General features: G+C 39.7%; 53 protein-coding genes, 1 tRNA gene and 2 pseudogenes (1 of these 56 cut by a window edge). 30 read left to right on the plus strand and 26 right to left on the minus strand.

Features of this window, described 5'->3' with window-relative positions; all coding sequences use genetic code 11:
- Positions 1-215: 215 nt before the first annotated feature.
- Positions 216-536, minus strand: a pseudogene (locus FTT92_RS03830) (pyrimidine/purine nucleoside phosphorylase).
- Between the two features lie 656 nt (positions 537-1,192).
- Here FTT92_RS03830 and FTT92_RS03835 point away from each other — a divergent pair.
- From FTT92_RS03835 to FTT92_RS03895, 13 genes are all read left to right on the plus strand, one after another.
- The gene (locus FTT92_RS03835; protein WP_180171489.1) at positions 1,193-2,065 is read left to right on the plus strand and encodes a MetQ/NlpA family ABC transporter substrate-binding protein; all 873 of its coding nucleotides are present in this window, start codon (positions 1,193-1,195) and stop codon (positions 2,063-2,065) included.
- Between the two features lie 75 nt (positions 2,066-2,140).
- Positions 2,141-3,166 (plus strand): methionine ABC transporter ATP-binding protein, encoded by a 1,026-nt coding sequence (locus tag FTT92_RS03840; protein ID WP_180084292.1) that lies wholly within the window; start codon positions 2,141-2,143, stop codon positions 3,164-3,166.
- Complete coding sequence (locus FTT92_RS03845; protein ID WP_078188742.1) at positions 3,163-3,858, plus strand: methionine ABC transporter permease; 696 nt, start codon at positions 3,163-3,165, stop codon at positions 3,856-3,858. Before FTT92_RS03840 ends, FTT92_RS03845 begins: the two co-directional genes overlap by 4 nt.
- A gap of 172 nt (positions 3,859-4,030) precedes the next feature.
- Entirely contained in the window at positions 4,031-4,726 is a 696-nt protein-coding gene (locus FTT92_RS03850) for a hypothetical protein (RefSeq protein ID WP_257231577.1), read from the plus strand.
- Positions 4,727-4,855: 129 nt separating this feature from the next.
- Entirely contained in the window at positions 4,856-8,428 is a 3,573-nt protein-coding gene (dnaE, locus tag FTT92_RS03855; protein WP_180171490.1) for a DNA polymerase III subunit alpha, read from the plus strand.
- Between the two features lie 51 nt (positions 8,429-8,479).
- Complete coding sequence (locus tag FTT92_RS03860; protein ID WP_180127926.1) at positions 8,480-9,322, plus strand: RNA methyltransferase; 843 nt, start codon at positions 8,480-8,482, stop codon at positions 9,320-9,322.
- Positions 9,315-10,124: a serine O-acetyltransferase gene (cysE, locus tag FTT92_RS03865; RefSeq protein ID WP_111883774.1), complete on the plus strand. Its 810-nt coding sequence runs from the start codon at positions 9,315-9,317 to the stop codon at positions 10,122-10,124. Before FTT92_RS03860 ends, cysE begins: the two co-directional genes overlap by 8 nt.
- A gap of 106 nt (positions 10,125-10,230) precedes the next feature.
- Positions 10,231-11,145, plus strand: a complete 915-nt coding sequence (locus tag FTT92_RS03870; RefSeq protein WP_078193555.1) for an ABUW_2363 family tetratricopeptide repeat lipoprotein — start codon at positions 10,231-10,233, stop codon at positions 11,143-11,145.
- A gap of 128 nt (positions 11,146-11,273) precedes the next feature.
- Positions 11,274-13,280, plus strand: coding sequence for a triacylglycerol lipase (locus FTT92_RS03875; protein ID WP_180094456.1), 2,007 nt, complete (start codon positions 11,274-11,276; stop codon positions 13,278-13,280).
- Between the two features lie 991 nt (positions 13,281-14,271).
- Positions 14,272-16,902, plus strand: a complete 2,631-nt coding sequence (gene mutS, locus FTT92_RS03880; RefSeq protein WP_180171491.1) for a DNA mismatch repair protein MutS — start codon at positions 14,272-14,274, stop codon at positions 16,900-16,902.
- A 386-nt stretch (positions 16,903-17,288) separates the two neighbouring features.
- Entirely contained in the window at positions 17,289-17,612 is a 324-nt protein-coding gene (fdxA, locus tag FTT92_RS03885; protein WP_004651686.1) for a ferredoxin FdxA, read from the plus strand.
- A gap of 138 nt (positions 17,613-17,750) precedes the next feature.
- A complete protein-coding gene (locus FTT92_RS03890) occupies positions 17,751-18,473 on the plus strand; it encodes a D-Ala-D-Ala carboxypeptidase family metallohydrolase (protein WP_078188751.1) in 723 nt (240 codons plus the stop codon).
- A 131-nt stretch (positions 18,474-18,604) separates the two neighbouring features.
- A complete protein-coding gene (locus FTT92_RS03895; RefSeq protein ID WP_078193558.1) occupies positions 18,605-19,270 on the plus strand; it encodes an O-methyltransferase in 666 nt (221 codons plus the stop codon).
- Between the two features lie 209 nt (positions 19,271-19,479).
- Here the strand turns inward: FTT92_RS03895 and FTT92_RS03900 are convergent, their stop codons facing one another.
- The 11 genes from FTT92_RS03900 to FTT92_RS03950 form a co-directional block, all read right to left on the minus strand.
- Entirely contained in the window at positions 19,480-20,322 is an 843-nt protein-coding gene (locus FTT92_RS03900; RefSeq protein ID WP_078193559.1) for a universal stress protein, read from the minus strand.
- A 130-nt stretch (positions 20,323-20,452) separates the two neighbouring features.
- Positions 20,453-21,070 (minus strand): DapH/DapD/GlmU-related protein, encoded by a 618-nt coding sequence (locus FTT92_RS03905; protein ID WP_180171492.1) that lies wholly within the window; start codon positions 21,068-21,070, stop codon positions 20,453-20,455.
- Complete coding sequence (locus FTT92_RS03910; RefSeq protein WP_180102637.1) at positions 21,063-21,662, minus strand: YigZ family protein; 600 nt, start codon at positions 21,660-21,662, stop codon at positions 21,063-21,065. Before FTT92_RS03910 ends, FTT92_RS03905 begins: the two co-directional genes overlap by 8 nt.
- 102 nt (positions 21,663-21,764) lie before the next feature.
- Entirely contained in the window at positions 21,765-22,955 is a 1,191-nt protein-coding gene (locus FTT92_RS03915; RefSeq protein WP_180171493.1) for an HlyD family type I secretion periplasmic adaptor subunit, read from the minus strand.
- 3 nt (positions 22,956-22,958) lie between these two features.
- Positions 22,959-25,085 (minus strand): type I secretion system permease/ATPase, encoded by a 2,127-nt coding sequence (locus FTT92_RS03920; RefSeq protein WP_180171494.1) that lies wholly within the window; start codon positions 25,083-25,085, stop codon positions 22,959-22,961.
- Complete coding sequence (locus FTT92_RS03925; RefSeq protein ID WP_180171607.1) at positions 25,082-26,605, minus strand: TolC family protein; 1,524 nt, start codon at positions 26,603-26,605, stop codon at positions 25,082-25,084. Before FTT92_RS03925 ends, FTT92_RS03920 begins: the two co-directional genes overlap by 4 nt.
- A gap of 166 nt (positions 26,606-26,771) precedes the next feature.
- A complete protein-coding gene (gene lptB, locus FTT92_RS03930) occupies positions 26,772-27,515 on the minus strand; it encodes an LPS export ABC transporter ATP-binding protein (RefSeq protein WP_078188759.1) in 744 nt (247 codons plus the stop codon).
- Positions 27,515-28,081: a lipopolysaccharide transport periplasmic protein LptA gene (gene lptA / locus FTT92_RS03935; RefSeq protein WP_180171495.1), complete on the minus strand. Its 567-nt coding sequence runs from the start codon at positions 28,079-28,081 to the stop codon at positions 27,515-27,517. The genes lptB and lptA overlap by 1 nt, the downstream gene beginning before the upstream one ends.
- Entirely contained in the window at positions 28,071-28,613 is a 543-nt protein-coding gene (gene lptC, locus FTT92_RS03940; RefSeq protein ID WP_180027055.1) for an LPS export ABC transporter periplasmic protein LptC, read from the minus strand. The genes lptA and lptC overlap by 11 nt, the downstream gene beginning before the upstream one ends.
- Before the next feature lie 35 nt (positions 28,614-28,648).
- Positions 28,649-29,188 carry an HAD family hydrolase gene (locus tag FTT92_RS03945; RefSeq protein ID WP_078188762.1) on the minus strand — a complete coding sequence of 180 codons (540 nt, stop codon included), beginning with the start codon at positions 29,186-29,188 and terminating at the stop codon, positions 28,649-28,651.
- 4 nt (positions 29,189-29,192) lie between these two features.
- The gene (locus FTT92_RS03950) at positions 29,193-30,170 is read right to left on the minus strand and encodes an SIS domain-containing protein (protein WP_078193567.1); all 978 of its coding nucleotides are present in this window, start codon (positions 30,168-30,170) and stop codon (positions 29,193-29,195) included.
- A gap of 355 nt (positions 30,171-30,525) precedes the next feature.
- On the opposite strand from FTT92_RS03950, the gene cysS reads away from it, so the two are divergent.
- The 3 genes from cysS to FTT92_RS03965 all read left to right on the plus strand — a co-directional run bounded on the left by cysS (position 30,526) and on the right by FTT92_RS03965 (position 34,819).
- Entirely contained in the window at positions 30,526-31,947 is a 1,422-nt protein-coding gene (gene cysS, locus FTT92_RS03955; protein ID WP_180115195.1) for a cysteine--tRNA ligase, read from the plus strand.
- 67 nt (positions 31,948-32,014) lie between these two features.
- A tRNA-Gly gene (locus tag FTT92_RS03960) sits at positions 32,015-32,090 on the plus strand.
- Positions 32,091-32,719: 629 nt separating this feature from the next.
- Positions 32,720-34,819: a TonB-dependent siderophore receptor gene (locus FTT92_RS03965; RefSeq protein ID WP_180171496.1), complete on the plus strand. Its 2,100-nt coding sequence runs from the start codon at positions 32,720-32,722 to the stop codon at positions 34,817-34,819.
- Between the two features lie 87 nt (positions 34,820-34,906).
- Here FTT92_RS03965 and FTT92_RS03970 read toward each other — a convergent pair whose 3' ends face one another.
- Positions 34,907-35,182, minus strand: coding sequence for a hypothetical protein (locus tag FTT92_RS03970; RefSeq protein WP_180171497.1), 276 nt, complete (start codon positions 35,180-35,182; stop codon positions 34,907-34,909).
- A gap of 418 nt (positions 35,183-35,600) precedes the next feature.
- On the opposite strand from FTT92_RS03970, the gene FTT92_RS03975 reads away from it, so the two are divergent.
- A complete protein-coding gene (locus FTT92_RS03975) occupies positions 35,601-36,308 on the plus strand; it encodes a glutamine amidotransferase (protein WP_180171498.1) in 708 nt (235 codons plus the stop codon).
- 66 nt (positions 36,309-36,374) lie between these two features.
- Positions 36,375-37,004 (plus strand): LysE family transporter, encoded by a 630-nt coding sequence (locus FTT92_RS03980; protein WP_180171499.1) that lies wholly within the window; start codon positions 36,375-36,377, stop codon positions 37,002-37,004.
- An 81-nt stretch (positions 37,005-37,085) separates the two neighbouring features.
- On the opposite strand, the gene FTT92_RS03985 is transcribed toward FTT92_RS03980, so the two are convergent.
- Positions 37,086-37,682, minus strand: a complete 597-nt coding sequence (locus FTT92_RS03985) for a YceI family protein (protein ID WP_078188771.1) — start codon at positions 37,680-37,682, stop codon at positions 37,086-37,088.
- A gap of 293 nt (positions 37,683-37,975) precedes the next feature.
- Between FTT92_RS03985 and FTT92_RS16675 the strand changes: the two genes are divergently transcribed.
- Positions 37,976-38,491, plus strand: a complete 516-nt coding sequence (locus FTT92_RS16675) for a nuclear transport factor 2 family protein (RefSeq protein WP_257231578.1) — start codon at positions 37,976-37,978, stop codon at positions 38,489-38,491.
- Positions 38,492-38,556: 65 nt separating this feature from the next.
- Here the strand turns inward: FTT92_RS16675 and FTT92_RS03995 are convergent, their stop codons facing one another.
- The 5 genes and pseudogenes from FTT92_RS03995 to FTT92_RS16825 all read right to left on the minus strand — a co-directional run.
- Positions 38,557-39,000: an N-acetyltransferase gene (locus FTT92_RS03995; protein WP_227591806.1), complete on the minus strand. Its 444-nt coding sequence runs from the start codon at positions 38,998-39,000 to the stop codon at positions 38,557-38,559.
- Between the two features lie 187 nt (positions 39,001-39,187).
- Positions 39,188-39,403: a hypothetical protein gene (locus FTT92_RS04000; RefSeq protein WP_078188774.1), complete on the minus strand. Its 216-nt coding sequence runs from the start codon at positions 39,401-39,403 to the stop codon at positions 39,188-39,190.
- Positions 39,404-39,585: 182 nt separating this feature from the next.
- Positions 39,586-41,574, minus strand: a complete 1,989-nt coding sequence (gene tkt / locus FTT92_RS04005) for a transketolase (RefSeq protein WP_180171500.1) — start codon at positions 41,572-41,574, stop codon at positions 39,586-39,588.
- Between the two features lie 463 nt (positions 41,575-42,037).
- Positions 42,038-42,394: a pilin gene (locus tag FTT92_RS04010; RefSeq protein ID WP_373684096.1), complete on the minus strand. Its 357-nt coding sequence runs from the start codon at positions 42,392-42,394 to the stop codon at positions 42,038-42,040.
- Positions 42,367-42,463 (minus strand): annotated as a pseudogene (locus tag FTT92_RS16825) (prepilin-type N-terminal cleavage/methylation domain-containing protein); the annotation flags it as partial. The pseudogene FTT92_RS16825 and the gene FTT92_RS04010, both read right to left, overlap by 28 nt.
- Before the next feature lie 444 nt (positions 42,464-42,907).
- Here FTT92_RS16825 and metK point away from each other — a divergent pair.
- From metK to FTT92_RS04035, 5 genes are all read left to right on the plus strand, one after another.
- Positions 42,908-44,074 (plus strand): methionine adenosyltransferase, encoded by a 1,167-nt coding sequence (gene metK, locus FTT92_RS04015; RefSeq protein WP_078188779.1) that lies wholly within the window; start codon positions 42,908-42,910, stop codon positions 44,072-44,074.
- A gap of 169 nt (positions 44,075-44,243) precedes the next feature.
- Positions 44,244-44,684, plus strand: coding sequence for an SMI1/KNR4 family protein (locus FTT92_RS04020; protein WP_180171501.1), 441 nt, complete (start codon positions 44,244-44,246; stop codon positions 44,682-44,684).
- A 151-nt stretch (positions 44,685-44,835) separates the two neighbouring features.
- Positions 44,836-45,180, plus strand: a complete 345-nt coding sequence (locus tag FTT92_RS04025; protein WP_078188782.1) for a hypothetical protein — start codon at positions 44,836-44,838, stop codon at positions 45,178-45,180.
- 147 nt (positions 45,181-45,327) lie between these two features.
- Positions 45,328-46,029 carry a VIT family protein gene (locus tag FTT92_RS04030; RefSeq protein WP_180034757.1) on the plus strand — a complete coding sequence of 234 codons (702 nt, stop codon included), beginning with the start codon at positions 45,328-45,330 and terminating at the stop codon, positions 46,027-46,029.
- A 135-nt stretch (positions 46,030-46,164) separates the two neighbouring features.
- Complete coding sequence (locus FTT92_RS04035) at positions 46,165-47,376, plus strand: YeeE/YedE family protein (RefSeq protein WP_180171502.1); 1,212 nt, start codon at positions 46,165-46,167, stop codon at positions 47,374-47,376.
- 39 nt (positions 47,377-47,415) lie between these two features.
- On the opposite strand, the gene FTT92_RS04040 is transcribed toward FTT92_RS04035, so the two are convergent.
- The 3 genes from FTT92_RS04040 to FTT92_RS04050 all read right to left on the minus strand — a co-directional run bounded on the left by FTT92_RS04040 (position 47,416) and on the right by FTT92_RS04050 (position 50,051).
- Complete coding sequence (locus tag FTT92_RS04040; protein ID WP_180171503.1) at positions 47,416-47,937, minus strand: hypothetical protein; 522 nt, start codon at positions 47,935-47,937, stop codon at positions 47,416-47,418.
- Positions 47,938-48,002: 65 nt separating this feature from the next.
- The gene (locus tag FTT92_RS04045; protein ID WP_180084275.1) at positions 48,003-48,782 is read right to left on the minus strand and encodes a TIGR03915 family putative DNA repair protein; all 780 of its coding nucleotides are present in this window, start codon (positions 48,780-48,782) and stop codon (positions 48,003-48,005) included.
- A 9-nt stretch (positions 48,783-48,791) separates the two neighbouring features.
- Positions 48,792-50,051, minus strand: coding sequence for a putative DNA modification/repair radical SAM protein (locus FTT92_RS04050; protein ID WP_180171504.1), 1,260 nt, complete (start codon positions 50,049-50,051; stop codon positions 48,792-48,794).
- A gap of 214 nt (positions 50,052-50,265) precedes the next feature.
- Between FTT92_RS04050 and FTT92_RS04055 the strand changes: the two genes are divergently transcribed.
- On the plus strand, positions 50,266-51,309 hold the full coding sequence (locus FTT92_RS04055) for a nitronate monooxygenase family protein (protein WP_180023841.1): 1,044 nt from the start codon (positions 50,266-50,268) through the stop codon (positions 51,307-51,309).
- Between the two features lie 220 nt (positions 51,310-51,529).
- On the opposite strand, the gene dusB is transcribed toward FTT92_RS04055, so the two are convergent.
- The gene (gene dusB / locus FTT92_RS04060; RefSeq protein ID WP_313042773.1) at positions 51,530-52,534 is read right to left on the minus strand and encodes a tRNA dihydrouridine synthase DusB; all 1,005 of its coding nucleotides are present in this window, start codon (positions 52,532-52,534) and stop codon (positions 51,530-51,532) included.
- 475 nt (positions 52,535-53,009) lie between these two features.
- Between dusB and FTT92_RS04065 the strand changes: the two genes are divergently transcribed.
- Both FTT92_RS04065 and FTT92_RS04070 read left to right on the plus strand, forming a co-directional pair.
- Positions 53,010-53,384: a hypothetical protein gene (locus FTT92_RS04065; RefSeq protein ID WP_180074098.1), complete on the plus strand. Its 375-nt coding sequence runs from the start codon at positions 53,010-53,012 to the stop codon at positions 53,382-53,384.
- Between the two features lie 318 nt (positions 53,385-53,702).
- Complete coding sequence (locus tag FTT92_RS04070) at positions 53,703-53,870, plus strand: hypothetical protein (RefSeq protein WP_171263782.1); 168 nt, start codon at positions 53,703-53,705, stop codon at positions 53,868-53,870.
- A gap of 91 nt (positions 53,871-53,961) precedes the next feature.
- On the opposite strand, the gene FTT92_RS04075 is transcribed toward FTT92_RS04070, so the two are convergent.
- Positions 53,962-54,177 carry an acyl-CoA thioesterase gene (locus tag FTT92_RS04075; protein WP_306670021.1) on the minus strand — a complete coding sequence of 72 codons (216 nt, stop codon included), beginning with the start codon at positions 54,175-54,177 and terminating at the stop codon, positions 53,962-53,964.
- Positions 54,178-54,292: 115 nt separating this feature from the next.
- Positions 54,293-54,475 carry a hypothetical protein gene (locus FTT92_RS04080; RefSeq protein ID WP_078193584.1) on the minus strand — a complete coding sequence of 61 codons (183 nt, stop codon included), beginning with the start codon at positions 54,473-54,475 and terminating at the stop codon, positions 54,293-54,295.
- 276 nt (positions 54,476-54,751) lie between these two features.
- On the opposite strand from FTT92_RS04080, the gene FTT92_RS04085 reads away from it, so the two are divergent.
- The 3 genes from FTT92_RS04085 to FTT92_RS04095 all read left to right on the plus strand — a co-directional run bounded on the left by FTT92_RS04085 (position 54,752) and on the right by FTT92_RS04095 (position 56,933).
- On the plus strand, positions 54,752-55,957 hold the full coding sequence (locus FTT92_RS04085; RefSeq protein ID WP_180003816.1) for a DUF1615 domain-containing protein: 1,206 nt from the start codon (positions 54,752-54,754) through the stop codon (positions 55,955-55,957).
- On the plus strand, positions 55,924-56,553 hold the full coding sequence (locus FTT92_RS04090) for an HAD-IB family hydrolase (RefSeq protein WP_180171505.1): 630 nt from the start codon (positions 55,924-55,926) through the stop codon (positions 56,551-56,553). Before FTT92_RS04085 ends, FTT92_RS04090 begins: the two co-directional genes overlap by 34 nt.
- Before the next feature lie 176 nt (positions 56,554-56,729).
- Positions 56,730-56,933: a hypothetical protein gene (locus FTT92_RS04095; RefSeq protein ID WP_180003812.1), complete on the plus strand. Its 204-nt coding sequence runs from the start codon at positions 56,730-56,732 to the stop codon at positions 56,931-56,933.
- An 82-nt stretch (positions 56,934-57,015) separates the two neighbouring features.
- Here FTT92_RS04095 and FTT92_RS04100 read toward each other — a convergent pair whose 3' ends face one another.
- Positions 57,016-57,671 carry the 3' portion of an acyl-CoA desaturase gene (locus FTT92_RS04100; protein WP_078193588.1) on the minus strand. 439 nt of this gene lie beyond the right edge of the window, so only the last 656 of its 1,095 coding nucleotides appear in the window; its start codon lies beyond the right edge, outside the window; the stop codon is at positions 57,016-57,018.

Here is a 57,671-nt window from a genome sequence, read left to right on the forward strand (position 1 = left end):
CATTAACTCTGCCAAACAGTGGTTATAGGTGATGTTAAATTCTTTAATTTTAGTAACTACAGGATTTCGTATAAGAAAGCTAATTCATTCATTAAATCATATAAAAAACCCCGCTAAATGCGGGGTTTAAACTCTAAACATATCAATTACTATGGCTTTGGAAGTAAAAATCATAAGTCACAATGCTAAAGCAACTCCAACCTGTTTAAGCATGCTTAATCAAAATGGCATACATAATCGACAACATCAGTACATTGCACTTTAAAAATAGAATCTTGTGGAACAATAAAGCTTTCGCCAAAAGTATATTGAAAAAACTCGCCCTGCTCCCCAATTTGCACAACACACTGCCCCGATGTGATTTCAACACGTTCTTTCACATGCACCTCAAACGTCATAGGTTGTTCTGATATCAAAAATACACCTATAGTTTTTTGGCTACCATCTTCCATTTTTTAAACATGGCTCACCGATCTACCACCATAATGAACCGTAGGCTTTTTTACAAATGAGACGAAATTAAACTGATTTAACATAGCGTGCCGCACATAGCAATTTATTATGATCAATTATTAAGCAGTTTATCTTAAACACTGTAGCGGATTCAATCTTCCTCAGATTTAGATCTAAGATTTTGAAAAACCATGAATCAGAGTTGAACTTCAAATATATCAATAAAGATTTCAATGCAGATTAGATTGAAGCTCTCCGTTATTTTCACATATGAATGTTACAAATTTTGTGTATGACAGGACTTATTTCATTTTTATCATTTTTTCAGCAATACATTTTAAAATTTGTTATATAGACCTAAACTTATATAAATGATGTACTTAAATAGTTTAATTATAAATAATATATTGTTTTTACTTATTAAATTATTTAATTAAACATATTCCATATACATTTTTGGTGCTAAGCATAACTTTTTAAATCACTATATTGAATAATAAAAAATTGATATGATGCCTAGCGAAATATAGAGATTTGCTTTATTAAATCTTTTGTTTACAGCAGCTTGCAATGGCTATCTTTTCCCATTTGGAAATAGACTCAGATCTAATTGTATAAGTCTGTGTAGCATTTTAAATTATTAAGCATCTATCAGCCTGTCTGATAAAAGACTTAAGTAAATCTCTCCATAATATGATTTGTGAATTTATTAATTTTATAAATTTACTCGGGTGAATATATGAAAAAGCTCCTAGGATTAGTTCTCGGTTTATCTGTGGGCCTTTCAGGCTGTGGTAAACAAGAAGCTCCTGCAACTGACGCCGCACAACAAAAAGACACTGCAGAAGTGCAAACTGTTACCATGGCTTCGACTGGTTCAGATGCTGATATTTGGCGCTATATTGCTACGCTTCCTGAAACCAAAGAAGCTGGCATTAAACTAGAAGTGAAAAACTTTACTGACTATGTGTCTATGAACACTGCTGTAGCGAACAAAGAAATTGATGTTAATGCATTCCAGTCATATGCCTATATGGTTGCGTTTAATGACAACAATAAAGATAAAATCGCACCGCTTTCGACTACTTATTTAGAGCCAATGGGTATCTATTCAAGCAAAGTCAACAAACTTGAAGAGTTCAAAACAGGTGCAACAATCGCGATTCCAAATGATGGCGCAAACGAATCACGTGCATTGTTACTACTTCAATCTGCTGGCTTAATCAAACTTAAAGCTGATTTTGACGATGTAAAAGGTACACCTGCTGACGTAACTGAAAATGCGAAGAAAATCGTAATCAAACCAATTCAAATGGCGACTGCGGTTCGTGTTAAAGACGAAGTTGATGCGATTGTTTTGGGTAATACCCTTGCGATGGAAGGTGGTTTAAACGTACTGAAAGATGCGGTTTACTATGAGCCAATCGACCAAAGTACAAAAATGAACGTGAACATTCTTGCTGTTGCTGCTGACCGTCAAAATGACCCAGTTCTACAAAAGGTAGGCGCGCTTTATCACACTCCAGCAGTTAAAGCTTACATCGATGAACATTTTGGTGGTACTAAAATTGATGTAAACAAACCAACTAGCTACCTCACTGAAGCAAAATAGTAATATAATTTCTTCAAATAAACAGGCAAAGTTTACTTTGCCTGTTTTTTCATTTTTGAACCCTTTTTTGACGCTATGATCCAATTTAAAAATATCTCCAAGCATTTTGAGCTAAAAGGCCAAACCGTTACAGCACTGGATCAGATTAATCTGGACATTCCAGATGGCTGTATTTTCGGTCTAATTGGCTACAGTGGTGCAGGCAAAAGTACCTTAATCCGTTTAATTAATTTGCTAGAACGTCCTAGTGAAGGGCAAATTATTATTCATGATAAAGACTTTACTGCTTTAAATTCGGCAGAGCTACGTCAAGAAAGAACCAATATTGGCATGATCTTCCAGCACTTCAATTTACTGCAAACCAAAACTGTTGCAGAAAATATTGAAATGCCGCTTAAACTTTTAGGTGTTTCTAAAGCTGAACGCCATAAACGTTTAGAAGAGTTGCTCGAATTTATTGACTTAAAACATAAGAAAAATGCCTATCCAGATGAGCTCTCTGGTGGTCAAAAACAACGTGTCGGGATTGCCCGTGCGCTTGCCAATCATCCTAAAATTTTACTGTGTGATGAAGCAACATCAGCTCTCGATCCGCAAACTACCAAATCGGTATTGGCGTTATTAAAGAAAATCAATCAAGAACAAGGCATTACTATTGTGATGGTCACCCATGAAATGGATGTGATTGAATCTGTTTGTGATTATGTTGCGGTGATGGAACAAGGGAAAATCATCGAACACGGCTCAACCTTAGAGATTTTTAGTCAGCCAAAACACAATACAACCAAAAACTTTATTCAAACTGTATTGCAGCAACAGCTTCCTGTTAATATTTTAAATAATCTAGAAAATCAAAACCATAACAGTATTTATTGTTTAAAATTTCTGGGCAGTTCGGCACAGGAAACCGTCATTCAAGCGGTAATTAAACAGTTTGATATTAGCCTGAATATTTTGTTTGCCAATATGACTGAAATTAATGGTGCGGTGATTGGACAAATGTTCGTTCAGCTATTAGGTGATGCAGCATTGATTCAACAAGCGGTGGCGTTCTTAGAACAACATGGCGTTGAAGTCACTCAAGCAGGAGTTCAGCAATGAGAGATTTAATTGTTCAATGGCTGACTCAAATTACAGCACCCTTTTGGAAAAGTTCTTTGTCTATGGATCAGTTCGTCACTGCCCTACAAGAAACTTTTCACATGGTGTTCTTTGCCATGCTCTTTGGCTGTATTTGGGGTTTTATCCAGGCCGTGATTTTATATGTCTCACGTCCACAAGGCATTTTGCCTAACCGTGTCATCTACCATGGTTTGAACCCGATTGTGAATGCGCTGCGTTCATTGCCATTTATTATCCTCCTGATTGCGGTCATCCCTTTGACCAAAGTCATTGTGGGTACTTCAATTGGTACTTGGGCTGCAATTGTTCCTCTCACAATCTATGTTGGTCCTTACATTGGTCGTTTGATTGAAACTTCGTTGCTTGAAGTGAATGACGGCATCATTGAGTCTGCTCAAGCGATGGGTGCATCTCCGCTGCAAATCATTACTAAATTTGTCCTACCAGAGTCTCGTAGCTCTTTAATTTTAAACTTAACGACTGCAACCATTAGCTTAATTGGTGCAACAGCCATGGCGGGTGCAGTAGGTGCAGGCGGTATCGGTGATCTTGCCATTTCTTATGGTTATCAACGTTTTGATAGTAGCGTGGTCATCATGACCGTCATTGTATTGTTGATTTTAGTACAAATTGTTCAAAGTCTGGGGGACTGGTTATCAAAACTGCGCTAAGCCTGCATAATTCATATATTTAAGCTCTCCTCGGAGGGCTTTTTAGTGTTTAAAATTTAGTTTTTAATGCAGAACTAAAACCAAGATTTCTTTGACCCTAAATTACTTTGACGGCAAATTAGCAACACCATAAAATTTAAAATATAACCTTCAATATTACGTTTCCAAAAACTTGAATTACGACAAAACATCAAAAGAACAGGATTTTATATTCCCCATGGAAACTACACTGCCAGCACAAATTTTCCGCTTAACTTTTTTCACAACTGAGATATTGATCACTTCAGCAGCATCTGCATCCATTGCTGATTATGACTATATCACTAGTATTAAGGTAAATGATGTTGACTTAGCCTTACCCTTGCCTGCATCAAAAGCAAATGCATTAATCAGCAAAAATCCAGTAAAGCTTAAATATGAATATTCAGAATGTACCGGCAATACTGAATTTCATGTCACATCAAAAGGTAAATTTCTAAAATTTGAAATTTATGCAGAGGACAATCCTCAAGTTAAGAATGATTCATTCTATAAAAATAAAAGCAGCTTCGCCCAACTTGGACAGACCAAAGGGGATGTTTGGATGGAATGGCATAAATCCACTCAAATACGCGATAAAATTCAAATTGGGTCAAAACATCTGACAAGCCAATATAACTATCAACAATTTGTAAAAGACTTTCCCAAAAGTGCAAAATTAGCCAATCCAAATGAAGTTGCATATGTGATTTTACTCTCACCGACTCATGCAAAATCCGTACTGAAAGAGCCGCATAACTATGATTTACCCTATATTGGCAATCTAGCCTTCAACTTTAAAAATGGCAAATTACCTGCCTTTTCAGTGAATCAAGGTATTGCTTGCTAAATCGTGATTGTCATACAGCGTTTATTGCTTAAACAGTGAATTTATAAATCTGCATAAAGCCATGCAATAAACGCAAGTTTGAACTCAGAGCATGCTAAAATCAGCAGCTGTTTTCGCAGGGACTCATCTATGCACTTTGTACATCTTGGTATTTTTACAGAATTTTCCATTACTGAATCTATTGTACGTATACCTGATCTTGTTAAAGCTGCAGCTGCAGATGAAATGCCCGCTCTGGCCATTACTGACCTTTCAAATCTACATGCTGCTGTAAAATTCTATAAAAAGTGCTTAGATAAAGGCATTAAACCCATATTTGGTTCAACCATTCGTTTGAATGATGCTGAACACAAAGCTACTCTTCTAGCGATGACCAATAAAGGTTGGCGCAGTCTAACAGAGTTGGTTTCTGAAGGTTATATTTCAGGTCAACAGCTTGATATTCCTTGCGTAAAAAAAGATTGGATTTTAAATCAACACCAAGACTTGATTGTTTTACTGGGTATGCAAAGTGATGTCGGCAAAATGCTTTGCTCTTCCAACCCGCAAAAAGCTGAACCACTGTTAGCTGAATGGGTCGAAAAATTTGGCAATCGTGTTTATCTAGCGATTACACGAACTGAGCGCTCGGGTGAAGAAGACTTTATTCACGAAGCAGTAAAACTTGCGAAGAAATTTAACATTGGTGTGGTTGCTCATAACGATGTGCATTTTATACGTAAAGAAGATTTCGAGGCACATGAAGCACGCGTTTGTATTGCCGATGGCTATGTCCTCGGTGACAATCGTCGCCCTAAAAATTACAGTCCTGAACAGTATTTTAAAACTGCCGAGGAAATGACGGAGCTGTTTGCAGACATTCCTACGGCTATAGAAAATACCTATCACATTGCGCGACGCTGTAATGTGTCATTACGTTTAGGCTTCCATGACCTTCCCGATTATCCAATTCCTGAAGGTCATACAATTGACACCTATTTTGAACATTTATCAAAAGAAGGTTTAGAAGAACGTTTAGCGCATTTATACCCTATCGAACAACGTGGTGACGACTGGCCAGAAATTCGTAAGCCTTATGATGAGCGTTTGGCTTATGAAGTCGGGATCATCCTGACCATGCAATTCCCAGGTTATTTCCTAATTGTCATGGACTTTATTCAATGGTCTAAAGGTAATGGCGTCCCTGTTGGTCCAGGCCGTGGTTCGGGTGCAGGTTCCTTGGTTGCCTATAGTTTAAAAATTACCGACCTAGACCCACTACGTTATGACCTACTGTTCGAACGTTTCTTAAACCCTGAACGTGTATCAATGCCCGACTTTGACGTCGATTTCTGTATTGCAGGTCGTGACCGTGTTATTGACTATGTTGCACGCACTTATGGTCGAGATGCGGTCTCTCAGATTGCAACTTTCGGTACCATGGCGGCAAAAGGTGCAATTCGTGACGTAGCCCGTGTCTTGGGTAAATCTTATGGTTTGGCTGACCGTATTTCTAAAATGATTCCGACCAAGCCTTTAGGTTTAAGTTTGGAAGAATCCATTGAGGCCGAACCACAGCTAAAAGATATTGTCACCAACCCATCAAATCCTGATAACGACGATGCAGCCGAAATTTGGGAAATGGCACTCAAACTTGAAGGCATTACCCGTAATACAGGTAAACATGCCGGTGGTGTGGTTATTGCACCAACCAAGTTAACCGACTATTCCGCTGTACTGTGTGATGCAGATGGAACTAACCGTGTAGCCCAATTCGATAAAGACGATGTGGAAGCTGCAGGTCTAGTTAAATTCGACTTCTTGGGCTTACGTAACTTAACGGTAATTGAAGATGCCATTAAGCACATTAATGCCCGTCCAGATATCACTACACCTGTCGACATTTCCTTAATTCCTTTGGATGACAAACCTGCCTATGCTGTGTTCGCAGATGCAAACACCACAGCAGTCTTCCAGTTTGAATCCGTAGGCATGAAAAAAATGCTGAAAGAGGCACGTCCAAGTAAGTTCGAAGAAATTATTGCTTTCGTGTCTTTATACCGTCCAGGCCCCATGGATCTGATTCCTGACTTTATTTACCGTATGCATGGTGGCGAGTTTGAATACTTACATCCATTACTAGAAAGTGTCCTTGAACCGACATACGGCATTATGGTGTATCAGGAACAGGTAATGCAGGCAGCGCAGTTCTGTGCTGGCTATAGCTTGGGTGGCGCGGATTTACTTCGTCGTGCCATGGGTAAAAAGAAAGTCGAAGAAATGATTAAGCACCGTCAGATCTTTACTGAAGGTGCTGCAACCAAAGGTATTGATGCAGATACGGCCAACCATATCTTCGATTATATGGAAAAATTCGCAGGCTATGGTTTTAACAAATCCCATGCCGCAGCCTACGCCCTTGTTGCATATCAAACCGCTTGGTTAAAAGCACATTTCCCTGCTGAATTTATGTCAGCAGTGATGACCTCGGAAATGCAGAACACGGACAACGTGGTGTTCTTAATCGATGACTGTCGTATTAATGGTCTTGAAGTCTTACCACCTTCGGTCAATATGTCTTTATATAATTTCCATGCCAGCGATCCAAAAACCATCGTCTATGGTTTAGGTGCGATCAAGGGTGTCGGTGAAGCTGCCATGCAGTCTGTGATTGACTCACGTATCCAAGATGGCCCATATAAAGATCTGTTTGACTTCTGTCATCGTATTGACCTAAAAAAAATCAATAAGCGCACGCTTGAAGCATTGATTCGTGGTGGTGCATTAGATTGTTTAGGATTAGAACGCGCTGACTTGATGGCGCAATTGCCAGAAGCTGTACAAGCGGCTGACCAAGCCCGTACAAACCGCGAAACAGGGATGATGGATTTATTTGGTGAAGTTGAAGAAGTTCAGCGTAAACCTTCTAAACCTGTTAAACCGTGGTCAGATGAAGTTCGTCTTAAAGGTGAAAAAGATACTCTTGGGCTTTATCTAACAGGTCATCCGATCGATGTGTATCGATCAGAGCTAAAAGCCTTTATTTCACAGCGCATTAATGAGCTTACGCCTACACGACGTGGTGTCACTACAGTATTTGCAGGCCTCGTCGTCGATATTGCCAACTTCCCGAACCGCATGATGGTGACGCTCGATGATGGTACTGCACGTATAGAAGTGTCTGCGAATCACGAACGTTTTAACCGCTTCAAAGATGTGATTCAAAACGAAAAAGTGGTGGTCATTGAAGGTGAAATTTACGAACGTGAAGGTTTTGATCGGCCAATGGGTCGCTTAACTAAAGCCTTCAGTTTGAATGAAATCCGTCAAAAACGTGCCAATGCCATTCAAATTAAATTAACACCTGAACATTTTAGTAAAACGCTATCACGCGACATCCAAAATATTTTACTGCCTTTCTGCAATGTCGATATGTGTACGCATATACCTGTGCAGTTATATATTGACTATCCATATGCGACGGCCGACATTCATTTGGGCTTAAACTGGAAAGTTGCCCCACTAGATGAATTACTGTCTAAGCTGCGTGACTACTTCGGCAAAGAATCTTTGCATGTCGAATATCATGTCAAATCCAAAGCTGCCAAAGCGGTAAGTTATGAACAAGCCTCTATTCCTGCGCAGGTTCCGCCACCGCCAGATGGGATGAGCATGGATGATGCCATGGATTTATATCAAGCAGAAGCCAATCAATTTTCTTAAAGTTTAAACGCTGTTTGAACTGCTTTTTTAAATAAACATATTGGAAATATCATGAATCAAACTGACAATGCTGCGGTTTCAGCACATCTCTCCCATGTGCGTATTGTCATGGTGAATACAACATTACCCGCAAATATTGGTAGTGCATTACGTGCCATGAAAACCATGGGACTTTCAAAGTTGGTCTTAGTTGCACCGAAGACTTACCCGCATCCGGACATTAATGCTTTGGCTGCCGGTGCTGTCGATTTAATTGATCAAATTGAAATCGTTGAATCATTAGAAGAAGCTATTAAAGATTGTCATATTGTCTTTGGTACTAGTGCGCGTAGTCGTACCATCCCATGGCCATTACTTGACGCTCGCCCTGCTGCCGAAATGTCTCTCAAAGCGGTCTGTGAACAACAGCAAGAAATTGCCGTGGTGTTTGGCCGTGAAGACCGTGGTTTGACCAATGAAGAATTGGCAATGGCCAATTATCACGTCACTATTCCAGTAAATACTGAATATGGCGTCTTAAACGTTGCCCAAGCGATTCAAGTCATTTGCTATGAAATGCGCATGGCCGCCCTTGCACATACTGAGTTAACTGCAAATCCTGATGCCAAGATGCATGTTACTGATGACATCGATATGGAATGGGATGAACCTTTGGTGACCCATGAAATGATGGAACAGTTCTACCCGCATATTGAAAAAATGCTGGCAGAGATTGAATTTATGGATCCAAAAAATCCAAGATTATTACCTTTACGCTTGCGTCGCCTATTTGGACGTATACAATTAGATCGTATGGAATACCACTTATTACGTGGCATCTTTAGCCGAGTACAGGCATTAAATAACGGAACATGGAAAAAATCTACAGACAATGAGGATCAATCTAATGCTTAAGCAGCTCAAAGAAGATATACAGGCTGTATTCGCGCGCGATCCTGCTGCACGAAATACGCTCGAAGTCTTAACGACTTATCCAGGAATTCATGCCTTAATCATGCATCGTATGGCACATGAACTTTGGAAAAAAGAGTGTAAAGGCTCAGCTCGTCTATTGTCTTCTTTTAGCCGCTTTGCCACAGGCATTGAGATTCATCCGGGTGCGAAAATCGGTCGTCGTTTCTTTATTGACCACGGTATGGGTGTGGTGATTGGTGAAACAGCTGAAATTGGTGATGATGTCACCCTCTACCATGGTGTGACCTTAGGTGGCACGACTTGGAACAAAGGCAAACGTCACCCAACTTTGGAAGATGGTGTAGTGGTTGGCGCTGGTGCAAAGATCTTAGGCCCATTTACGGTGGGTAAAAATGCCAAAGTCGGTTCAAATGCCGTCGTGACTAAAGAAGTTCCTGCAAATACTACTGCTGTGGGCAATCCAGCACGCTTTATCACCAAAGATAAACCAAAAGATGAAGCGGAAACACGTCGTCGCGACTATGCAGAAAGTATTGGTTTCCAGCCTTATGCTGCAACCCAAGACCAAACTGACCCGATGTTAGAAGGTATGCGTGTATTGTTAGATCGTATTCAGCACAATGAAAAACGTATGAATAATTTGTGTCAGCGTTTGTCTCTCCTTGACCCAACGTTCAAAAAGCAACAGCTTAATGAACAACCTTTTAGTCAGGAAGAACTTAAAATCATTGAAGATGTGCGCCGCGAATGCGAAGCGCAAAGTTCACAATCTAAAGCTTAACCAAAAGCAATCAGAATAAGTTGCCTTTAACTTGCATGTTGTTCAGAGTTTTTTTAGACTGACCAACATGCTTTTTTTTATAAAATAAATTTAATGGATGAATCATATGACGCTTAAGCCCTTGGCAGTTGCTTGTATTGCTTTAACCCTTGCCGCTTGTGGAAGCGCCCCAACTAAAAATAATGCTCCTAAAGATGCCATGATTTTTGTAGAGCCTGAACTGACTCCACCTTTCTACGCACTCAACCCATTTAACTACGATGCACCACCTCCTTTTGAATTAAATTTACAAAAAGCTGCAGCACAGCCTGTGACTAAGATGGTGGTAACTAGCCCAACCGACCCATCCAAGCAATTAACTCTTGAAGAAAACCGCCTGATTATCCCCACTGTTGACAGCAAAGAACGTTCGATGAAATTTGCTGCTTTAGCAGGTGACAATGAAATCGACATTACTGAAATTGATGATTTCTTACAGCTTGTTGAAGGTAAAGCACGTCACTATCCACCACGTTTTGTTCAACGCCAAGAACGCAAAGGGTTTGAGCTTAAACTCAAGGAAGTTACGCAAAAATTAGATACGCTTGCGTCTAAAGACAACGCTTCTTTTGATATTTTAGTTCGTGCATTTAAAGCCAGTGTGATGGCACGTAACCTTGATTTGGGTTCTGTGTACACAACTAAATCATTAACTTACGCACAACGTATTTTAAAAATCAACCAAGATGATGCAGAAGCAAACTTCTGGTTCGGTTTTGGTTTATCTGAAGGTGGTGGTCAACGTGAAGCGATTCCATACTTAGACAAAGCAATGAAAGCCGGTGTTCAAGAAGCGTATCTTTCTGCAGCAAATAACTATATTGCCATGGAACAAAAAAAGAACGCCATTCAGGTTTTAAAGAACTATAAAGTTAAATATCCACAAGAAGCAGAAGTTGCTGATCGTTTAATTCAAGAAATTGAAAAGCAAGGTCGCTGGAATGTTTGGCAAGTTTTAAATCCACCAAAAGCTGCGTCTTAAATCAGACGATTTAGAAAATTCTTTTGAAAAAAGACCGTTTTAACGGTCTTTTTTCATTTAAGGTGAATTGAAAATCCTGACAATTATCGTATGATTTGAAAATACTTAACCTTATGCGCGGCCTCTTTATGCAGCAAAATATTAAAAAAATACTGCTCCTTGGAATCATAAGTACAAGCGTACTGAGTGGATGTCAGGTCGTCAGTGTCAAAAATCAAAAACTCAATGTTTCGATTGCCAATGAACGTGAAAGTATTATTTCTCGAAATAAACTTAGCGAAGCCAGTTTAAATGTCTTGTCGATGACAGGTCGGGAAGCCAAAGCCTGCACAGAAGACCCGAAAGCCTGTGTTGATGAGTTACAACAAATTCCTCAGATTCAAGATGAACAATTACTTTCTACAGCAAGTGAATTATATTTAGCTAAAGCTATAGAATATGAATCTTCTTCAGCCTGCAAGTTAGGTGTGCTCAGTAGTCACAAATCTGAAGAAAAACAAAAAATTGAACAAGACACTTATAATAAGTGCTTAGATCAACAATTGATACTTCTCGATAAAAGTATTCGCTATAGCTATGCGTACATGTTTAAAACCAAACGTGCGCCTGCTGATCGTATTTTTGATAACCGTCAAGTTCAAATCCGTGATTTCTATAATCAAGGGATTGCCAAATTGGTTAGCAGTTATGCACTACGTTATAAACCGCAAGAAGTCACCCAACAGATTAAAGTTGGGCAAACCACCTATCACATAGACTTCAGCCACTACCCAGAACTCAAAAATCGTAAAATTGAACAATTGATGTCAACCTATAACCTTAACTTCTCAGGTTTACGTTCAATTACCCGCCGAGATGGTTTTGGCTCCGAATTTCTTGTAGTTTTACCCGAAGAACATACGATTGAAACAGGCAAAGCAAAATATATTATCAACCCGATTGATTTTAAATATCCGTCTGGTTCAAATCCTAATATCCATCAAGCGCGCTATTTAGCTGCAACCTTAACGGCTGAACCACTAAGCGCTACAACTACAGTTGATCAAATTTTGAATCAACATGAGTTTCAAATTAAAGCTTACGATCCGTATAAATATGAACAGGTCAATATTGCCAATAAAAACTATGCGCTTGCTGCCAATTTTTCTGCTCCATATGGTCTTTGGTTAGCACAAAATAACTTGGGTAAGGCAGCTTATTTATCACTGATTGACCGAGATGAAAAACTGACGATGCCGCATCTCTACATGCTTGAACCATATAATCCTGACAAGAAAGTTATCGTCTTGGTACATGGCCTTGCTAGCAGCCCTGAAGCATGGATTCGTCTGACTAACGATATTATGGGCGATTCAGTGCTACGTGAACATTATCAAGTGTGGCAAGTCTTCTATTCAACGAATATGCCGATTATTGAAAGCCGCTTCCAAATTTATTCCATTTTGACTCAGACCTTTAGCAAAGTAGACGCCAATGCCGCAGCTAAAAAAGATGCTGTTCTAGTCGGTCATAGTATGGGCGGCATTATTGCACGACTACTGGTCAGCCAAGCCGATACCACGCAAGCAGCTTTGAAAATGATGAATTCACGTCAATTAAATCAGTACCGAAATATTCCAGTCGTGAAGCAGCGTATGGTGATTGATGATATTCCAAATTTCAGCCGCGCAATTTTTTTAGCTGCACCTCATCGCGGTACAGAATATGCAGATCGCTGGTTTACCAAAGCCGCTCGAAAAATCATTAAACTCCCAGGAGCTTTTTTATCGGCCATGGGTGATGTGTTAACTCAAGAAGAAGACCTGAAAGATTTATTTCGTGAAATTGACCATGGCTTGATCCAAAATGGACCAAGTGACTTAAGTCATCAATCAAAATTTATCGCGCTCACTGAAGATATTCAGCCGCGTAAGGGTTTGAAGTTTCATTCAATTATGGGAAATAACACCAACAGTCAAGATAAAAATATTATGACGGATGATATTGTACCATACACTAGTGCTCATCTAGAGGGTGCTGTTTCAGAAAAAATCATTAAAGGGGGTCATTCGATTCAAGAAACCCCTGAAGCTGTACTCGAACTACGCCGTATATTACGTTTGCATTTGATTGAACTTGGCCTCTATAAACCATAAGGCAATACAGCATTTAAATCGATCTACATATTTTAAAACCGATCTCAGGATTGGTTTTTTTTATTTCTGCATTTACTTGAACATGCCATTATTCACGTAATTACTATATAAGCTTTTTTTTTAATCATTTTAAAACTCATAGGCACTCGTTAAACTTTATATAAACCTTATATTGGAGATAAATTATTGTAAAATAAAGACAAAATATTGTGCGCTTTTCCTAATTATTTTATGAGCATATCGAATTATGAAATTATAAGGCTTAAAGTCACTTCATCTGGATGAAATTGGGGGTTAAATCATAACTATATAAAATTAAGTATATTTTACGTCAAGTTTATAATCCATTTATCAACCGCTCTACCGTGAGGTTTTGTCTCAAATCACCAATCGAAATGGTGAGTTAGCTGCACACTATGGCAGCAAAGAGTTTTTACTACTCTTTAGGGTGTTAACTGAAGCTGAAAATTGAACCTTTGGCAGCCAATTTATTACGCAGAATTTAATCACTCGAACTTCCACATCCAGCCAGCCATATGTCTAAATTTGTGAAGATTAGCATCGGTACGGGAACGATCATTCCATCCAAATCTGATCAAATTCAGAAATTTATATAGGCTGCCGATCGTGCACTTTACCTTGCAAAAGGTAGCGGTCGCAACCAATATCGATTAGCTCAGGCTGAAGCGCAGCTTGATGTTTGAGTCAGTTAATCGCATTGTTAATTTATCCATTGTTGAATTTACACACAGACTTTTTTAGCGTTTATAAATAATATTTTGACTGCTTTTTTTACATGCAGACAAACCTTTTCTGGCATTTTCCTGTCACTTTTTTTGCTAGAATCAGCAACACGATTTGTTAACGTACACCTGTGGTTTTGAACGAAGAGACAATATAAATATAAGGACTTTTTCTAAATCCAATTTTCATCAAAACAGTGTTTTTCGTTTAGCAGCGCACAAATTTTTATTTTAAGGTATTTCGTTTCATGCAAGCTGATAATTCCAAAGTTGACCTTTCAACGCTGACCCCAATGATGCAACAGTACATGTCAGTCAAAATGCAAAATCCGCATTCACTGATGTTTTATCGGATGGGTGATTTTTATGAGCTCTTTTTTGAAGATGCGCATAAAGCAGCAAAACTTTTAGGAATTACACTAACACATCGTGGTAAAGCCAATGGTGAGCCTATTCCTATGGCGGGAGTCCCGTACCATGCAGCTGAAGGATACTTAGCCCGCCTTGTAAAAAAAGGTGAAACGGTGGTGATCTGCGAGCAAATTGGTGAGGTAACAGGTAAAGGTCCAGTTGAGCGCGGCATTGTTCGTATCATTACCCCGGGGACATTAACGGATGATGCACTAATTGCCTCTCATCAAAGTTCAAATTTAGTCGCGATCTGCTTACAACAAAATCAGATCGGGATTGCTTTACTAGACCTCAGTGCAGGTATTTTCAAAGTTCAGCAAATGGACTATCAGCTGGAACAATTAGCAATCGAACTTTCACGTTTAATGCCGAGCGAAATTTTGATTGATGAAGATCTCATTGACCCGAATATTGTCGAACAAATTAAACGTCAATTAGACTGCCCTGTCACTAAACGTCCAAACGTCGACTTCAATTTAAATAACGCACAAAAAACGCTGTGTGACCAATTTGCAGTTGCCACACTTTCAGGTTTTGGTATTGACCATTTACCTTTGGCGAAAGCTGCCGCAGCGGCTTTGATTCACTATGCAAAAGTGACTCAAAAAACTGCTTTACCACATATCCGCAGCATTCAACTCGAACAAAGTAGTGATTTTGTGGCGCTCGACCCCGTCACTCGTCGTAACTTAGAACTGATTGATCCCCTATTTGAACATGGTACTTCCCTGTTCCAACTAATCAATGATTGCCAAACTGCGATGGGTGGCCGTCTATTAAGTCGTACCTTAATGCAGCCTTTACGAGATACCGCTTTATTGGATGCACGTTTAGATGCATCACAAGCGATGCTGCAAGGCTATCATGAGTCTCCGATCCGCTTAGTTCTCAAAGAAATTGGTGATATTGAACGTGTGCTATCTCGTGTAGCTCTCGGCAGTGCTCGACCACGAGACCTAGTTCAGTTACGTCAAACTTGTGCACAAATTCCCTATCTTCGACATGCACTTGAACCGATCATTCAGTCACACCAATCTAAGCTGATCGCTCAGTTAAATGATGAAATGGGTGATTTTCACGGCTTACATGAGCGTCTCATGTCTGCCATCGTAGAAAACCCGCCAGTGCTTTTACGTGATGGTAATGTGATTGCCGAGGGTTTCGACACTGAACTCGATGAACTGCGTAAAATTCGTGACCATGCAGGACAATTCCTCATCGATCTTGAAATTAAAGAGCGTGAACAAACCGGAATTTCAACCTTAAAAATTGGTTATAACCGAGTTAGTGGTTACTATATTGAACTAACTCGCGCACAAGCTGAACAAGCACCTGATCATTATATTCGCCGCCAAACCCTTAAAAATGCTGAACGCTACATTACCCCTGAGCTTAAATCCTTTGAAGATAAGGTGCTTTCAAGTGAGTCACGTGCATTAGCGCGCGAAAAAATGCTTTTTGAACTATTACTCGATGAATTACGTGCAGATATTGGCAACTTACAAATGATGAGCGCCGCTATAGCGCAAATTGATTTACTGGCTAATTTTGCCCATCAAGCTCGATTACGCAATTGGTCACGTCCTGAATATAGCCCTGAAGTTGGGATCAAAATCAAAGCCGGACGTCACCCAGTTGTGGAATCTCTGAGCAAATCAGCATTTACTCCAAATGATACCAGTTTGGACTTTAATCACCGCATGGCGATTATCACAGGGCCAAATATGGGCGGTAAATCGACGTTTATGCGCCAAACTGCCTTAATCAGCTTATTGGCCTACTGTGGTAGCTTTGTCCCTGCCCAATCTGCCGTATTAGGGCCTATCGACCGGATATTTACCCGTATTGGATCTGCCGACGACTTGTCTACAGGCAAATCAACCTTCATGGTGGAAATGACTGAAACCTCTCAGATTCTTCATCATGCAACCAATCAATCACTGGTACTGATGGATGAAGTTGGGCGTGGTACGAGTACCTATGACGGCTTATCTTTGGCGTGGGCATGTGTACTCGATCTCACGCGTCGTATTAAATGTTTATGCCTATTTGCAACGCATTATTTTGAACTCACCGAGTTAGGCAAAGACGCTAATATCGATAACTATCATGTAACTGCTCGTGAGCTAAATGGCAACCTGATCTTACTGCATAAAGTCCAACAAGGCCCGGCGAGTCAAAGTCATGGTCTACAGGTGGCAAAGCTTGCGGGTATTCCCGCAGCAGTGATCAAAGAAGCGCAAAATCGACTTCGTATTTTAGAAACTCAGCAAAAACAGCAACTCAATACTGCTTTACAAACCGATCTATTCTCGGCACTCACAGAGCCCGAAGTAATTGAACGCGTGGTGGAAGTTGAAAAAACATCGCCCGTACTTGATGCCTTAGCAGATTTAGATGTAGATAACTTAAGTCCACGCGAAGCACTACAACAGCTTTACGCCTTAAAGGATTTACTTAAGATCTAAATTGAGCAGAAGCGATAGATGAGATATGCAAAGAACACCTATGAAGGTGTTCTTTGCATTGACTCCATTTAAATGTGTAAATTAGTAAATATTTGCTATCTACTACTGCGGCTATTCAGCAATAAATTGATAAAAAATTAATGTTGTTAAATGTTTCATGCTTAAAATACACATTAAAAATATTGTTCGATAAACAGATGTAATTTAATCAGTTTTTGAGTATGATTCTCATTCATTGTGAAATTTACATAAATTGTTCAGTTTTTAGTGATTTTAACAGCACTGCATATAATAATTATCAATAAAAGGAATTGTTAGTTACCCTATTTTTTGCCTAAAATACACCATTAGTTTATTAGAACCATATTTTTTAGGTAGCTGTCGCCATGACCTTTGTTGTCACTGAAAACTGTATTAAATGTAAATATCAAGACTGCGTAGAAGTTTGCCCTGTTGACTGTTTCTATGAAGGTCCAAACTTCCTTGTTATTAATCCAGATGAATGTATCGACTGTGCGCTATGTGAACCTGAGTGTCCAGCTAACGCGATTTTCTCTGAAGATGAGTTACCTGAAGGTCAAGAAGTATTTATCGAACTTAATACTGAACTTTCTCAAAAATGGCCGAACATCACTCAAATTGGTGATCAACCTGCCGACCGTGAAGAATGGAACGGTAAAGCTGATAAATTACAATATCTCGAAAAGTAATTTTACGCTTTCATGAAAAGATCAGCACATGCTGATCTTTTTTTATACTTAAAGCACACATTTCATTGCAAATTATTCAAATTTTATCAATCAAATTGGATTAAAATAGAACGAGTTTATAAATAATTGATTTCTATAATGAAGCATTTACTTAAGGGATTATTGTCCGTTGCAATATTCCCTCTTGTTTTCATTGGTTGTACAACTACACCACAAAAACAAGGTCACACTATTACAACTCCCGACGGTAAACGTATTTACATACCTCAAGAAAAAGTGACGACCATCAGACAAGCCCCGCCTAAAGTGGTGCCTTATGCGTACAACTCATGGGTAGCGTCTGTTGATAATTTACGTCGCGTTCGAGACTATGAAGTCTTTTTAGAGAAAAATGGTGTAGGCAATATCATCCCTTCATTTGAGCTGATGCGTACTGCACGTGATTGGCAAAAATGTGGTCGCTCAGAATATATGGTGCCTAACCGTGAATTATGGCAAAACCAAATTGCGACCTTACGTGTCTTTAAATATTTAGTAGCTGCAAATATCTTAACGGACTTTGAAGTGACTTCGGTTTATCGTGATTTGCCTTTGAACCAGTGTGCCGGTGGTGCAAGTTCATCTCGTCATTTATACAACTCGGCGATTGATTTCCGTATTGGACCTGCGTACCCGCAGCCCGAAGACTACAGTTATATTGAAAATACCAAGTTCCGTTTATGCCAATTTTGGTCACAACACGGGCAGAGTCTCAATATGGGATTAGGTTTATATGCCAGCGGACAAATTCATATTGATACTCAAGGCTACCGTACTTGGGGGCCTGATCACTCAAGTCGCTCATCAATGTGTAATTACTAAAACATTACATCGTCATATCAAGACCTCTTCGGAGGTCTTTTTTGTACATAAAATATTCAAATATAGAACAATAAATTGCGATGTTGGTGGAAAGGTTTAAAATGCTTGCATCAATCACGAGGTGCGACAACATGCAACAAATGTGGACAGACATTGATGCTTACATCGATTCACATTTAATTCCAGAAGATCCAATATTGACTCAAACACTTCAACATACGGATGAACGTGGCTTTCCTGATCATCTTGCTGTAGCGGCTAATCAAGGCATGCTGCTTCAAATGTTAATCCAAATGAACAAGTGTAAACGCGTTTTAGAACTTGGAACTTTTGCAGCCTATAGCACCATGTGGTTAGCACGTGCATTACCTGAAGATGGTTACATTCTGACCATTGAAGGTCGTGATACACATGCTGCCCTCGGTCAAGAAAATATTGATAATGCAAAGCTTGCACAAACGATAGAACTGAAATGTGGTCGTGCGGCAGATATTTTACGTGCCCTTCCTGAAGATACCGAACCTTTTGACTTTATTTTTGTCGATGCAGACAAACAGAGCTACCCTGAATATTTAGAATTAAGCTTAAATTTATCTCATTCAGGTACAGTGATTGTTTTAGACAATGTAATTCGTGCAGGTGAGATTCTAAATGCTGAAAACCACAAACCAAGCATTGAAGGTATCCGTGATATGTTCAAAGCCATGCAAAATCATCCAAAAATTTTATCCTGCACAGCACTTCAAACTGTTGGTTGCAAAGGTCATGATGGTTTTGCAATTGCAATCGTTAAATAATCTTAATCAAGATGTTTTTTAGACACCTCGAATAAAGGTACAAAAAACAATCAATATAATATTTTATTTTAAAAACAATTACTTACAAATACTACACACAGAGTTATCCACAATTTTTGAGGATAACTCTGATTATTTTTAAATCAACAACTTATTATTTATTTACTCGTAATTGTCCGTCTATTAAATCAACTGTTCGTTTGCTCAACTTATTTTACAACCAACAATGGAACACTCGAATTTCTGAAAATACTGGTTGTAATACTGCCCAAGAAGAACTGATGGATTTTACTGTGGCTAAAAGCGCCAAGTACGATTAACTGAATGCCATGCTCTTGTTGATAGTCCAGAATATTTTCCGAAACATCGCCATAACGGTATTCTGTCACCACATCGAGACCGGCATTGGTTAAATAATTTTTTGGATCATCCAAGATTTGTGGGTGATCTCCAACATAAACCAAATGACATTGTAAGAGTTTGAGTAGATCACTTTGTGCCACACGCTTCATTAACTCAACGCATTTAGGCGAATATTCATAGGCAAAAATAAAACGTGTCGGTGGTTTAAACGTTGGCCCTACGGTCATAACTGTACAACTTGCACCACGTATAAAGTTTTCAACATTACTACCAAGCGGCTTATTGCGCTCTGCTGAACGTTCACCTACCCGACCAATCAAAACAATGTCGTCATCTTGCAAAATATTAAAACTTTGCTCTAAGAAGTCACCCTTTTCCTGAATATGGGTGGTTTGAATCCCATGCTTATCTTGGATCATTTCAGAAATGTGTTTGAGCAAGTTATTACTATAATCTAACGCTAAATCACTTTGTTTTTGTTCTAACTCCGCGAGTTCTTTCAAGAGCATGGCATTACTTTCAAACCCAATCACGCCACTGATTTCACCTAAGTGATAACTTGCCGGATAGTAATCAAGTATTTGCAGTAAAACCAACTCGCGGTGAGTTTGTTTAGCAACCCAAGCAGCAGCATCAGCTAGTGCATTAATGCATGGAGAAGAGTCGATACAGGCGATAACTCGTTTCATGATTAGCCCTCGTTTTATTATTGCTTGGCTATAAAATGTTGTTTGTTATTTTTAACTTATCACAACTCTGTTTCACTGTGCATGCAATTGTGTAAGCATAAAAAATATTTATGACGTATTTGGCGATTATTTATTCACGATATCGAATGAATTTTGCAGGATTTCCAGCAATGATTGCACGCGCTTCGACATTTTTCGTCACCATACTGTTCATACCGACTACAGCCTGCTCAGCAATGTGAATGCCATCCTTGATTCCAACATGCGCACCTAACCAAACATCACGCTCTATCTTAATCCCTTGTGATCGTACAGCCTGCTGATAGATCGGTTGATTGACATCCATTCCATGATCGAAAGCGTATAAATGGCAATATGCCGCCATACGAACTTGATCATGAATTTTGATGCCCACTCGCCCACCATCTAAAATACAGTGATGATTGATCGCCACTTCATTGCCTATTTCTATTGGGCCATGCAAAGTGCAATCCGCCGCAATAAAGCTGTTATCTCCAATGACAATCTTACGTCCCGGTTCGGCAAAAATATGAGCCAATGGCGATATAAAACAGTTTTCACCAATTTCCACAGTTTCCATCGATTTGAGATAGTCTTGATATTCCTGTTGCCAAGCTTCGGCCCAACCACGATTTTTCGGTTTGAGTGACCAATACAACCAAGGCATATAATTTAGACGATGCTTATGTTGCTCTCGATATTTCAATAATGGATCTATTTCATTCATCTTCAGCAGCCTCTACGATATACAGTTGTTCACGTCCGCGAGTTACATCTTGAATCTTTAACTGTAGCGGTTGGATTTGATGAATTTGCAATGCTGCAAGTACATTTACGCCCTGCGCTGTATAGTCTTCCTGAAATTCAATTTGCTGCTGATTGAGCTCATATTGGAAAATTGCCCATTCATTAAACTGACAACTAAATTGCACTTTTTTCTTCTCAATAAGTTCAATTTTTTCAGCTTGTAAAAGGCATTGACCTGCACAGCCACCATAGGCACGTACCAATCCCCCTGTCCCGAGCTTAATTCCGCCATACCAACGATTAACCAAGACCAACACGTTGGTTAGGTCATTCCCTTCTATGGTTGCTAGAATGGGCCGACCTGCTGTGCCTGAAGGCTCACCATCATCATTAAAACGTACGGTATGTCCAATTTTCCATGCCCAACACTGATGTGTTGTTGAGATATCTTTATGGGCTTCGAGAAATTCTTTAACGGCTTGTTCATTTTCCACAGGAACTGCGATGGCTTGAAAACGACTTTTTTTAATGTCTTCTTCATATTCAAACTGTGCGGCGAGTGTAAATGGCATAACGTCTTTAGATCCTGTATCAAAGGATATTATAGCGTTTTTTGAAAGACTTACATCCACAAAAAAGCCCCCAATGCTGGAGGCTTGATTGGCACTGCGCTATTAACGTTCGCGAAGTGCTTCTTTTGCTTTATTGAATGGCTTGATTAAGTACTCAAGTACAGTTTTCGAGCCGGTACGGATATCAACTGTCGCCACCATTCCCGGAGTGATACTAAAACTTTTACCTTCTTTATTGCTTAATTTATCACTATCTGTACGGATATAAACACGATAATAGAACTGATCTTGTTTCACTTCATCACGTAAAGTATCTGGTGAAATGACGGTCACTTTACCTTTTAGACCACCATAGATCGAATAGTCATATGCCGTAATTTTCACTAAGGCTTCTTGACCCGGACGAATAAAAGCAATATCTCGCGGTGAAATACGTGCTTCTACCAAAAGCTGTTCATCCAAAGGTACAATGGTCATCAATTTACCATTTTGCGGAATCACACCGCCCAATGTCATCACATCAATTTCTTTGACCACACCACGTACTGGAGATTTAAACACGGTACGGCTCAGCGTATCCGATTTGCCTTTCACCACTTGTTGCTGCGATTCAATATCAGTATTGGCTTTCGACAATTCTTCCCGTGATTTCACCAAATATTGGTTACGGACATCATTTAACTGATTTTGTAAGTCATTCGCTGAACGCTTTAAACGAAGTACTTCAACTTCACTTGCTGCACCCTTAGCAACTAAAGGTTCAGTCATGGCCAATTCTTGTTGAACCAATACCAAAGCTTGTTTTAAGCCGGCAACAGATTCTTCCAAGTTTGCACGACGTGAATGATATAAAGCGGTTTCTTCCTTCACTAAAGCTGGAATCTTTTGAACATCTTCAGGAAAGGTTAATGGTGTACCATTCACTTCTGCACGTAAACGTGCTGCTGTCGCACGTGATGCCACAAGTAAAGACTCGGTTTCACCAACATTTGATGCGAAGCGTGTTGGATCGAGTTGCGCAAGAACTTGACCTTGTTCAACAATTTGACCTTCCTTCACATTCAACTTGGTTAAAATACCTCCCTCAAGCGACTGAACAATTTGTTCTTTCGAAGATGGAATCACTTTACCTGTCCCTGTAGAGACTTCTTCTAATTTAAACAACCAAGCCCAAACGAAAAGGATTGCCAGACCAATCGTAATAATCCAAATGATTAAACTCGATTTCGGTAATGGTGGCTCTTTAAAGCTGACTTTGGTCGAGCGTTGTATTTCTTGTTTATTTTCACTCATGATTTAAGCCCCAGCTACTTTTTTCTGAGCATTCTGATTCAGAATTTGATCACGAGGCCCATCCATGACAATTTTACCTTCATTCACCACAATAATGCGGTCAACCAACTCAAGTACCGCACGGCGATGTGTTGCTACCACCATAGTTCGGTTTTGTAAATAACCTTTTAAATGATCGATCAACTGCTTCTCAGATACGTCATCAATGGCTGCTGTAGGTTCATCAAGCAATAAAATATTGGGTTGACGAATCAATATGCGTGCAAGCAACAAAGCTTGGCGTTGACCGCCAGAGAAGCCGACACCACCTTCTAAAATGATATGGTCTAGCCCTTCTTTTTTCTCTTGAACAAAGTGAATTGCACCCGTAATTTTCAGTACTTCAATCAATTGTTCATCCGTAGCCAACGGAGCACCCAAGGTCAAGTTTTCACGAATCGTACCGTAGAATAACTGTGCATTTTGGTTCAATAGCCCCATATCACGACGCACATCTGCGGGGTCGATTAAAGACAGTTCAATCCCATCTAATTTAACTTTGCCTTGTACTGGCGTTTGCATACCCGATAACAATTGGAGTAGCGTCGACTTACCAGCACCGTTACGGCCCAAAATTGCGATCTTTTCTCCAGCCTTAATTTCCAGTTTTGGAATTAAAAGACTTGGACGTGGATCATCTTCACCATACTTAAATGACACACCATTGAGTTCATAATGACCATTAATTGATGGTCGATGAATAAGGTGAGAATAATCCGGTTGATCGACAGGTTTCTTCATGAGTTCATCAAGACCTGCTTTCGCCACTTTAGCCTGTTGTAAACGACCTAATACCCCAGCCAGTGCAGAAATTGGTGCCAACATTCGTGAGGACAAAATCGAACAAGCCACCAAAGCACCTGTGGTCATTTCACCTTTCATCACAGCAAAACAGCCGACGAGTACAACGATTGCAAATGTTAGACCCTGAATTTTTTGTGTCCATGCCGACATTAAGCCCACGATTTTACGTTGACGCATGCTGACATCAGCAGACACTTCATTCATGTGGTTCCATTGGTTTTGGAAGCGTGATTCAGCACGAAGTAATTTGATATCTTCCATGCCTTGCACAGATTCAACCAATAATGCATTACGAATCGAAGACTCGCGCATACCCATTTGTGCAAGTTTAGCCAATGGTTTTTGCGCCAAAATCCCTGGAATAATCATCAAAGGAACCACCAACAGCATGACCCAAAATAGATTGCCGCCAATTAACCAGAAGATGAACAAAAACAAGAAGAAAAACGGTAAATCGGCAATTGCGGTAACAGTCGTCGAAGTGACCATTTCGCGTACCCCTTCTAATTCACGAATTTGTGAAATAAAAGTACCTGTTGATTTTGAACGTTCGCTATTTTTAATCCTTAATGCATGACCAAATACACGATCGGAAATTTTCAAATCGGCACGTTTACCAATAATATCCGATAAATAAATTCGTGAAACACGTAGTGCAAACTCAAATATCGCTGCAATTAACACCCCACCGGCAAGTACCCATAAAGTCGGTACAGATTGAGATGGAATGACGCGGTCGTACACGTTCATTGAGAACAAAATAGTGGCTAGGGCCAAAATATTCGCCATTAATGAAGCAAACATAATGTCGATGTAGCGTTTCCAGTCTTTTAAAACAATCGACCAGAACCAATTTTTTTCAAACGGCTTGATGTATTCATCAACACGTGCATCGGGTACAGATGACTCTGGACGCAGAATATAAATATTGCGAACGCCATGGCTCAATCGTTCAATAGAGAAGACTTGAGATAGACCTTCATCTCCGCTCAATTGGACACTGGCATTACCGTCTACGTCGATGCGTTCTACCACACCCACTTCACCACTAATAAACTCAACCAATACCGGTAAGCGCCATGGATTGAGCAGATTTATGTCATATTTATTTTTTCGAACACTTAATCCAATTTGGCGTGCCATGACTGCAACCAGTTCATCGGCATTTTTGTGTTGATCCCAATCCAACTGCAACCGTATACGTTCTTCAGAGGGTTCAATTCGATAATGCTTTGCAATATTCAGAACCGCTTGTAGCCACGGTTGATAATTTATTGTATTACTCATGGCTGAACTTCAAACCCCTGAATAGATATATTATTAAGTTCATAGATATTTCGTGAACGCCCTGTCACTTGGATGTACTGTGCAAGTGCAGAGTAAATATCATATTGCGATGTCACAATTTCTTGTGCGGCACTATGTATGGCTTGCTCTGCATTCAGTAGATCGACAACCGTTCGAGTGCCTAATTTATATTGTTCTTGATACAGCTCTTTGGTTCTTACCGTTGTTTCACGACGCTGCACCAATATCGACATTTGACGCTTTTTATTTTCGATTTGTTCTCGAATCATTCGGACTTGATCAATCACATCCAAATACACTGTATTTACTTGTGCTTTTGCTGCTTCTTCTGCATAGCTTGCGGCACGTGTTTGCGCTGCAATTGCACCACCTTGGTAAAAATTACTGGTGGCTTCCAACATGATTGAATTATATAAACCATCATCTTCATCATTATTTGGATTACGGCCATTCACCGCCTGACTCAGACTGCCTTTGACATTGAGTGTTGGATAAGCACTTAATTTTGACTGTTGCTTTTGCAATTTGGCAATTTCAACCCCAGCCTGTGCTTTCATCATGCTCGGAATCATCTTGAAGTCCGGATCCTCATATAAAGCCGCTGCAGTTAAGATCCGATCGGGTATCACCCAATTGATCTGACTTACATCAAAACCTAACAAGGTACGAAGTCGCTGTTGGTACTGTCGAAGTTGAGTTTCTTGCACGATTAAATTTGATTCTGCAGCTTCTAAATTTGACTTGGCTTGAATAGGGTCTGCTTGACTACTGATCCCTGCGGTTGCACGGAGATTAGCAATCTCAGCAATCCGACTCACACCGGCAATTTGCTGCTGCGCAATTTTAGCCACTTCTTGATATCGTTTAATGTTGATAATTGCATTTGCAACATCAAAAGAAACTTCATCTAAATTTACAAGTACATTAGCCTGCTCTTGTAACATTTTTGCTTCTTCGATACCGACAGCACTTTTGGTTTTACCAAAGTCATATAACATCTGCGTCGCATTTAAAGAAACCAACTGACGTCCACGCTCGCCTTTGGTCAGATCTGCAGTGCTCAATCCCCCTGAAATTTGGGGATAATATGCAGCATTCGCAAGGTCAATATTGGCGTTTTGCGATGCGACTGTAGCAATACTTTGTGTGATTTCTGGACGTCTTTGGACGGCGATATGTATCGCATCAATAAAACTTAGATTCTTCGCTACTGTGTTTGGATTATAGCTGCCTTGTTGCGTTCGACCATAAGCAACGGCTGGCATTTCTTGGACACGTGAGGTATCTAAATTATATTTACTGAGTTCTGTGATGTTAATTTTTTCGGCAGAAGGTTTCGGCTTATTAGGTAAAAAAATCTTATCTAATGTCTTTTGAATGGTACTTTGTGCAGTGCCGGTATCTGCTGCATACACTGAACCAATGGAAAAGGGTAATAATAATATACAAAAGAAATTGCACTTATTTTTACGCGGACGCCCAACTTCTGGACCATTCATCTTTCGTAATCGCATGATTTTTGCAGGTCGTATTTTTAGTTTAAAGTATACTGAATTCTTGCTAATTTTTTAGATTAATCGCTCAGTTTTTGTCATTTCAGACAATAACATAAACCCGCTGAATGAAACTAGCACCATTCAACGGGAAATTTCTTATTTTATTCAATTAAACGGTAAAATCATCACCAAGATAAACTTTACGTACTGTTTCATCCGCAAGCACTTCTTCTGGAGTACCTTCTGCAATCACTGAACCTTCGCTCACGATATAGGCATGCTCACAAATCGCAAGGGTTTCACGCACATTATGATCTGTAATTAATACACCAATACCACGATCTTTCAATGTTCGGATAATGTCTTTGATATCACCCACTGAAATAGGATCGACCCCTGCAAAAGGTTCATCGAGCAACATAAATTTAGGGTCTGCCGCTAACGCACGCGCGATTTCCGCACGACGACGCTCACCACCCGACACACTCATACCAAGAGAATCTTTGATGTGTGTGATTTTAAAGTCGGCAAGCAATTCCGTTAAACGTTGCTGACGTTGTTGCTTATTTAGATCTTTACGGGTTTCTAAAATCGACATGATATTTTCAGAAATGGTTAATTTTCTAAAAATAGATGCTTCTTGAGGTAGATAACCAATACCTTTACGTGCGCGCTCATGCATTGCCAAGTCAGACAAATCAAGATCATCTAAATGAATCTCACCTTTATCCATACGCACTAGACCAACGACCATATAGAAACTTGTGGTTTTACCTGCACCATTTGGACCAAGTAAACCCACAATTTGACCACTTTGCATGCTAAAGGACACATCCTTTACCACCCAACGCTTGCTGTAGTTTTTGGCTAAATGTTTAATACATAAAGTTTGAACTTGCGAAGTTTGCTCCATTAATCACGTGCTCCTGGGAAGGACTTAGTGCTTGACGGTGGAATCACGATTTGAACACGACCCGAAGAAGATCCAGATTTATTTGGTGTACCTTCAGCTACGATATCGCCTTTATTCATACTGTATTTCAAGCTATTACCACGAATACTGGCACCATCTTGTTGCAACAAAGCACCACCCGTCATGGTGATAATACCCGTTTCAGCATTGTAGACGATTTTCTGAGCTTGGCCTTTTGCAAAGCCTTTGGCAGGGTCAGTTTTTTGTTGGAAATGTGCTGGTCCGCCCGTTGCTGTAATCGTACTGATCTCTTTTTTGCTGTTTAAGTTCGCAACGATTGAGTTTGCCTGCAGCTTCATCGTACCCTGTTCAATGATGACATTACCGGTATACGTCGTAATCCCGGTTTTTTCATTAAACGTTGCACGATCGGCAACCAATGAAATCGGTTGATTACGATCTGAAGGCAAAGCAAAAGCTGCAACTGAACATAACGCCAGTGAACCGAGTAGCGCTGTACGTTTTAGGAAAGTTTTTGCAGTTTTTCGATTAAAATTATGGTTCATACTTTCCTCGAATATTAAAAAATTCGTATTGACCGTCGTTTAAATTTGCTTTTAAACCTTGGCTGACAAATTCGGCTTGTGGTGAAATCACCGTTACAGTCTTGTCCGTTTCTATTTCACGCTTTTTTGGAAAAGCAGTGAGTTCCTCAGTACGAAACTCCATTTGCCCTTCACGCATCAATTTCGTTGCAACCACATTGTCACTCAGTACGACTTTTTGGTTATCATCCATACCATTGGCTTGTTTGGCAAAGAACGTGGCATCGACAGCACCATCTTGATAGGTCGATGCTTTCAGATTGACCAAATGAGAAGTTTGCTTTTGCAAATCCTGCTCAAGTCGATCGACTTGCGCACGAATATGCAATTTTCCCTGCTCATCAGTCTGCGTCAGGTTAATGTTTTCAGCTGAGTAAGTCATACTTTTCGAAGAGTCCGCCTGAAGCTTATTACCCTTTCCACCGAAATAGTAAAAACCACCGCTTACTGCAGCAATGACCACAGCTGTCACGTATAAAACTTTAGTATCCATAAGCGGAGATTCAATCCAATGACTGCATCAATTTATTAATAAGGTGCACTTGCATATTTTTCAAGTAGTTCCTGGTATACACCTTTAGAGACTAAAAGCATATCGCAAATTTCACGAACAGCACCACGTCCACCCATCGCCTGAGTGACAAGATCTGCACGGCGACGTACTTCTAAATGTCCATTCGGCACGGTCACTTTCATCCCTGCAATAGCAAAGGCTGAAAGATCGGGCCAGTCATCACCCATATATAGGCAATCTGAAGGATCAATACCGAACTGTGCGCAGGCTTCAGTCAAGGCAACGCCTTTATCTTCACGACCTTGAAAGACCAAATCGACACCTAAGTCAGACATGCGTTTTTCAACAATATTACTTTTACGGCCAGTAATAATGATGACTTTGATACCTGCTTTTTGCACCAACTTCATGCCTAAGCCATCTCGAATATCAAAGGATTTGATTTCATCGCCGCTATTGGTCAACGTTACAAATCCATCACTTAAAATTCCATCTACATCCAGTACTAGTGCTTCTATGTGACGCGCTTGTTCTAGCAATACATACGATGCCATTTTCTTAATTTACCCCAGCCTGAATCAAATCATGCATGCTGATAATCCCAATCACTTTATTGACATCATCAACAACTACAAATTGTGTAATTTTCTTTTCGTTCATACGTTCTAAAGCATGTACCGCGCGTTCTTCTTGTGAAATGGTCAAAGGATTTTTAATCATCACTTCTGAGACTTTCATATTTACATCAAAGCCTTGCTGTTTATCAATCAAACGACGTAAGTCACCGTCAGTAAAGATACCCAATAAGGTATCGTTTTCATCGACAATCGTGGTGAGACCCAAACGTTTATTTGAAATTTCATACAGAACTTTATTCATTGGTGTCTCTGGCGACACTTTTGGTAAGTCTTCACCTGTATGCATAAGATGTTTTACATGCAATAACAAACGTTTACCCAACGCTCCAGCAGGATGAGAACGTGCGAAATCATCTGAAGTAAAGCCACGTGCATCCAATAATGCAACTGCAAGTGCATCACCTAAGGCTAATGTTGCAGTGGTACTTGAGGTCGGAGCTAGACCCAAAGGGCATGCTTCTTGAATATTACCCAAGGTCAATGCGACATCGGCATTTTGTGGCATTGGGCCTTTATTGTCGCCACTCATAGTAATGAGAGGAATGCCCAAATGTTTGATCAATGGCATCAGCATCATAATTTCATCACTCTTACCTGAGTTTGAAATTGCAATGAGCACATCACCTTTAACCAACATGCCCAAATCACCATGTCCAGCTTCACCCGGATGCATGAAGAAAGATGGCGTACCAGTCGAGGCAAATGTAGCGGCCATTTTACGACCGATATGACCCGATTTGCCCATACCAGTAATTACTAAACGCCCTTTGCACTGTAAAATGATTTCGCAGGCTTGGCTAAAACGATCATCTATTTGCGTCGCTAATACTTGTAAAGCATGCTCTTCAATACGCAAAGTTTCTAATGCGACTTTCTGAAAATCGACTTGATTCGGCATATTTGGTGGATTCAAAGTTGTTATACCTTAAGCCGTGAGAGGTGCGCTCTCACTTTCAAAATAAAAAATTTTCACAATTTTATCATATCTATGCAAATAGCACGTTTCCAAATGTATAAGAATTCATGAATTATGCAGAAAAGATGCATTTCTTCTTTTTAACTTAGGAACAGATAAATTGAATTAAACTCTCAAATGAAATTCAGCCCGAATCAAATGAGCCTTCAACTTCTTTTTCCAGCAATACAATTACATCAAGCATTAAAAAATATCTGCTTTTTTGGGTTTTAACTTTATGAAAAAAAATGCTTAGGTTAAGATGAGCCATCTTTTGGTAGAAACAATTTGAAGACCTATGCAACCTTTTGTTCTATATAACTCAGAGCAACGTAAAAAAGTAGAATTCGTACCTCGCAAAGAAGGACATATCGACATGTATGTCTGTGGAATGACCGTGTATGACTACTGTCATATTGGTCACGCTCGAGTTATGGTTGCATTCGACTATATTATCCGTTTCCTGCGCAGTCAGGGCTGGAACGTTAAATACGTTCGCAACATTACCGATATTGACGACAAAATCATTGCCCGTGCCAATGAAAATGGCGAAAGCATTACTGCTTTAACCGATCGCTTTATCAAGGCCATGAACGAAGATGCTGCCAATTTAGGTTGTGCAGCACCTGATGAAGCACCACGTGCAACAGACTATATCGATCAAATGCAGAATATGATTGGTAACTTGGTTAACAAAGGTACAGCATATCCATCTGCAAATGGCGATGTTTATTTTGAAGTTGAAAAGTTTGCCAAATATGGTCGTCTTTCGGGTCGTAAACTCGACGATATGCAGGCTGGTGCTTCTGAACGCGTTGATGTAGAAGTAGAAAAGAAACATCCTTTTGACTTCGTGCTTTGGAAACATGCCAAAGAAAATGAACCTTCTTGGGCTTCACCTTGGGGCAATGGCCGTCCGGGCTGGCATATTGAATGTTCAGCGATGTCGACCTGCTGCTTAGGCAACCATTTTGATATTCATGGTGGCGGTTCAGACTTAACTTTCCCGCATCATGAAAATGAAATTGCGCAATCTGAGGCATCTACTGGCGAACAGTATGTTAATTACTGGATGCATGTCGGCTTTATTAATGTCGATGGCGAAAAAATGTCGAAGTCTTTAGGTAACTTCTTCACTATTCGTGATGTGATGGATAAATTCCACCCTGAAGTGATTCGCTTCTTTATTGTGTCATCACATTACCGTAGCCCAGTAAACTTCTCTGACACTGCTTTAAAAGAAGCGAAAAATACCCTTTCCCGTTTCTATCATTCATTTAAAGCTTATCAGCAAGTCTATGGTGAAAAAACCGTAGAAACTTTGGATGATGCTTTAGTTGAGCGCTTTAATGCCGCTATGCGTGATGATTTCAACACCGCAGAAGCCATTGCGGTATTGTTTGAAGTCAACAAAGAATTGAACCGTGCCGTAAAAGTTGAAAATGCTGAACAAGCGGCTGTGTATTATTCGACATTGCGTCACTTGACCAATATTTTAGGTTTGGTTCAGCACAATGTTGATGAATTTTTAAAATCAGATATTGGTCAAGAAGCACTAGGTCTCTCTGAAGAGCAAATTGAAGATTTAATTCAACAACGTAAAGATGCGAAAAAAGCCAAAGAATTTGCCAAAGCAGATGACATTCGTCAATCTTTGTTAGATCAAGGGATTGTTCTTGAAGATACTCGTCAAGGCACTATTTGGCGCCGTGCTGATTAATTAAGCAAACAGAAGCATAGAGAAGAGAGTTGACAGTTGTGTGAAATTCTCTATAATTCACCTCATTGCGGGAATAGCTCAGTTGGTAGAGCATAACCTTGCCAAGGTTGGGGTCGGGAGTTCGAGTCTCCTTTCCCGCTCCAGAATACGAAAAACCCTCATCGAAAGATGAGGGTTTTTTTATGTCTAAATCTTTCTTCAAAGGCTTATTTTTAGATTTATTTACTCCTGTTATGCACATGAAAGCCATTTCACATTTTTAAAATAATATTTAAATCTATTCGACGAAGTCTTACATTTAGGGATTAAATACAGGGATTAGCTTTCGGCTGGAGGTACACTTACGAAACATTGTTTCTCACTCGGCAAAATGAGATGCGAAGCTTCGCAAGGAAACCATCTTGCGGCGCTATGCACCTCACAGACAAAACTCGTTCACTACCGTCAAATTATTCAACGTATAGCAAAAACACTTTTGATTAGAAGTCGTCCTGTCTCAAACAATTGCGGATGACATGACCGCGTATCTTTATTATTTGAAGCAAAGTACGCTTCTGATATTACTGCGTAACATCTGTTATTTATTATATTGTAGCGACGTTAATAGGCCTTAATTTCTCCCTAACGAATAAGGCCGCCCCTATTGCCACACGACCTCTCACCCACCTGTTAAAAAATAATCTGATGAAATGCTCATCTCGCCAATTTTCCTCAATTTTTCTCCATAATTTTCCGTTATTCTTTGCCAAAATTACATTTGGACAACCAAATAATGCACGGCGTGCACACCACACTCAAACTGACCAGCTTAAGTTACGCATTAATTACGATCTCAACATCAATTTGGGCCGCAGATACTGTTCAAAATCCTCAAGAATCTGCAGCAGTTCAGCAAATGGAAACTTTAACATTTGAAGTTCCAACAGCAAGCACTAAGCCCAAAGACCCAGATATCAGTGCTGTCGCAAAAACCATTATAAGCCGTGATGAAATGTTGAAATTTGGCGATCAGTCAATCAATGATGCGCTGCGCCGTGCTGCAGGGTTTCAACTACCCGGTGCTGGCGTTGGTCCACGTGGTGGTGCAGGTGCTGGCGGCATGCGCTTTCGTGGTGGTGGCGCACCCGTGTTTTTAATCAATGGTGAACCTGTACAAGGTGGTCCTCGTGGGGGCATGTCAGTTGTTGATAGCATTACACCGGAAATGATCGAACGCCTTGAAATCACCAAACAACCAAGTGTAGCTCAAGGCTCGGTTGCTTCATCTGCTGTCATTAATATTATTTTAAAAGAACCATTGAATGGCACGCGTTTGAGTGGTTCTGTACGTGCTGGTTATGGTCTAACAAAGTCAAATACACGTGAAGAAGAACGCACTAATTTAAACTTTCAAATGGATGGTCGTTCAGACCCTTGGATCTATAGTTTATCTGGGAGCCAAATGTGGAATGATTCAGATACGCTCATCCGTACACAAGATGCAACAGGAACGAAAACTCAAAAACGCATCACCAATCGTACGTCGCAAATGCTGACCCCACGTGTTGAATATCAACTTGATGATCAACAAAAACTGGTCGCTGAAATGTTTTATCGCAACAATGAAAGCGAAGGCACAAGTGGCTCCCAAGTCCAAAAAGATAAAAATGACAGTATTAGACTCAACACACGATATGAGCGTAAAGACCAAGGTAATTCCGACAAAATTCGCTTATCAATTGAGCAGAAAAATGAAACAGAATTAACAGAGTATAGAGATTCCCAATCATATATTGATGAAAAAATTAATGAATATGGTTTAGGCTACGACGGTGTCCGAAAGTTCGATTCAAAACGCCAAATAAAATTTGGTACCGACCTACGAAGCAATGAACTTGAAAGCAATATTGCAGAGACCTTAGATGAACAATTGTATGCTGCTTATGTTGAAGGAAGTTGGAAATATACGCCGCGCCAAACCTTAACTTTAGGTGTACGCCAAGAGTGGATTGATCGTTCAGGTTTAGTGGATTATCAAGATCAGCATTTAAGTCCTGTATTAGCACACCGTTTTGACTTTAATGACCAATGGTCACTCCAAACCAATTTGAGTCAGGCTTTTAAAAACCCACGTAGCAATCAATTGATGCCGACTGTTTCAGTTTCTACAGATAGCGATGCAGGGACACTAAACAACCCTGACCGTGGGGGTAATCCTGACTTACGACCTGAAACTATTAATGCTTACGAAACAACCCTAGGTTATAACACCCCTGCTGGCGGCGTAAATATCACTGCATATTATCGAGAAATTAATGACTATATCGAAAAATCGATCCTGTCAGAAAATGCTACAGGCGGTCGTTGCGAAACAGGAAATACCGATTGCCGTTTTGTCGAACGTCCTTATAACCAAGACAGTGCAACCACCTATGGTGTGGAAATTGCTGGACGTTATGCACTAAAGCAAACGGAGAATGGTCATTCATTTATGTTGAATGCTCAACTTTCAACTGTACGTGCAAAAATTGAAGAAGCTGACGGCTCTGACCGTTTGGCAAGCGATGTTGCACCTTATACCGCAAGTGCTGGTTTATCTTATAACTATCAACCGTGGCGTATTGCAACAAGTGTTAACCTCAATTATACCCCTGAATATACACGTGCGCTGAGTAAGGAACCTTACAATCGCACCAGCAATGAACGTGTCAACATGGATGTGAGTTTTACTAAACGCTTTGATCAAAATTGGTCTGCATCAATCAATGCACGTAATATTCTCAGCTCAGATTATAAAGAAGTGTTAAGAGAACAAAGTTCTGGCGCGCTATACCAATCTCGTATTAATGAAGCAATTCCAAGCTTTATGTTTACCTTAGAAAAGAAATTCTAAACCGTTTCTAAGAGACTTCTAAGAGATTTAAAATAAAAAACCGATACGGACAACGAATCGGTTTTTTTATGCGTACACGACCGCAAACTAGCGCTCAATTGCCTTCAACATTTTCGCAATTTTTAGGGTATGTTCCTTCCGCCCTTCTTTCTCTAAGACCTTTTGCTCAACCCACCATAAATATTCAAAAATTTCTGATTCACTTGAATCCTCTTGGATTAATTTAAAAATATTGGGCAAATAATCATCATATTCATCACGTAAAGCAGGAATACGGCGAATCCCTAACGGGTCCCATTCCTTCAATAAAATTTTATGTATCGCATGCAAGAGACTGGCATCTCGATTATGTTTTGACTGCATACAAGTTCCCTGGCTTATATTTTTTACTTTTAAAATCAGTTATCTAATTATTTGATGATATTAAAAGAAAAATGAACTGTTGTTTGTCGAAGATTTCATCATACGCATCTCTAAACGCTTTTCCATTGGTTTTTCATCTTTTTTTTATAGCAAACCAAAGCTTTATCAAAATTTCATGCACTTTTTCTCATAAATTTTGCCAATAAAGCCTTCCGAGAATCCCTTACTTCACAGTACAAAAGTTTTAAATGCTAAGTTCAATTTTCAGACCTAATCATTCAAAGAAAAAAACAATACGCTTCAGCCAACTTCTATATTTATCTCTTTTCGCAATTGTGAAAAATTTACAGTTTTCCTTTTTAATCTCCGACAATTCAAGCTACATTCTATTTTGAAATTTTAATCCTGAAAAATCCCTATGAGTACTGCATTAAACGAAACCATTTACGTCATTCAACACCTTGCATTTGAAGATTTGGGTTCATTGGAAGATGTATTTTATCAACTGGGTTATCGGGTGAGATACTTCGAAGCTGGTATCGATGACCTCAGTAAAGCTATGCAACATACAGGGCTTACCATCATTTTGGGCGGCCCGATCGGAGTTTATGAAACTAATGACTACCCTTTCCTACAAAAAGAAATAGACTTACTTAAAGTACGTTTAGAGACTAATTTACCGACTTTAGGCATTTGCTTAGGTGCTCAGCTAATTGCGCATGCATTGGGAGCGAAAGTTTATGCAGGTCATAGCAAAGAAATCGGTTGGAGTAACTTAGAACTTGATGCTATTGCTGACAATATATTAGCGCCATTAGATCAAGTGCCTGTACTGCATTGGCATGGTGATACCTTTGATTTACCTACAAATGCACAGTTACTCGCCAGCTCAACAATTTACCCGAATCAAGCGTTTAGTTATGGACCCAATATTCTAGCTCTACAGTTTCATATTGAAGCAGAAGCTCAGGCCATGGAAAAATGGCTAATTGGGCATACATGTGAACTGCATAAAGCACAAATTAACATCCCAAATTTACGCATGGAAAGCCAACAACATGCACCTTATTTAGAACGTGTTGCTCCCCTTATTTTGCAACAATTTTTACAACAGCTTGAGCTTTAAAACAGCTATTAATTTAATGCTAAATGGCTTATAACGGTTGCACTTCAAAACGTATAAGCCATTAGAATGACTCCCTTACTCAGCATTGCGCTCATCCACTTTTTTGCTCTCATCAGCCCAGGCCCAGACTTCTTTTTTGTCACTCAAAGTGCTATTCGACAATCCAGATTACATGCATTATTTGCCGCATTAGGTATATCACTCAGTATTTTAGTTTGGTCAATTTGTGCAATAAGTGGCTTACATTTTCTATTTCAAAAAATGGCTTGGTTACAACAATGCCTCATGATTTTGGGTGGCTTATATCTTTTATATTTAGGCTCTCAGTTATTAAAATCTGCATGGAGTAAAGACCTCGGCACAATAACGAAACCAACCGAGCAAGCTGTACAGAAAAAATCGCCTTTGACGCTGTTATTCCAAGGTTTCTTGACCAATATGGCCAATCCTAAAGCATTGGTTTATTTCACTAGTGTATTTTCCATTGGGATCAGTGCAAAGGTCAGCATTTTTGATCAAAGCTCTTTATTGGCTTTAGTCTTTATTGAAAGTTTGATTTGGTTTGCATTGGTTGCGGTCTTATTCTCAGCACCTAAAATGACCCATTACTATCAAAAATTTAGTAAAAAAATTGACGCAATTACCGGTGGAATCTTCATCAGTTTTGGCTGCCTATTGCTGCTCAATCGCGATTGATCAAGCACCAATTAAATATCTGCCAAACATAAAAAAGCACCCAAATGGGTGCTTTCTTAACTTAGCTGAGGGAGCTAAATCTTATTTCGCTGCTGCCTTTGCTGTAGACACAGCCGCTTCAGTCGTAATATTTACCGTAATTTTATCGCCTACATTCGGTACATATGCACCGACACCAAATGCTGAACGATCAAAAGAAGTCGTTGCATTGAAACCAATCGTTTCCGCCTTAGTCATTGGGTGAACGGCTTGCTTGTTCAATACAGCGTCCAATACCACTGGTTTAGTCACATTTTTAACTGTTAAATCACCCGTGATTTTGTATTTAGTTTTGCTGATCGCTTGAACTTTTGTACTTTTAAACGTGATATTTGGATATTTTTCAGCATCAAAGAAATCAGCTGTTTTTAAATGATCATCTAATGCTTTGACATTGGTATTTAAGCTCGATAATGGAATCGTCACATTCACAGACGAATTTGCAGGTTTTGCATTATCGACATTAATTGTCCCTTGAATGTCACTAAAGTTTGCAGAAGGTGTTGAGAAACCAAAATGATTCCAAGTAAAAACTGTTGCTGTATGAGTAGGATCAATTTGATAGGCAACAGGTTTTGCCATAGAAATTGTTGTAACTGATGCTACCGCCAAACCGATTGTTAATGCTTTAAAGTTCATGTTTTTATCTCACTTTCGAATACCATTAAGTCTATAGATTTTTAGCCGTATTACAGCTTTAAAGATAAAACGTTTTGTTGCATGTTTAGAACGATAGTTTTGTAAAATCTGTAGCAGCATCTATAACCACTCTCAATTATTAAATTTCCCATATATTTCAAATAATTAAAAATTTAATTGATCCATGAGCTATTTATCCTAAATTTAGGAAACATCAACCCATCTGAGTCGTAGGTTTTCAAAACAAATCCACTTAAGATTTTTAGACATCACAAAAATCTGAGTACCCAAAAATGACAGAACAATCGCTGGCTATTGAAAAAGCCTTAAACACTAAAACACCCAAAGATGTCGTTTTGGCATTTCTTATGAATACTTCAAAAGAACTCGTCGAAAATGCAACTCAGCTGTTGGTTGCAGAAGACGCGGCGTATGTTTCCCTAAACTTCAGCAACCCAGAACTTAAACAAATTGAGCCATGGGCTGGGTCTGGCACAGGTAGAGACATTTATATATATACCTTTGCCAATGTCGGCACTTACTGGAATATCGATGACTTTCAAATCACGGATATGATCGCTGAAGATGAAACCGTAGCTGTATTTGGTCAATTCACCTACACCTCAGTGTATGCTAAAAATACATTTACCTCGCCTTTTTCAATCAAAGCCAAAGTTCAAAATGGTTTAATCAGCTATTTCCAATTCATGGAAGATACCTATGCCTCAGCATCATCTTTCCGCGTAGGCGGAGAATGGATCATTCAGCAAGATGCAGACTCAGCTAAAAACTTTAAAGTTTCAGCTTAATACTTAGATGCAGCAGCTCTTCACGCAAGAGCTGCTGTTGATTTGGAATGGCCTTTTACATTAAGTTAATGACAGCGATATTGGATAAACCCAGTTTTTCTCGCGATTTGATCATACAGCTTTTGTGCTGTTTCATTGTCCTGATGCGTAAGCCAATACACACGGTCACACTGCCGCTGATCACAATATTCTTTCACTTTCGCGATCAGCGCCTTGCCAATACCCTGCCCGCGATATTCTTCAAGCGTATATAAATCTTGCAAATAGGCATAAGGCTGCAATGTCCAGCAGCTCTCATGTTCAATGACATGCACGATCCCAACCACTTGATGTTCAATTACGGCTGCAAAGCCATACATATGTTCGCACTCAGCAGCATGTAACCTTTGCCATGTTCGCTCGGTCACTGCATCCGCCACCTGACTTTTATAAAATTCTAAATACAGCTCCCAGAGCGGCTGCCATTGGCTTTTTGAAATTTCAGTTAAATTTTTAATTTGTATTTGCACATTCAATGTCTTTTTTAAATGATCACTGGATTTTTATAACTGAAATAAAGCTTTTTGTGTTGAAAACACTGTATTTTATGCGCTCTTTTTAAACATGATGAGTCTTGAAAGAACGTTTTCTTATCTGTTTTATAAATACAATAGACAAATAAAAAGCCCGAAGATTCGGACTTTTTAACCATTCAGCTTATAGCTTTTCAACCAAGATCCGATCTACCTGCTTTAAACCTGTATGCTTTTCATGGTTCTTACGGCGAATCTTAATCACTTTGTCTTCTTGCAAATCTTGCAACATCAATTCTACTGCAACCATGGCTTCAAGCTCTAAGTCTGTGCCAATCCATTTCTGTTCACCAGCATCCATCAGTACAATTTCATCATTTATCTGATCGTAAAGGCTCATCGTTTCCTCACTTGGGGCAACATTGCACCCGTGGCTGAATACTGCATGAATGAATTAATTTTAAACCAATGCTTTAATTCATTCGTTACAAATCGTTATTTCACAATTTAAAATAAATTTAATCTCTGCAATAAAAAACGCCCCTTCTCTGGGGCGTCTTTATTACGGTTAATCTTTACAGATTAAGCGGTAATTTCTTTCACAGCAGCAACAACAGCATCAGCAGTAATACCAAAGTGTTGATACAAGTCTTTTGCTGGAGCAGATTCACCGTAAGTCGTCATACCGATTACACGACCATCAAGACCAACAAATTTCCACCAGTAGTCCACATGCGCAGCTTCAACAGCAACACGCGCACGGATCGCAGCAGGAAGAACCGCTTCACGGTAAGCAGCGTCTTGTTTTACGAATTCTTCAGCACATGGCATAGAAACAACACGTACGCCGTCAAGCTGTGCGTAAGCATCCATTGCCAATGAAACTTCTGAACCAGTCGCAATGATGATTGCTTTCAATTCGCCTTTTTCTTTTGCAAGTATATAACCGCCTTTCGCAACGTCAGCAATTTGATCTGCTGTACGAGTTTGGAATGGCAAGTTTTGACGAGAGAAGATTAATGCTGTAGGGCCTTCTGAACGAAGCAGCGCAGATTTCCAAGAAATAGACGCTTCTACAGTGTCACATGGACGCCAAGTGTTCAGATTTGGTGTACCACGTAAAGATGCAATTTGCTCTACAGGTTGGTGTGTAGGACCATCTTCACCTAGACCAATTGAGTCATGGGTATACACATGAATCACACGCTGTTTCATCAATGCAGACATACGTACTGCATTACGCGCATATTCCATAAACATCAGGAATGTTGCTACATAAGGAACGAAACCGCCATGAAGTGCAACACCGTTAGCAATCGCAGTCATACCGAATTCACGTACGCCGTAATGAACGTAGTTACCCGCTGGGTTAGATTCAACGCCTTCTGCGCCTTTCCATAAAGTCAGGTTAGAGCCTGCAAGGTCAGCAGAACCACCTAGAATTTCTGGAAGCTGTGGTGCAAATGCTTGAATGGCATTTTGGCTAGCTTTACGAGTAGCGATTGTTTCAGCTTTAGCATTTACTTCAGCAATATAAGCATCCGCTTTTGCTGCGAAGTCAGCAGGAAGGTCACCAGAAAGACGACGTTTTAGTTCAGCTGCTTCTGCTGGATATTTAGCAGCATAAGCAGCAAATGTGTCGTTCCAAGCAGATTCAGAAGCAGTACCTTTGGCTTTTGCATCCCAAGCTGCATAAACATCAGCAGGAATTTCAAATGGACCTTCAGTCCAGCCTAAAGCTTCACGAGTTAAAGCGATTTCATCATTACCAAGCGGCGCACCGTGGCAATCTTCTTTACCTTGTTTGTTTGGTGAACCTAAACCAATAATGGTTTTACAGATAATTAAGGTTGGTTTCGCAGTTTCAGCTTTTGCTTCAACAGTTGCCGCACGGATTGCGTCTGCATCATGGCCGTCAACTTTAAGTACTTGCCAGCCGTATGCAAGGAAACGCTGTTCTGTGTCGTCAGAGAACCAACCTTCTACTTCACCATCAATTGAAATGCCGTTGTCATCGTAGTAAACAACTAATTTACCTAGACCCAAAGTACCAGCCAATGAACATGCTTCGTGAGAAACACCTTCCATTAAACAGCCATCACCTAAGAAACAGTATGTGTTGTGATCTACAACTGTGATGTCTTCTTTGTTGAATTGAGCCGCTAAAGTTTTTTCAGCAAGTGCAAAACCGACAGCGTTTGCAATACCTTGACCCAATGGACCAGTCGTTGTTTCGATACCCGGTGCATAGCCCAATTCTGGGTGACCTGGAGTTTTAGAATGCAATTGACGGAAAGATTTCAAATCTTCAATAGACAGGTCATAACCTGTTAAGTGCAATAGCGCATATTGCAACATAGAGCCATGGCCGTTTGACAATACGAAACGGTCACGGTTTGCCCATTGTGGGTTTGCAGGGTTGTGGTTGAGGAATTCACGCCATACCACATCAGCAATATCTGCCATCCCCATTGGAGCACCTGGATGTCCTGAATTTGCTTTTTGCACAGCATCCATTGCCAATACACGAATTGCGTTTGCAATACGACGTTCGTTAAGCGGGGTTGTCATAGGTCAGAGTCCAAACAAATGGTTTAAAAGAGTAAGATGAATAAGAATTCAAAGATGCGCATATTGTCTTAAAAAAAGCGGAATGGGTAAAGCCTCAGGGGCAAATTTTCGCTAATTATTCCTGCACCACCTGTATTTTGGGCGCTTATTGCACAATTTCAAGTCTATGCATGTCGTTTATTTTGTATACAGTGACGCTTTTATATGGCGAATCAATGACAGCGCAATGCATATTTAGAGTTTAGTGGCGAAAGCAAACGCTTCGTAATTGATAAAAGTCCAATACATCGAATGGAAATTGTGAATATAAATAGCAGCCAAAGACGATCCAGATAAATGACCATTAGAAATAAGAAATATATTCAATAAAGAAACCTATGAATGTTTGTGAAACTCTAAGAGCATACTCATCCCTGTGGAATCAGCACTGATCCAATATACTCACGGTTTCACATTCAATACTTTAGATCCCACGACATGTAGCAGGTAAATTTCGCTGCGAAATATCATCCGATTGACAATTCCAAGCACCATTTAAATCATCTGGAATATTAAAATAGATCTGCTTTGAGCGAAGAGCAAAATTGACATCTGTTGATTTAAACGTAAAAACCACTGAACACGTTCCTGCCACATCAGTAATGTCACTACTCGCAATATATTTGGTACTGATACTTTCATTCAGCGCTGTATTCAAATCTACACAGCTTTGTTCCTCTGAATAATTTTCCATCAATTTAATTTTATAGCGTGAAATCATTGTTAATACTTCAGCTACTTGCGCCCGAGCGACATAGCCATTGTAAGATACAGTAGCAATTGCAGCCAAAATGCCGATAATTGCCACCACGATCATGATTTCAATGAGTGTAAAACCAGACTGTTTCATTACGTTTCCCCATTCAACGTAATGACAAATAGGCAATTTGTGTACCAAGTCTCAAAAGCCCACACTTATTGTGTTTTATTTTTCAAATTAAACGAATAATTGTCGTTTACAGTCATATTCTGGCAGTTCATGACATTCATTATTGATAAATCTCAGGATATTGATTTGATTTTTTCTTATAATTGATTCACTTAAAATGCCACTTTAGGCATTTTAACGCCTAATCACATTGTTGCTTGTGCCAAAACAAAATATTTCAGTTTTAGCTCATCATAAAAAATTAAATTGAGAAATCCATTGCTCATATCAATTTTTTAGATGCCTATATCAATTAAAAAGTCATTGAAATGAATTAATTTCATCCAATTTGGTCATGTTAAGCTAGTCCTAAACGCTTTCTCGATGTAACATATTGCGTCTTTAAATTTAACTGTGATAGGACTTATGCGCGAGTACGCTGTATTTACCTCGGAATCTGTAAGCGAAGGCCATCCGGATAAAATGGCTGACCAAATCAGTGATGCTATTTTGGATGCAATCTTAAAAGAAGACCCATATGCACGGGTTGCTTGTGAAACGCTTGTAAAAACGGGTGCGGTTGTACTTGCCGGTGAAATCACAACAACTGCAAATGTTGACTTTGAAGCGATTGTTCGTAATACCGTAAATGGTATCGGATATCATCATTCAGATCTTGGCTTTGATGGTTCAACTTGTGCCGTGATCAACATGATCGGTAAACAATCACCTGAAATTGCTCAAGGTGTAGACCGTCAAAAACCTGAAGATCAAGGTGCAGGCGACCAAGGTTTAATGTTTGGATATGCAAGCCGTGAAACTGATGTGCTTATGCCAGCACCTATTTCATATGCGCATCGCTTAATGGAAAAACAAGCTGAACTACGTAAACAAGGCAAACTTGCTTGGTTACGTCCTGATGCAAAAAGCCAAGTAACATTTGCTTATGAAAATGGCATGCCAGTTCGCTTAGACGCAGTTGTACTTTCAACTCAGCACGATCCAAAAATTACCCAAGCTCAATTGAAAGAAGCGGTAATTGAAGAAATCGTGAAAAAAGTGATTCCTGCTGAAATGTTCCATGCAGACACTAAATTCCACATCAACCCAACAGGTATGTTCGTCATTGGCGGCCCTGTAGGTGACTGTGGTTTAACAGGCCGTAAAATCATTGTAGATACTTATGGTGGTATGGCTCGTCACGGTGGTGGTGCATTCTCTGGTAAAGATCCATCAAAAGTTGACCGTTCTGCTGCTTATGCAGGCCGTTATGTTGCTAAAAACATTGTGGCTGCTGGTCTAGCTGACAAATGTGAAATTCAAGTGTCATATGCGATTGGTGTTGCAGAACCAACATCTATCTCGATCAACACATTCAATACTGCAAAAGTATCTGAAGATTTGATTATTGCACTTGTACGTGAACACTTTGACTTACGTCCATACGGTATTACTCGTATGTTGAACTTGATCCAACCGATGTACCAACAAACTGCTGCGTATGGTCACTTTGGTCGTGAAGGTTCTGATACCGCATTTACATGGGAAAAAACTGACAAAGTGGAAGCGCTTAAAGCATCTGCTGGTCTTTAATCTTAGTAGATTAATTTCTCAAAAAAGCCTGCATTGATTGCAGGTTTTTTTATGGCCCGTATGTCCACAACTAAAACATCTAGGATAAAAATAACGAGTGTAAAAAATATTGACTAAAATTTACGCCTAGCTTATTCATAAATCAACAAAATAATTTAAGAACAACATCATGCCCTTTCCATTAGACTTAAAATTTATTACTGCAACTGAAGAACAATTAGGATTTAAGTTTCCAGAAAAATATAAAGCCAAAATGCAAATTGAAAATGGTGGCGAATTCGGCATTAGCTTTTCTAGCGCGGATGAATTTAAAGATGGTGATGACATCGAAGCTTGGTGGCTTTTTCCCTTCCAAGACAGCAGCGATGTGAAAAGAATAAAACGTACAACGAATCATCTAGCCGCAGAACATCAATCCATCAGTGAAATTGAAGACTTCCCTGAAAACAGCATTGCTATTGCGCATAACGGCGATGGCGATTATTTATTGATGCGCACGGTAGACGATACGCAATTAGGGGAAGAAATATATTTATGGCGCCATGAAGACAGTGAATTTATCTATCTACTTGTGACTTCAATTGAAGAATTATTTAGTCAAAACCCTTAACGCCATAAGCAGATATAAAGCCTTTCAAACTACAAAATAAGCTGGATAAAATTACACTAAATCAACAATTTTTGATCGATTTTTGAATATTTTTTCAGCTAATATAAATTCAGCCCATGCTACGGGCATAACAAAAAAAGGAAAGATCAAAATGAATAAATTACTTGTTGCTTTAGGTTTGGCTGCAACTGTTGCACTTGTTGGCTGTAATAAAGACAAAGCGCCGGAAACAGGTGCAACAACTGGTGAACACCTAGAAAACGCTGCTGACCAAGCAGGCCATGACATCGCTGATGCAACTTCAGAAGCAGCAACTGCAACAGCTACTGCTGTAGATAATGCTGCAACTGCAACTGCGACAGCAGCTGACAATGCTGCAGAAAATGCTGAAGCTGCTGCACACAATGCAAAAGAAGCAGCTAAAGACGCGACTGCTGCAACAGCAGGTGCTGTTGAGCAAGGTGCAGCAAACGTGAAAGAAAAAGCGCAACAATAAGCATTCTTTAAAAAAAGCACCTTCGGGTGCTTTTTTTTATATTTGTCTTTTGTTCAAAGTGTTGGTTCAATCCATTTTTAACTTGAAATTTAACTGATGTCAGGTCAATCTTATGAGGTCATATAAATAACAAACTTAGAGAAAATAATGTCTTACTCACATCATGCCGAAAAACATTTTATGGAACGTACAGGTTGGCTACGTGCATCTGTACTCGGTGCAAATGATGGCATTATCTCCGTTACTAGTTTAATTATGGGCATGGCTGCAAGTGGTGCTTCTAGCCATACCTTACTCATTACATGCATTGCAGGACTCATATCTGGTGCAACCTCTATGGCGGCGGGCGAATATATCTCTGTGAAATCTCAAGAAGACGTCGAAAAAGCAGATCTTCACATGGAGCATAAAGAACTGCAAAAGAACCCTGAGCTAGAACTTAAAGAACTTACCCAAATTTATATTCAACGTGGTTTAGAGCCTACACTGGCCCATGAAGTCGCAGTCCAATTAACTGCACATGATGCACTTGAAGCCCACGCCCGAGATGAAATTGGAATCCATGACAATACCGCAGCAAAACCCGTTCAAGCAGCGCTATCATCGGCTTTAGCCTTTTCAATTGGTGCACTATTTCCGATGGTTGCGATCTTGATCAGTGCTGACATGCATATTGAAAAAACCGTTATGGCCGTTGGCGTGATTTCTCTAGCACTACTCGGTGCCTTAGCCAGTTATGCAGCAGGTACTTCTATGTTGAAAGGCAGTCTACGTGTTGCACTCTGGGGCATTGCAGCCATGCTATTTTCAAGTTGGATTGGTTCTTTATTTAATGTAAATCCAGTTTAATGTTTCTTTTATCAGTTTTACAAATATTGAAAATCAATTATTCACAGCAATGATTGTGTGAATTCTAAACAATATTAATTTTTACAATATATAAAAACCGTAAAATAGAAATACATTTTTTAAGCTTTTTTCTCCATGTCTGTTATTGCTGCGCCAGCCAATCGATCCAATGTATCGATTTGGGTGGCTTTTGTTTTATTAATTTTAGGCACCATTGGTGCTTATCTGGTTGTAGGCGTTAACCAAGCATTGCTATTTTTAATTGGCGGTGCTTTGGGTATGACGCTTTATCATGCGTCTTTTGGTTTCACCTCGAGTTGGCGTGTCTTTATTAAAGAGCGTCGTGGTCGTGGCTTGCGTGCACAAATGATCATGTTGGCTTTGGCTGTATTGCTCTTCTTCCCTGCTTTAGGTGCGGGTGAATTATTTGGCAACCCAGTCAAAGGTAACGTTAATCCTGTTTCAATGTCCGTTATGATCGGTGCCTTTATTTTTGGTATTGGTATGCAACTTGGCGGCGGCTGTGCATCAGGGACCCTGTACACTGTGGGCGCAGGTAGCGCACGTATGATTGTAACGCTGATCTTCTTCTGTACAGGTTCATTGATTGCAACTTCGCATATTCAATGGTGGTTTGACCTTCCCCACTTTGAGCCGATTTCTTTAGTCAAAAGCTTTGGTGTAGTCCCTGCACTGGCATTAAACTTTGTGCTCTTTATATTGATTGCCGCAGCAACAGTTTACTTTGAAAAGAAACGCCATGGTCAGCTTGAAGTTGAACCGCAAGCAATGCAACACGGCTGGAAACGTTTTCTACGTGGACCATGGCCATTGGTTTGGGGCGGAATTATCCTGACTTTACTAAACTTTGCCACACTCGCACTTGCAGGCCGTCCTTGGGGCGTGACCTCTGCCTTAGCTGTTTGGGCAGCAAAATCAGCAAGTATCATGGGGATCGATGTTGCATCTTGGGCATATTGGCAGCAACCTGCAAATGCCAAAGCACTGACCGAATCATTATGGTTTGATATCACGTCGATGATGAATTTCGGCATCATGCTCGGTGCCTTACTCGCAGCGAGCCTTGCTGGTAAATTTTCACCGAACTTTAATATCCCAAAACGCTCACTGCTAGCAGCTGTGATCGGTGGTTTGATGTTGGGTTATGGCGCACGTTTAGCATACGGCTGTAACATTGGTGCGTATTTCAGCGGTATTGCTTCAGGTAGTTTACACGGTTGGTTATGGTTAGTATTTGCCTTCATTGGGAACGGTATCGGTGTCAAACTACGTCCAATCTTCTTCCCTGGCGAACGTCCACAACCGGAAAAACTAACAGGCTGCTAATTTCAGTAAATCAAAAGCCCCTCAAATGAGAGGCTTTTTTTAATCTGTCAGTGCGCCTTTTAGATTACAACCATATTGCATGGTTTCTTGTGCCTGTTTGTATGTGGTATAACGGTTGATAATAAAATCATAAAATTGGTATGCATTCGCAAATACCTGACTCAAATCTTCGTTTGCGGCATTTGGTAGTTTAACGTCTTTCACCAAGGCCAAGTTCACATGTCCAAGATGATACATTTCAGAAAAATAATGATTCATTACTTCGCAATAGGCAATTTTTGAGCTTTTTAAAGCGGTGTTGGCAACAAAATGCTGATTTAAAGTTTTTAAGTTATGAACATCTAAAGCGGATTGGTCTGAAAAAGCCAAACTTTCTACTTTTTTTAGTTGGCTAAAATCTATAGCTAGAGTTTGATTTAATTGTTCAAAGCGTAGTTGTAATCCAGCAGCATCGGCAACTTGATAACTTTTTGGATCGAATATTTTCTTTTCTTGCTCATTTGCAGAACACGCCGTGAGCGTCATTGCCGTCAGAACGGTTGTAACAAGAAATAATTTCATCAAAGTCTCATTTAAACAATCAAAAGCGCAATCATTATGCCCGAAAATTGCTAGATGATTCGCACCTAAATCGCTTTTTCATTCATATAACGCCAATAACGACGTGGCACATACTGCACATGTAATTTCATATTACGTCGGGCTTCAATATTGACACTTCTAAAATAATCTTTCCAAAGCTGATCATACAAAACCTCATCATCATCCAGTTCGATATTAAAGGATTGACTATGGCCTGATTGTATTTGCCTATCTATGGTTGTGGCATCCATATCCACTTGATGCACCTGTTTTAAATCATAATAAATGCCATAATTTCGTTTTTCATCGTAAATCAGCCAACGTTGATCTTGATAGCGTGATTTGAAATGCCGTTCGATCAAAGGCAATACATTAAAGTCAGGTGAGACTAAACTGATAAACAAGCCATCCTGACATTTTTTAAAGCGCACAAAAGCTTCCATTCGGTGCTTTTCACGCCCCACTTGCTTCGCCCACTGGCTCATCCCTAATACATCAGCATGGCCATAGTTTTTAGACACATCACGCTGTTGCTGGAACACATAAATCGCAAAATTAAAACAATGCTGAAAAGCCTGCTGCTGCTCGGATAAAAACGCATAATAAAACTGCTTCAAAGCACTTTCAGATGCTTTAAGCTTTAATCCTTGCCATACTCGCTGTGCTTGTTCATCGTGACTAGCCACATCAATGACTTCGGCGAAAAGACCTGCCTGCACTTGCCCATCTGTACAAATCTGAATGTCAAATTGCTTAAATTGAAAGGCCCGAAAAACACAGCTTAACAATCCTGTCATCGTGCCATCAAAGACATAAATACTCACGACTGTGTCCTAAAAACCGAAGTTCAATTGTGGAGAAATTTGCCGCGTATATTTCGACTGACCACTTTGCAAAATCTGCTGTCTTATTTGATGAGGCTGTTGTTCACGAATAAATTTAGGTGAATCTTCACAGCGTATAAAATGTTGTGCTCTGTTGTAGGAAATACCCATACGTTTTAATTGGTCGATATGAATTTTACCAAAACGTCGCGCTTGAACAATTTTTTTAGCAGAACGCACACCGATTCCCGGCACTCGCAAGATCATCTGAAATTCTGCACGGTTGATATCCACGGGAAATAGCTCTGGATGACGCAGTGCCCATGCTAATTTGGGGTCAATATCCAATTCTAAATTTGGATGTTCTTCATCGACCAACTCTATCGCTTCAAACCCATAAAAACGCATCAACCAGTCACTTTGATACAACCGATTTTCTCGTAATAACGGTGGCGCAGAACCCACAGCTGGCAGCGCACGCTCCTCTTCATTTATTGGAATATAACCCGAGTAATACACACGCTTGAGCTTAAACTCTTTGTAATGACGGTCTGCCATCAGTATGACATCACGGTCAGACTCTTGATGTGCGCCCACCACCATTTGCGTCGTTTGTCCTGCGGGTACAAATTTAGGTACTGTGCGTATAATTTTTCGTTCATCTTTAAATTGAATCAAACGGTCTCGGACGATACCTAAGTCTTTTTGGACTTCGGCATGACTTTTTTCAGGTGCAAATTTTTTTAAACCATCTTCTGTCGGCATTTCCAAATTAATGCTCATACGGTCGACATATAAACCTGCTTCGGTAATGATTTCCTGAGATGCCCCCGGAATGGTCTTCAGATGAATATAACCATTAAAATTTTCTTCTAAACGCAGTTTTTTTACCACCTGCAACATACGTTCCATGGTGTAATCCGCCGATTTAAAAATCCCCGAACTTAAAAATAACCCCTCAATATAGTTCCGACGATAAAAATTCATAGTCAAATCGACCACTTCCTGTACCGTAAATGCTGCGCGCTTTACGTCGTTACTTCGACGGGACACACAATATGCGCAGTCAAAAATACAGACATTGGAAAATAGAATTTTTAACAATGATACGCAGCGGCCATCTTCTGTATAGCTATGGCAAATACCGTTTCCAGTATTACCCAGACCTTTGTCTTTATTTTGGCGCTTGCTACCACTCGAAGAACATGAGACATCATATTTGGCAGCATCGGCTAAAATTTGCAGTTTTTCACGGATCCGTTCAGACATGGGAGAATTATAAAATTTAAAGTGAACACAGCACTATTTTAAAAGTATCCCCGTCAAAAGTCGGGTCATACATCATTAATACGACATGAGGTGTCGCTTAATTTTAAGTACAGCATTGGTGTAGGCTCAAGACCATTTTGATAAGAAATAACGAATATTATTTGCTTAATTTCACTCGCTTGGGCAAAGTATTTAGAGTGATTGGAGTATGCACATGACTTTATTAGAAAAACTTGGCATCAAACACCCTATATTTCTTGCCCCAATGGCAGGTGTTTCTACACCTGAACTTGCTGCAGAAGTGTCAAATCAAGGTGGACTTGGTTCACTGGGTTTAGGTGCAAGCAGTGTTGAGAATGCACGTCAACAAATATTACAAACTCAAGAACTCACTGAACAACCTTTTCAGGTCAATTTTTTTTGTCATGACACAGTAGAACTCGATGAACAAGTTGCTGCCAAATGGATCATGCAATTTAAATCACGCTTTGCTCAATATAATGCAGAAGCTCCTGAAGCACTGAACTGTATTTATCCAAGCTTTAAAGACAATGACCATTTTCTAAACCTCTTACTGGAAACGCGCCCTAAAGCGGTAAGCTTCCATTTTGGTATTCCACATCCACATCAAATTCAAGCCTTGAAACAAGCGGGTATTTTGACTCTAGTTTCTGCAACCAACTTAGCAGAAGCTAAACTGATCGAAGCTGCAGGCATTGATATCGTGATTGCTCAAGGTATTGAAGCTGGTGGTCACCGTGGCATTTTCAATGAAAACTTTGATAGTAGCGTTAAGACACGTGACTTGGTTCAGCTCTTGAAACGCCATATTCAATGTCCAGTCGTTGCGGCTGGTGGTATTATGAATGGACATCAGGCCTATCAAATTATGGAGTTGGGTGCAGATGCTGTTCAATTGGGGACTGCTTTTGTGCAATGCAAAACATCAAATGCAAATGAAGCTTATCGCAAAGCATTATTTGATGCACCCATCACGCAGATCACTTCGAGTATTTCAGGCCGCCCTGCTCGTGGCATTATCAATAACTGGCACACAGATATTGACACACCAACACGCCCGACCGTTCCAGCTTACCCATATAGCTATGATTTAGGCAAACAATTACATGCCGCTGCTAGCAAGCATGGTGTACATGAATATGGTGCTTTTTGGGCGGGAACCAACGTCTCTCAAATACGTGAATTGGAAGCACCTGACTTGATCAATCAATTGATTTTAGAAATGCGCTTTAACTAAGACCTCGCTCAACGCGACATTCAAACATGAATGCCTATAAAAAAAGCCCTCTAAAACGAGGGCTTTTTATATGTAATTTAGGCCATCATCGATGCACAATTCAAGAATTGTTTCAGATCATGTGAATCAAGTTAGTTAAATCTATTTCAAATAAATCCAGCTAATTTAAGTCGACCTACTTTGTATCGAATTGGACATATCTATTTCGTTTGGCTTTCAGTTACTTGGTTTCAAGCAAGTTGACCTGATCAACTTGAACATCACTCATGATCTGACCATGATCAAGTAAGTGATTAAAATAGTTCTCGACAACCTTATATTGATCTGCTGTAGATTCAACTTTATACATATTTTGGCGGAACTCATTACTAGAGCGTAAACCCTTGGTGTACCAAGCAATATGTTTGCGTGAAATTCGACAACCTGAATATTCACCATAAAAACCATATAATTCAGACAAATGTCCAAGCAATACGTCACGAACCTCCATAATACTTGGCGCCGCCATATGCTCACCTGTCGTCAAGTAATGTCCTATTTCACGGAATATCCATGGGCGACCTTGAGCTGCACGACCAATCATGACTGCATCGGCACCAGTATAATCCAATACATATTTGGCTTTTTCGGGTGTATCAATATCACCATTGGCAATCACAGGAATATTGATCAACGATTTCACATCTTTAATTAAGCTATAACGCGCCGTATTCAGATACATATCTTCACGTGTACGACCATGAAGTGCCAATGCAGCAATGCCAGCTTCTTCGGCACGTTTCGCAACGCGCATAATGTTTTCATGGCCATTGAGATAGCCCAAGCGGGTTTTTAAAGTCACGGGTACATCAACTGCATCAACCACAGCATCTAAAATGCGGGCCACCAAATCTTCATCTTTGAGCAGCGCGGAACCTGCCAATTTATTACAGACTTTCTTCGCCGGACATCCCATATTAATGTCGACAATTTGCGCACCATTTGCCACTTGATAGCGAGCGGCTTCAGCCAGTTCAGCTGGATCTGACCCTGCAATTTGAGCTGAGATAGGTGCTATCTCACCATCAAAATTGGCACGATAAAGACTCTTTTTACTCATGCGTAACGTCTTATCTGCCGTCATCATTTCACTGACCGCATGACCTGCGCCAAAATATTTGCAAAGGGTACGAAATGGGCGATCTGTAACCCCTGCCATAGGTGCCACCCACAGTTTTCTCTCGATGGGACGATCGAATAATTCTTGAATGACAGGATGTTGACTCAATGTTTTAACCTCTAGCTATATTTAGCAAATGATGCGCGAACCACATTCGAAATCTTCGAATCCACTTTTAACAATGCTAAATTCAAATGTATGTTCACAAAATCTGTTGAGCGTAAAAACGTTTCATGGCAATGATTATGCAATTGAATGATGACAATGAATATCAACATTGCTCAACGATTGAATTGAGGAATTTGAAGCTTCGGAATTGGACGGCAAATTTGCAATGCGATAGTTTAGTAATTCCAAACAAAAAATTCTACGCTTTTGCTTAAGAGTCGTTGAAACTTATGCATCAGCCATGTAGTTCACACACTATCGATTCAACATCAGACTTTCAGCAGATCTGCCTGTACAGGTGTTACTATAGAGGGATACTGCTAAAATGATTGAAAACTTAAATCTATAAATTCACACGAGTGAGTTGAACTTTATGAAAAAATTGAAAATTCTCTCTTTTATATTTTTCGCTACTTTTCTGACTGCCTGCCAACAACCGAATGACGAGGTAGCTGCAGCTGAAAGCCAAAACGCTGATTTAACAACGGAACAAGCGACTCAACAATTTGAGCAGTCAGATGCGCAAATCAGTCAATACCTTGATGTTTTAGATGCCCCAAGCACATCGATCAAGGAAAAAACCCAAGTCTTATGTCATGACTACCCTCATGAATATAAAACTAACTACATGCCTGCCATGCTCAAACTCGCAGCCCAAGACTATACTCAAGATAAAATGTTGAATGATTTGAAGATTGCACAGGACTATTACAAAGAAAAACTCAAAATTGAATGCCCTGCTGAATAACCTCCGTTTCATCATGGCGTCATAATTGTGCGATAAATTGTTATTAAGCGAAAAGTGTGTAAGTTTCGCTGTAATAACAACGTAAAATACACTTCCCGATTTATTCGGGTTTTTCTTTTTTTAAAGTCTTTAAAATATTAAACGATATTTGAATGACACATATTATTTTGTGATGGATTTCAAGCCATTGATTTATTGTGATAAATTTTTCGTTAAAGTTCACAATCTAGCCACATAACAACCCATTTTAATTACACTTTTATCATGATTAATACATTAAGTTGTTTTTTTCCAAAAAAATAGACTGAATATTGAATCATGAAAACTTTAAACAAAGTACTTTTCGCTACACTTATCTCTGCTGCTACAACTACATTTGCTGCTGAAGAACAAAAAGTTGAAGCTGCTGCATCTGAAGTTCAAACGACTGAAGTTGCTCAGGACGCGACTGAAGTAGCCTCTGCTTCTGAAGCTGTTGCAAAATAATTGAGCAAAAATTTAAAAACCCACAGTTTGTGGGTTTTTAAATTCACAGACATTTTAGATCTGTCGCAGCATTCAATGAATTTGATTTCAATTATTTAAAATATAAACGTTGAATTTGACGTGCCCGCCGGTTTAAACCTAATACTTCTTTTCTTTGTAAAATGTCTTCTTCACTAAATCCCAAGCGCTGGATTAATTCAGACATAGCTAAATCTGCATGTTCGATCAACACGGCATCTTGTTCCGTTGACCAAATCACGGTTGATACCGTTAATTTGTGCTGACGTTTTAACTTTCTCATTTGCATAGTATAAAAGACTTTTGCCTAATTCACAAAAAAGCCCACCCTAGGTGAGCTTTACGCAAAGACTGTTTATTCTTCATTTATATAGATTGAAATATTGATTCACTGTGCAATGACGTTAAAGATTTTCATCCTTCGTGATCATCACAGATGTTAAAATTGGAACAGCAAAACAAGGTAGTAAGAGTAAGATCCAATATTCCACCATCGGTTTAGCCACAACAAAGTTAATAACGATTGCCCCCAATACCATAACTAACGCAATCAAACCTAAGAAACGACTGAAAAATTTAGCTGGCATAATAATCCCCTTAAAAAATTATGGATTTCAGCTAGTATATACCTTCATTTTTTATAATCTGTTGAAAATGATATTGGAATATTCATCTATTTAGCTCAAAAAGCATTCTTTTTCCAATCATCCTAACCAAACTGCTTGTTTTTACACGCGTAGATCTCCATAAATAGATTGACAGTCCCCTATGAGGCATATACATATTTATTCATTACTTATGTATTTTGCATAGTATACTGCTCCTGCTTTGTCGCCCCCATATGGCTGAGTTTATTGGAAAATATGAACAAAACTTTTTCGACCACATTATGCTTTAAATCCCTTTCTGTACTGGCTTTATCCATTGGCTTGGCTGCCTGTGGTAATGGTTCATGGTGGAGCAAAGATGAACCCACTATGGAAGCAGAACAGATTAAAAAAGCCATTCCACCTCGCGTGAATGAACGTCTGTCATGGGCCAATGATATCTACGACATTAGTGATCAGCTCGGTATTCCGACCACGAAAGAAAATGTCTGTACGATTGTTGCTGTGGTCGATCAAGAGTCCAATTTTGTTGCTGATCCGCATGTGCCGGGGCTCGGTGAAAAAGCCGTTAAAGAAGTTCAAGATCGTCTTGAAGAAAAGTTTAAAGATAAATTGGGTGATGGCATCGGTGGTACAGTCGCTGGCTATTTCCAAGATGTGTTAAAAAATCAGCCGAGCCCAGAAGATAACTATCTCAGCCAAATGCGCCGTGTTCAAACTGAACGTGAGCTAGACGAGCTATATCGTGAAATTTTTGACTATATGTCTAAACATTATCACGTGAGTGCATTAACAGGCGCGGCGAAACTGGTTGGACAAGATATTGGTGAAAAGCTCAACCCAATTACTACTTTGGGTTCGATGCAAGTCCATATAGGCTATGCCAAAGACCACAAACGCCAAGGTGGAAATATTGCCGCACTACGCACAGACATGTATAGCCAATATGGCGGTTTGTATTATGGCATCCACCGTTTAATGATGTATCCGGCTGAATATGACAAACCGATTTATCGTTTTGCAGATTATAACTCGGGTCGTTATTCGAGTCGTAATGCGGCATTCCAAAGCATGTTGAATGACTTGACCCCTGCTGAGCTCGGCTTAGATGGTGACCTCTTACTTTATAATAAAGATGGTTCTCCACGTTCTGCAAAAAGCCAGTCTGAAACCGCGTTGATTGCCGTTTTTGCAGAAAACAATGTGATCGCGACGCCACGTCAAATTCGTTCAGATCTTAAAAAAGAAAAAGATCAGGACTTTGAAGATACTTTGACGTATAAAGCGGTCAAAAAGTTGTACCAAGAAAAGACCGGAAAAGAACCATTTTATGCCATGATGCCTGAAGTCGTAATTTCTGGGCCGAAATTAAGCCGTGATTACAATACCAATTGGTTTGCCACACGAGTCGATGGACGTTATCAAACATGCATGCGCCGCATCAAAAACCTAAAACTTTAGCCTTATTTGATTTTGACGGAACCCTGTGTAATAAAGACAGTTTTACAGGGTTCATCTTCTATTCCCTGCCTAAACGGCATATCGTGCGCCAAGGGATTAAAATTCTCCCTTGGATTCAAGGTTATTATCTCAAGCTATATCCTGCACATGCAATGCGTCCTCGCCTATATGCCGCAATGTTTAGCCAAGCCAATCATGAGCAGGTTTTAAATCAAGCAGCGCAATATGCTGAACATTTGATGGCAGAACTCAATCCTTCACTGTATGAACAATTACAGCAACACCAAAAACGCGGTCATGAAGTCGTATTGGTTTCTGCATCCGTCGATTTATATCTTAAACCTGTGGCCAAAAAGCTCGGGGTCAAACTGATTTGTACCGAAACAGCAGCCAATAACCAAAAACTGACTGGTTTGTATCAAACCTTAGACTGTAGTGGTGAGCAAAAGAAAATTCGCGTTTTGGAGCAATTTAACCTTCAAGACTATGAGCATGTTTATGCCTATGGAAATAGCGATGAAGACCTCGCTATGTTTGAATTGGCCACCCACCATTTCATGAATGGAAAGGATAAACGCCTACCTGAACTCGACTAAAGTCGAGTGATTTAGTTTGGTTTATTAATCAAAGTTAACAATCACAAACTTAAATTTAAGTCGCTCTAATATATGATTAAATTTTGAAAATTCTGCTTTTATTTTGACTTTATAGTGTGCTATTTTTCTCATTAATTAGAAATAATGCGGTCAAATATTAAAAGCGGGAAAAGAATATGAATCAATTCAATCCACCGAAATATGTCAAAGGCCTCCATATTAAATTTGGCGAAAATCCATTTGTACTCCTTGCTCAATTTGCCTTCTCAGCCACTCGCCAGATGTGGACGAAAGAAGAAATTGAATTGGTCATTCGTATGGCTAAAAAAGGAAATTATATGAATTTGATTAAGATCCTCAAATTACATATCAAAAATTGAAATAAATATTTTCCCCAAAGTTAATATAAAAAAGCCATGCAATTGCATGGCTTTTTTTCCCGTAAATTTAGTGTAGCGTTTATTACTTTTTAAATGGAAACGCATATTTCACAATACGTTTTAGTACACTGCCGTACTGTTTCACTAAACTTGCGTTGTTATAGTTCAAACCATATTTTTCACATACGGCCTGTACTTTTGGCGCCATTTTACGATAACGACGCGCAGGAACATCTGGGTATAGATGGTGTTCGATCTGATGGCTTAAATGCCCTGTCAAAATATGAAATGCTTCTGAACCGGTAAGGTTTGAAGAACCACGAATTTGGCGCATGTACCAATGTCCACGACTTTCATTTTCAAGTACTTTTTTCGGGAAAACTTCAACATCTTTGGTGAAGTGACCACAGAAAATAATACTAAACGTCCAAATATTACGAAGACCATTTGCCACTAGGTTCCCTGTAAGCACCGGTAATGCTGCAGGCCCTGCAATAAGCGGGAAGAACACATAGTCTTTAAATAATTGCTTGCCGATTTTGGCTTGCATTGGCTTCCATTCTTCTTTGGTCTGCTGTTTTGTTTTGCGACCTTTAAAGTATTTACCCAATTCAAGGTTTTGAATGGCAACACCCCATTGGAACAATAAGCAAAATGGAATACTATAAATCGGTTGTAATAGATAGCCCGGCTTCCAACGCTGTTCTGGGAACAAACGAACGAGACCATAACCAATAT

The sequence above is a fragment of the Acinetobacter sp. YH12023 genome (assembly GCF_013420135.1).
Lineage (GTDB): Bacteria > Pseudomonadota > Gammaproteobacteria > Pseudomonadales > Moraxellaceae > Acinetobacter > Acinetobacter amyesii.

Bases quoted from the DNA above. Each gene is read 5' to 3' on its own strand.
- FTT92_RS04055 (WP_180023841.1), top strand. From the start codon at position 50,266: ATGACTTTATTAGAAAAACTTGGCATCAAACACCCTATATTTCTTGCC.
- FTT92_RS03835 (WP_180171489.1), top strand. From the start codon at position 1,193: ATGAAAAAGCTCCTAGGATTAGTTCTCGGTTTATCTGTGGGCCTTTCA.
- cysE (WP_111883774.1), top strand. From the start codon at position 9,315: ATGCTTAAGCAGCTCAAAGAAGATATACAGGCTGTATTCGCGCGCGAT.
- FTT92_RS04025 (WP_078188782.1), top strand. From the start codon at position 44,836: ATGAATAAATTACTTGTTGCTTTAGGTTTGGCTGCAACTGTTGCACTT.
- FTT92_RS03970 (WP_180171497.1), bottom strand. From the start codon at position 35,182: ATGCAGTCAAAACATAATCGAGATGCCAGTCTCTTGCATGCGATACAT.
- FTT92_RS04075 (WP_306670021.1), bottom strand. From the start codon at position 54,177: ATGCAAATGAGAAAGTTAAAACGTCAGCACAAATTAACGGTATCAACC.
- FTT92_RS04070 (WP_171263782.1), top strand. From the start codon at position 53,703: ATGAAAACTTTAAACAAAGTACTTTTCGCTACACTTATCTCTGCTGCT.
- FTT92_RS03985 (WP_078188771.1), bottom strand. From the start codon at position 37,682: ATGAACTTTAAAGCATTAACAATCGGTTTGGCGGTAGCATCAGTTACA.
- FTT92_RS04065 (WP_180074098.1), top strand. From the start codon at position 53,010: ATGAAAAAATTGAAAATTCTCTCTTTTATATTTTTCGCTACTTTTCTG.
- FTT92_RS04020 (WP_180171501.1), top strand. From the start codon at position 44,244: ATGCCCTTTCCATTAGACTTAAAATTTATTACTGCAACTGAAGAACAA.
- FTT92_RS03860 (WP_180127926.1), top strand. From the start codon at position 8,480: ATGAATCAAACTGACAATGCTGCGGTTTCAGCACATCTCTCCCATGTG.
- FTT92_RS03870 (WP_078193555.1), top strand. From the start codon at position 10,231: ATGACGCTTAAGCCCTTGGCAGTTGCTTGTATTGCTTTAACCCTTGCC.
- FTT92_RS03975 (WP_180171498.1), top strand. From the start codon at position 35,601: ATGAGTACTGCATTAAACGAAACCATTTACGTCATTCAACACCTTGCA.
- dnaE (WP_180171490.1), top strand. From the start codon at position 4,856: ATGCACTTTGTACATCTTGGTATTTTTACAGAATTTTCCATTACTGAA.
- FTT92_RS04050 (WP_180171504.1), bottom strand. From the start codon at position 50,051: ATGTCTGAACGGATCCGTGAAAAACTGCAAATTTTAGCCGATGCTGCC.
- fdxA (WP_004651686.1), top strand. From the start codon at position 17,289: ATGACCTTTGTTGTCACTGAAAACTGTATTAAATGTAAATATCAAGAC.
- cysS (WP_180115195.1), top strand. From the start codon at position 30,526: ATGCAACCTTTTGTTCTATATAACTCAGAGCAACGTAAAAAAGTAGAA.
- FTT92_RS03895 (WP_078193558.1), top strand. From the start codon at position 18,605: ATGCAACAAATGTGGACAGACATTGATGCTTACATCGATTCACATTTA.
- FTT92_RS04095 (WP_180003812.1), top strand. From the start codon at position 56,730: ATGAATCAATTCAATCCACCGAAATATGTCAAAGGCCTCCATATTAAA.
- FTT92_RS03900 (WP_078193559.1), bottom strand. From the start codon at position 20,322: ATGAAACGAGTTATCGCCTGTATCGACTCTTCTCCATGCATTAATGCA.
- tkt (WP_180171500.1), bottom strand. From the start codon at position 41,574: ATGACAACCCCGCTTAACGAACGTCGTATTGCAAACGCAATTCGTGTA.
- FTT92_RS03915 (WP_180171493.1), bottom strand. From the start codon at position 22,955: ATGAGTGAAAATAAACAAGAAATACAACGCTCGACCAAAGTCAGCTTT.
- FTT92_RS03890 (WP_078188751.1), top strand. From the start codon at position 17,751: ATGAAGCATTTACTTAAGGGATTATTGTCCGTTGCAATATTCCCTCTT.
- mutS (WP_180171491.1), top strand. From the start codon at position 14,272: ATGCAAGCTGATAATTCCAAAGTTGACCTTTCAACGCTGACCCCAATG.
- FTT92_RS03875 (WP_180094456.1), top strand. From the start codon at position 11,274: ATGCAGCAAAATATTAAAAAAATACTGCTCCTTGGAATCATAAGTACA.
- lptB (WP_078188759.1), bottom strand. From the start codon at position 27,515: ATGGAGCAAACTTCGCAAGTTCAAACTTTATGTATTAAACATTTAGCC.
- lptA (WP_180171495.1), bottom strand. From the start codon at position 28,081: ATGAACCATAATTTTAATCGAAAAACTGCAAAAACTTTCCTAAAACGT.
- FTT92_RS04000 (WP_078188774.1), bottom strand. From the start codon at position 39,403: ATGAGCCTTTACGATCAGATAAATGATGAAATTGTACTGATGGATGCT.
- FTT92_RS03980 (WP_180171499.1), top strand. From the start codon at position 36,375: ATGACTCCCTTACTCAGCATTGCGCTCATCCACTTTTTTGCTCTCATC.
- FTT92_RS04040 (WP_180171503.1), bottom strand. From the start codon at position 47,937: ATGAAATTATTTCTTGTTACAACCGTTCTGACGGCAATGACGCTCACG.
- FTT92_RS04080 (WP_078193584.1), bottom strand. From the start codon at position 54,475: ATGCCAGCTAAATTTTTCAGTCGTTTCTTAGGTTTGATTGCGTTAGTT.
- FTT92_RS03905 (WP_180171492.1), bottom strand. From the start codon at position 21,070: ATGAATGAAATAGATCCATTATTGAAATATCGAGAGCAACATAAGCAT.
- FTT92_RS04035 (WP_180171502.1), top strand. From the start codon at position 46,165: ATGTCTGTTATTGCTGCGCCAGCCAATCGATCCAATGTATCGATTTGG.
- FTT92_RS03945 (WP_078188762.1), bottom strand. From the start codon at position 29,188: ATGGCATCGTATGTATTGCTAGAACAAGCGCGTCACATAGAAGCACTA.
- FTT92_RS04085 (WP_180003816.1), top strand. From the start codon at position 54,752: ATGAACAAAACTTTTTCGACCACATTATGCTTTAAATCCCTTTCTGTA.
- FTT92_RS04030 (WP_180034757.1), top strand. From the start codon at position 45,328: ATGTCTTACTCACATCATGCCGAAAAACATTTTATGGAACGTACAGGT.
- FTT92_RS03925 (WP_180171607.1), bottom strand. From the start codon at position 26,605: ATGAATGGTCCAGAAGTTGGGCGTCCGCGTAAAAATAAGTGCAATTTC.
- FTT92_RS03965 (WP_180171496.1), top strand. From the start codon at position 32,720: ATGCACGGCGTGCACACCACACTCAAACTGACCAGCTTAAGTTACGCA.
- lptC (WP_180027055.1), bottom strand. From the start codon at position 28,613: ATGGATACTAAAGTTTTATACGTGACAGCTGTGGTCATTGCTGCAGTA.
- FTT92_RS03910 (WP_180102637.1), bottom strand. From the start codon at position 21,662: ATGCCATTTACACTCGCCGCACAGTTTGAATATGAAGAAGACATTAAA.
- FTT92_RS03845 (WP_078188742.1), top strand. From the start codon at position 3,163: ATGAGAGATTTAATTGTTCAATGGCTGACTCAAATTACAGCACCCTTT.
- FTT92_RS04090 (WP_180171505.1), top strand. From the start codon at position 55,924: ATGCATGCGCCGCATCAAAAACCTAAAACTTTAGCCTTATTTGATTTT.
- FTT92_RS16675 (WP_257231578.1), top strand. From the start codon at position 37,976: ATGACAGAACAATCGCTGGCTATTGAAAAAGCCTTAAACACTAAAACA.
- FTT92_RS03950 (WP_078193567.1), bottom strand. From the start codon at position 30,170: ATGCCGAATCAAGTCGATTTTCAGAAAGTCGCATTAGAAACTTTGCGT.
- FTT92_RS03840 (WP_180084292.1), top strand. From the start codon at position 2,141: ATGATCCAATTTAAAAATATCTCCAAGCATTTTGAGCTAAAAGGCCAA.
- metK (WP_078188779.1), top strand. From the start codon at position 42,908: ATGCGCGAGTACGCTGTATTTACCTCGGAATCTGTAAGCGAAGGCCAT.
- FTT92_RS03920 (WP_180171494.1), bottom strand. From the start codon at position 25,085: ATGAGTAATACAATAAATTATCAACCGTGGCTACAAGCGGTTCTGAAT.